Annotated in this window: 51 protein-coding genes and 2 pseudogenes; 14 read left to right on the forward strand and 39 right to left on the reverse strand. The window is 70.2% G+C overall.

Annotation, left to right across the window (positions count from 1 at the left end; translation table 11 throughout):
* The 19 genes from BLR05_RS26850 to BLR05_RS21870 all read right to left on the reverse strand — a co-directional run.
* Positions 1 to 274, reverse strand: a 274-nt coding sequence (locus BLR05_RS26850; RefSeq protein WP_244160119.1) for a transposase, incomplete at its 3' end; no start/stop codon positions are given.
* Positions 275 to 637: 363 nt separating this feature from the next.
* Entirely contained in the window at positions 638 to 1,756 is a 1,119-nt protein-coding gene (locus BLR05_RS21785; RefSeq protein WP_244160148.1) for a porin, read from the reverse strand.
* 218 nt (positions 1,757 to 1,974) lie between these two features.
* Entirely contained in the window at positions 1,975 to 2,622 is a 648-nt protein-coding gene (locus BLR05_RS21790; protein WP_092838846.1) for a 3-oxoacid CoA-transferase subunit B, read from the reverse strand.
* Positions 2,619 to 3,299: a 3-oxoacid CoA-transferase subunit A gene (locus BLR05_RS21795; protein WP_092838849.1), complete on the reverse strand. Its 681-nt coding sequence runs from the start codon at positions 3,297 to 3,299 to the stop codon at positions 2,619 to 2,621. The genes BLR05_RS21790 and BLR05_RS21795 overlap by 4 nt, the downstream gene beginning before the upstream one ends.
* Positions 3,296 to 3,712, reverse strand: a complete 417-nt coding sequence (locus BLR05_RS21800; protein WP_092838852.1) for a Zn-ribbon domain-containing OB-fold protein — start codon at positions 3,710 to 3,712, stop codon at positions 3,296 to 3,298. Before BLR05_RS21800 ends, BLR05_RS21795 begins: the two co-directional genes overlap by 4 nt.
* 11 nt (positions 3,713 to 3,723) lie before the next feature.
* On the reverse strand, positions 3,724 to 4,902 hold the full coding sequence (locus BLR05_RS21805) for a thiolase family protein (RefSeq protein ID WP_092838855.1): 1,179 nt from the start codon (positions 4,900 to 4,902) through the stop codon (positions 3,724 to 3,726).
* Complete coding sequence (locus BLR05_RS21810; RefSeq protein WP_092838858.1) at positions 4,899 to 5,885, reverse strand: Bug family tripartite tricarboxylate transporter substrate binding protein; 987 nt, start codon at positions 5,883 to 5,885, stop codon at positions 4,899 to 4,901. Before BLR05_RS21810 ends, BLR05_RS21805 begins: the two co-directional genes overlap by 4 nt.
* Positions 5,886 to 5,929: 44 nt before the next feature.
* Positions 5,930 to 6,940, reverse strand: a complete 1,011-nt coding sequence (locus tag BLR05_RS21815; protein WP_092838861.1) for a Bug family tripartite tricarboxylate transporter substrate binding protein — start codon at positions 6,938 to 6,940, stop codon at positions 5,930 to 5,932.
* A 35-nt stretch (positions 6,941 to 6,975) separates the two neighbouring features.
* Complete coding sequence (locus tag BLR05_RS21820) at positions 6,976 to 7,953, reverse strand: D-2-hydroxyacid dehydrogenase family protein (RefSeq protein ID WP_092838864.1); 978 nt, start codon at positions 7,951 to 7,953, stop codon at positions 6,976 to 6,978.
* Positions 7,950 to 8,381, reverse strand: a complete 432-nt coding sequence (locus BLR05_RS21825; protein ID WP_092838867.1) for a Zn-ribbon domain-containing OB-fold protein — start codon at positions 8,379 to 8,381, stop codon at positions 7,950 to 7,952. The genes BLR05_RS21820 and BLR05_RS21825 overlap by 4 nt, the downstream gene beginning before the upstream one ends.
* Before the next feature lie 2 nt (positions 8,382 to 8,383).
* The gene (locus tag BLR05_RS21830) at positions 8,384 to 9,529 is read right to left on the reverse strand and encodes a thiolase family protein (RefSeq protein WP_092838870.1); all 1,146 of its coding nucleotides are present in this window, start codon (positions 9,527 to 9,529) and stop codon (positions 8,384 to 8,386) included.
* A gap of 38 nt (positions 9,530 to 9,567) precedes the next feature.
* Entirely contained in the window at positions 9,568 to 10,350 is a 783-nt protein-coding gene (locus tag BLR05_RS21835; protein ID WP_092838873.1) for an enoyl-CoA hydratase/isomerase family protein, read from the reverse strand.
* Positions 10,351 to 10,415: 65 nt separating this feature from the next.
* Positions 10,416 to 11,645, reverse strand: a complete 1,230-nt coding sequence (locus BLR05_RS21840; RefSeq protein WP_092838876.1) for a CaiB/BaiF CoA transferase family protein — start codon at positions 11,643 to 11,645, stop codon at positions 10,416 to 10,418.
* The gene (locus BLR05_RS21845; protein ID WP_092838879.1) at positions 11,645 to 12,904 is read right to left on the reverse strand and encodes a CaiB/BaiF CoA transferase family protein; all 1,260 of its coding nucleotides are present in this window, start codon (positions 12,902 to 12,904) and stop codon (positions 11,645 to 11,647) included. The genes BLR05_RS21840 and BLR05_RS21845 overlap by 1 nt, the downstream gene beginning before the upstream one ends.
* A 14-nt stretch (positions 12,905 to 12,918) precedes the next feature.
* A complete protein-coding gene (locus tag BLR05_RS21850; protein WP_092838882.1) occupies positions 12,919 to 14,322 on the reverse strand; it encodes an MmgE/PrpD family protein in 1,404 nt (467 codons plus the stop codon).
* Complete coding sequence (locus tag BLR05_RS21855) at positions 14,319 to 15,392, reverse strand: Ldh family oxidoreductase (protein WP_092838885.1); 1,074 nt, start codon at positions 15,390 to 15,392, stop codon at positions 14,319 to 14,321. Before BLR05_RS21855 ends, BLR05_RS21850 begins: the two co-directional genes overlap by 4 nt.
* Positions 15,393 to 15,412: 20 nt before the next feature.
* A complete protein-coding gene (locus BLR05_RS21860) occupies positions 15,413 to 16,390 on the reverse strand; it encodes a Bug family tripartite tricarboxylate transporter substrate binding protein (protein WP_092838888.1) in 978 nt (325 codons plus the stop codon).
* A 138-nt stretch (positions 16,391 to 16,528) separates the two neighbouring features.
* The gene (locus BLR05_RS21865; protein WP_092838890.1) at positions 16,529 to 17,689 is read right to left on the reverse strand and encodes a 2-methylaconitate cis-trans isomerase PrpF family protein; all 1,161 of its coding nucleotides are present in this window, start codon (positions 17,687 to 17,689) and stop codon (positions 16,529 to 16,531) included.
* Positions 17,690 to 17,701: 12 nt separating this feature from the next.
* The gene (locus tag BLR05_RS21870) at positions 17,702 to 18,808 is read right to left on the reverse strand and encodes a mandelate racemase/muconate lactonizing enzyme family protein (RefSeq protein ID WP_167361322.1); all 1,107 of its coding nucleotides are present in this window, start codon (positions 18,806 to 18,808) and stop codon (positions 17,702 to 17,704) included.
* A gap of 128 nt (positions 18,809 to 18,936) precedes the next feature.
* On the opposite strand from BLR05_RS21870, the gene BLR05_RS21875 reads away from it, so the two are divergent.
* From BLR05_RS21875 to BLR05_RS21890, 4 genes are all read left to right on the forward strand, one after another.
* On the forward strand, positions 18,937 to 19,752 hold the full coding sequence (locus tag BLR05_RS21875) for an IclR family transcriptional regulator (RefSeq protein ID WP_092838896.1): 816 nt from the start codon (positions 18,937 to 18,939) through the stop codon (positions 19,750 to 19,752).
* Positions 19,753 to 19,784: 32 nt separating this feature from the next.
* Positions 19,785 to 21,185 (forward strand): MmgE/PrpD family protein, encoded by a 1,401-nt coding sequence (locus tag BLR05_RS21880; protein ID WP_092838899.1) that lies wholly within the window; start codon positions 19,785 to 19,787, stop codon positions 21,183 to 21,185.
* A gap of 32 nt (positions 21,186 to 21,217) precedes the next feature.
* A complete protein-coding gene (locus BLR05_RS21885; protein WP_092838902.1) occupies positions 21,218 to 22,126 on the forward strand; it encodes an SMP-30/gluconolactonase/LRE family protein in 909 nt (302 codons plus the stop codon).
* 70 nt (positions 22,127 to 22,196) lie between these two features.
* Entirely contained in the window at positions 22,197 to 23,678 is a 1,482-nt protein-coding gene (locus BLR05_RS21890) for an NAD-dependent succinate-semialdehyde dehydrogenase (protein WP_092838905.1), read from the forward strand.
* Between the two features lie 96 nt (positions 23,679 to 23,774).
* Here BLR05_RS21890 and BLR05_RS21895 read toward each other — a convergent pair.
* Positions 23,775 to 24,338 (reverse strand): annotated as a pseudogene (locus tag BLR05_RS21895) (ATP-binding cassette domain-containing protein); the annotation flags it as partial.
* Between the two features lie 26 nt (positions 24,339 to 24,364).
* On the opposite strand from BLR05_RS21895, the gene BLR05_RS21900 reads away from it, so the two are divergent.
* Complete coding sequence (locus tag BLR05_RS21900) at positions 24,365 to 24,649, forward strand: S24 family peptidase (protein WP_092838908.1); 285 nt, start codon at positions 24,365 to 24,367, stop codon at positions 24,647 to 24,649.
* 4 nt (positions 24,650 to 24,653) lie between these two features.
* Here BLR05_RS21900 and BLR05_RS21905 read toward each other — a convergent pair whose 3' ends face one another.
* Positions 24,654 to 25,109 (reverse strand): winged helix-turn-helix transcriptional regulator, encoded by a 456-nt coding sequence (locus BLR05_RS21905; RefSeq protein ID WP_092838911.1) that lies wholly within the window; start codon positions 25,107 to 25,109, stop codon positions 24,654 to 24,656.
* A 106-nt stretch (positions 25,110 to 25,215) separates the two neighbouring features.
* Between BLR05_RS21905 and BLR05_RS21910 the strand changes: the two genes are divergently transcribed.
* The gene (locus BLR05_RS21910) at positions 25,216 to 26,055 is read left to right on the forward strand and encodes an NmrA family NAD(P)-binding protein (RefSeq protein WP_092838914.1); all 840 of its coding nucleotides are present in this window, start codon (positions 25,216 to 25,218) and stop codon (positions 26,053 to 26,055) included.
* 65 nt (positions 26,056 to 26,120) lie between these two features.
* The gene (locus tag BLR05_RS21915; RefSeq protein WP_092838917.1) at positions 26,121 to 26,534 is read left to right on the forward strand and encodes a MoaF-related domain-containing protein; all 414 of its coding nucleotides are present in this window, start codon (positions 26,121 to 26,123) and stop codon (positions 26,532 to 26,534) included.
* On the opposite strand, the gene BLR05_RS21920 is transcribed toward BLR05_RS21915, so the two are convergent.
* A complete protein-coding gene (locus BLR05_RS21920; RefSeq protein WP_092838920.1) occupies positions 26,527 to 27,459 on the reverse strand; it encodes a LysR family transcriptional regulator in 933 nt (310 codons plus the stop codon). The genes BLR05_RS21915 and BLR05_RS21920 overlap by 8 nt on opposite strands.
* Before the next feature lie 106 nt (positions 27,460 to 27,565).
* Here BLR05_RS21920 and BLR05_RS21925 point away from each other — a divergent pair, with 106 nt between their 5' ends.
* Genes BLR05_RS21925 through BLR05_RS21935 form a run of 3 tightly spaced genes read left to right on the forward strand, consistent with a single transcriptional unit; the run spans position 27,566 to position 30,746 of the window.
* A complete protein-coding gene (locus tag BLR05_RS21925; protein ID WP_092838923.1) occupies positions 27,566 to 28,516 on the forward strand; it encodes a hydroxymethylglutaryl-CoA lyase in 951 nt (316 codons plus the stop codon).
* Between the two features lie 49 nt (positions 28,517 to 28,565).
* Positions 28,566 to 29,714 (forward strand): CaiB/BaiF CoA transferase family protein, encoded by a 1,149-nt coding sequence (locus BLR05_RS21930; RefSeq protein ID WP_092838926.1) that lies wholly within the window; start codon positions 28,566 to 28,568, stop codon positions 29,712 to 29,714.
* A 39-nt stretch (positions 29,715 to 29,753) separates the two neighbouring features.
* Entirely contained in the window at positions 29,754 to 30,746 is a 993-nt protein-coding gene (locus BLR05_RS21935; RefSeq protein WP_092838928.1) for a tripartite tricarboxylate transporter substrate binding protein, read from the forward strand.
* 44 nt (positions 30,747 to 30,790) lie between these two features.
* On the opposite strand, the gene BLR05_RS21940 is transcribed toward BLR05_RS21935, so the two are convergent.
* The 4 genes from BLR05_RS21940 to BLR05_RS21955 all read right to left on the reverse strand — a co-directional run bounded on the left by BLR05_RS21940 (position 30,791) and on the right by BLR05_RS21955 (position 33,724).
* Complete coding sequence (locus tag BLR05_RS21940) at positions 30,791 to 31,507, reverse strand: FCD domain-containing protein (RefSeq protein WP_092838986.1); 717 nt, start codon at positions 31,505 to 31,507, stop codon at positions 30,791 to 30,793.
* 82 nt (positions 31,508 to 31,589) lie between these two features.
* A complete protein-coding gene (locus BLR05_RS21945; RefSeq protein ID WP_092838930.1) occupies positions 31,590 to 32,465 on the reverse strand; it encodes a fumarylacetoacetate hydrolase family protein in 876 nt (291 codons plus the stop codon).
* A 51-nt stretch (positions 32,466 to 32,516) separates the two neighbouring features.
* Positions 32,517 to 33,110: an amino acid synthesis family protein gene (locus BLR05_RS21950; RefSeq protein ID WP_092838933.1), complete on the reverse strand. Its 594-nt coding sequence runs from the start codon at positions 33,108 to 33,110 to the stop codon at positions 32,517 to 32,519.
* Entirely contained in the window at positions 33,107 to 33,724 is a 618-nt protein-coding gene (locus BLR05_RS21955) for a VOC family protein (protein ID WP_092838936.1), read from the reverse strand. Before BLR05_RS21955 ends, BLR05_RS21950 begins: the two co-directional genes overlap by 4 nt.
* A gap of 125 nt (positions 33,725 to 33,849) precedes the next feature.
* Here BLR05_RS21955 and BLR05_RS21960 point away from each other — a divergent pair, with 125 nt between their 5' ends.
* Both BLR05_RS21960 and BLR05_RS21965 read left to right on the forward strand, forming a co-directional pair.
* Positions 33,850 to 34,827: a tripartite tricarboxylate transporter substrate-binding protein gene (locus BLR05_RS21960; protein WP_092838939.1), complete on the forward strand. Its 978-nt coding sequence runs from the start codon at positions 33,850 to 33,852 to the stop codon at positions 34,825 to 34,827.
* Positions 34,824 to 35,900, forward strand: coding sequence for a zinc-binding dehydrogenase (locus BLR05_RS21965; protein ID WP_092838942.1), 1,077 nt, complete (start codon positions 34,824 to 34,826; stop codon positions 35,898 to 35,900). The genes BLR05_RS21960 and BLR05_RS21965 overlap by 4 nt, the downstream gene beginning before the upstream one ends.
* Positions 35,901 to 35,915: 15 nt before the next feature.
* On the opposite strand, the gene BLR05_RS21970 is transcribed toward BLR05_RS21965, so the two are convergent.
* Entirely contained in the window at positions 35,916 to 36,824 is a 909-nt protein-coding gene (locus tag BLR05_RS21970) for a LysR substrate-binding domain-containing protein (protein ID WP_092838945.1), read from the reverse strand.
* A 113-nt stretch (positions 36,825 to 36,937) separates the two neighbouring features.
* Here BLR05_RS21970 and ydiJ point away from each other — a divergent pair, with 113 nt between their 5' ends.
* Complete coding sequence (gene ydiJ / locus BLR05_RS21975) at positions 36,938 to 40,024, forward strand: D-2-hydroxyglutarate dehydrogenase YdiJ (RefSeq protein WP_244160150.1); 3,087 nt, start codon at positions 36,938 to 36,940, stop codon at positions 40,022 to 40,024.
* An 18-nt stretch (positions 40,025 to 40,042) separates the two neighbouring features.
* On the opposite strand, the gene BLR05_RS21980 is transcribed toward ydiJ, so the two are convergent.
* The 10 genes and pseudogenes from BLR05_RS21980 to hpaH all read right to left on the reverse strand — a co-directional run bounded on the left by BLR05_RS21980 (position 40,043) and on the right by hpaH (position 50,275).
* Positions 40,043 to 41,023 (reverse strand): 2-dehydropantoate 2-reductase, encoded by a 981-nt coding sequence (locus BLR05_RS21980; protein WP_092838948.1) that lies wholly within the window; start codon positions 41,021 to 41,023, stop codon positions 40,043 to 40,045.
* A complete protein-coding gene (locus BLR05_RS21985) occupies positions 41,020 to 41,970 on the reverse strand; it encodes a fumarylacetoacetate hydrolase family protein (RefSeq protein WP_092838951.1) in 951 nt (316 codons plus the stop codon). The genes BLR05_RS21980 and BLR05_RS21985 overlap by 4 nt, the downstream gene beginning before the upstream one ends.
* A 52-nt stretch (positions 41,971 to 42,022) precedes the next feature.
* A pseudogene (locus BLR05_RS21995) lies at positions 42,023 to 43,030 on the reverse strand (Bug family tripartite tricarboxylate transporter substrate binding protein).
* The gene (locus BLR05_RS22000; RefSeq protein WP_092838960.1) at positions 43,008 to 43,892 is read right to left on the reverse strand and encodes an NAD(P)H-binding protein; all 885 of its coding nucleotides are present in this window, start codon (positions 43,890 to 43,892) and stop codon (positions 43,008 to 43,010) included. The pseudogene BLR05_RS21995 and the gene BLR05_RS22000 overlap by 23 nt, the downstream one beginning before the upstream one ends.
* 33 nt (positions 43,893 to 43,925) lie before the next feature.
* Entirely contained in the window at positions 43,926 to 45,086 is a 1,161-nt protein-coding gene (locus BLR05_RS22005) for a porin (protein WP_092838962.1), read from the reverse strand.
* A 104-nt stretch (positions 45,087 to 45,190) separates the two neighbouring features.
* The gene (locus BLR05_RS22010) at positions 45,191 to 46,054 is read right to left on the reverse strand and encodes a DODA-type extradiol aromatic ring-opening family dioxygenase (RefSeq protein ID WP_092838965.1); all 864 of its coding nucleotides are present in this window, start codon (positions 46,052 to 46,054) and stop codon (positions 45,191 to 45,193) included.
* Positions 46,055 to 46,069: 15 nt separating this feature from the next.
* The gene (locus BLR05_RS22015; RefSeq protein ID WP_225978910.1) at positions 46,070 to 47,551 is read right to left on the reverse strand and encodes an aldehyde dehydrogenase family protein; all 1,482 of its coding nucleotides are present in this window, start codon (positions 47,549 to 47,551) and stop codon (positions 46,070 to 46,072) included.
* A gap of 40 nt (positions 47,552 to 47,591) precedes the next feature.
* Positions 47,592 to 48,596 carry a tripartite tricarboxylate transporter substrate-binding protein gene (locus BLR05_RS22020; RefSeq protein ID WP_092838968.1) on the reverse strand — a complete coding sequence of 335 codons (1,005 nt, stop codon included), beginning with the start codon at positions 48,594 to 48,596 and terminating at the stop codon, positions 47,592 to 47,594.
* A gap of 54 nt (positions 48,597 to 48,650) precedes the next feature.
* Positions 48,651 to 49,469: a 4-hydroxy-2-oxoheptanedioate aldolase gene (hpaI, locus tag BLR05_RS22025; RefSeq protein WP_092838971.1), complete on the reverse strand. Its 819-nt coding sequence runs from the start codon at positions 49,467 to 49,469 to the stop codon at positions 48,651 to 48,653.
* Entirely contained in the window at positions 49,469 to 50,275 is an 807-nt protein-coding gene (gene hpaH, locus BLR05_RS22030; RefSeq protein ID WP_092838974.1) for a 2-oxo-hept-4-ene-1,7-dioate hydratase, read from the reverse strand. Before hpaH ends, hpaI begins: the two co-directional genes overlap by 1 nt.
* A gap of 106 nt (positions 50,276 to 50,381) precedes the next feature.
* Here hpaH and BLR05_RS22035 point away from each other — a divergent pair, with 106 nt between their 5' ends.
* Positions 50,382 to 51,344, forward strand: coding sequence for a LysR family transcriptional regulator (locus BLR05_RS22035; RefSeq protein ID WP_092838977.1), 963 nt, complete (start codon positions 50,382 to 50,384; stop codon positions 51,342 to 51,344).
* Positions 51,345 to 51,596: 252 nt separating this feature from the next.
* Here BLR05_RS22035 and BLR05_RS22040 read toward each other — a convergent pair whose 3' ends face one another.
* On the reverse strand, positions 51,597 to 51,812 hold the full coding sequence (locus BLR05_RS22040) for a DUF3363 domain-containing protein (RefSeq protein ID WP_092838980.1): 216 nt from the start codon (positions 51,810 to 51,812) through the stop codon (positions 51,597 to 51,599).
* A 30-nt stretch (positions 51,813 to 51,842) separates the two neighbouring features.
* A partial coding sequence (locus tag BLR05_RS22045) for an integrase core domain-containing protein (protein WP_143015956.1) occupies positions 51,843 to 52,110 on the reverse strand: 268 nt, incomplete at its 5' end.

Below are 52,110 nucleotides of genomic sequence, written 5' to 3' on the forward strand. Positions count from 1 at the left end.
TCGCCCTGTCCAGCAACTGGTATTCCATCTGCTCGTCCGACAGGTTGTACAGGCGCTTCAAGACCAGGATGCGCACCATCACCTCGACGGGATAGGCCGGCCGACCACCCTTGCGGCCATCGCCGCGCTCGATGAGTGCATCCACCAGCCGCGCCAGCTCGGCGAAGTCGATGTGCCGCGCGATTACCTGCAACGGATCGCCCACTTCATCTCTCTTATGCTGGCGCGACGCCTCGGCAAACAGATCGAACTTCAAGGCGCTGCGAGGAGAGATCATGGTGAGGAGGACGGCTCAGGTCTTGTCGGTGAACAAGGGAGTGGCCGGGTTTTGAGAGGTTCCCAACTAGCATCGAAATCAGCACGTGACTGGGCAAGTACCACCAAGTGGTAAATAACCCACGCATGTGATGCTAGCTTCGGCACTTTTGCATAGCTTCGAGCGCAGACTGGAAATTTATCAGATGCTACCAATACAGGCAGATGTAATTATATTTACGCGCTTCAAGGCGCGTCAGTCCAGCAGAGCTAATCCGTTATCAAAATGCCATCAGCAGAGCACCGCTCAGTATTCTCGACTGGCGGAGGTCGCTCATCGAAATGCAGACGAGCGCAGCCAAGCGATAGAGTGCCGATGGCTTTAGAAACTGTGGCGAATTCCCACCGACACACCGGTAGATTTTCCGCCTGGCTGCGGCACGGCCGCCAGCAGCGAATTGCCCACACCGCCCAGCGTCACCGCGGACCTGCCCTCGTTCTTCATCCGCGCCACGTCGGCATAGACCCAGGTGCGCTTGGAGAAGTTGTAGAGGTAGCCGAAGGCGAGCTTGGCCAGGTCGTTGCCGCTGTGGCGCACGTGGTAGCGCGCGTACTGCGCGCGCAGCGTGTGGGAGCCTAGGGGCACGGTCAGGCCGGCGGCCAGGGTGTCGAATCCGAAGCTGCCGATGGACGCGCGGCCGGCCATGCGCTCCTGCTGGTAGAACAGATTGGCCGTGGCCACGCCGAAGTCGTATTCGCCGGCGACGTTGCCCAGCCGGTAGCTGTCGGCATACGACGAGGGTGCGACGGTCCGCACCACGTCCTTGAATTCGCCATAGGAGACGGCGACGTTGACCGGCCCGCGCGAGTAGCCGACGCGCGCACCGAGGTAGTTGCCGGTGTGGCGGGTGGTGGCGTTGGCCGCATTGGTCGACAGGCCGGCCGCATTGGCGACGACGGCCTTGTCCGATGGCTGCTCACCAAAGCCGTACATGGCCGAGCCGTAGAGGCCGCCCAGCCCCTCGGGCAGGAAATAGGCGACCGAGTTCGACAGCCGCTGGTAGGCGACGCTCGCACTGCCGCGTGCGGGGCCGAAGTTCTCCAGCATGCCGAAGCCGCGCTGGCGCCAGGCGTCGAACGGGTTCATGCTCAGGTAGGTCGGCGTGAAATCGCGGCCCAGGCGCATTTCGCCGAAGCGGCCGCTGAGGCTGACCGTCGAACGACGGACGAAGTTGAATCCGCCGGTGGCATTGCCGTCGTCCACCTGCAGCTCGCCTTCGAGCCAGAAGCTGGCCGCCAGGCCGCTGCCCAGGTCCTCCTTGCCGCGGAAGCCTAGGCGCGAGGTGTTGCTGCCGCCGCTCACCAGGCCGGTGACGCGGGCCGAGCCCTCGTTGCGGATGCTGGCCACGCCGGCGTCGAGCACGCCGAAGATCGTCACCGACGATTGGGCAGACACGATGCAGGGCAGCGCCGCCAACAGGGCGGCCAGGGTCGATTTCACGATGTTGTCTCCATCCAGGTTATGGTCGCGCAGTGCCGCCGGCGCATGCCGTGCGGCGCCCCTTCCGATAGGATCCGATAGCTCCTGCACCGCAGGCGCAACCTATCGGTTATCGAAGGGTGCTGAAGAATGTAGCGATTCCTCCCGTTTTCGCTCGCATCTCCAGCCCGCAAACCGTTCCATGTCATGAGATATCGGCGGCCGCCCGCGGCGGCGCGTCAGCGCAGCCCGAAGCCGACGATGTCCTCGAGCTGCGCATGCGACAGCCCGTCCACGCGGTCGAGCACCTGCACGCCCTCCGGCACGATGGCGAAGGTCGCCAGGTCGGTGTAGATGCGGTCGACCACGCCCATGCCGGTGAGCGGATAGGTGCAGCGCTCCACCAGCTTGCTCGCGCCGGCGCGGCTGCGTAGTTCCATCATCACGAAGACCTGCCGCGCACCGGTGGCCAGGTCCATCGCGCCGCCGACGGCCGGCACGGCCTGGCTGTCCAGCGTGCGCCAGTTGGCCAGGTCGCCGCGGGCCGACACCTGAAAGGCGCCGAGCACACAGATGTCGATGTGCCCGCCGCGGATCATCGTGAACGAATCACCGTGGTGGAACAGTGATGCGCCTGGCACCAGCGTGATCGGCTGCTTGCCCGCGTTGACGAGCTGGTCGTCCACCTCGCCGCCGACGGCCAGGCGCCCCGCGCCGAGGATGCCGTTCTCGCAATGGATGACGATCTCGCGGTCGGGCGGAAGGTGGTTGGCGATCTCCATCGGCTGGCCAATTCCTAGGTTGACGACGGCGCCATCCGGTATGTCGACCAGCGCGCGCCGGGCAATCTGCGCAACGGTACGGGGCCGGAATGCGGCGGCAGTCATGGCTGGGTCCTTTCGGCTGCGCTGGCGACGACCCGCTGAACGAAGACGCCGGGCGTCACGACGTGCTCCGGATCCAGGGTGCCGAGCTCCACCACCTCGTCAACCTGCACGATGGTGCAGCGCGCAGCCGTGGCCATCAGCGGCCCGAAGTTGCGGCCCGAGCCGTGGTAGGTGAGGTTGCCCCAGCGGTCGGCTCGGTGCGCGCGAATAAGCGCGTAGTCGGCATGCAGCGGCAGCTCGAAGATCTGCGGCACGCCATCGAGCACGCGGGTCTCCTTGCCTTCGGCCAGCTCGGTGCCGGCACCGGTAGGCGTGAAGAAGCCGCCGATGCCTGCGCCGCCGGCCCGGATGCGCTCGGCCAGCGTACCCTGCGGCACCAGCTCGAGCGCGAGCCGGCCCTGCAGGTACAGCGTGTCGAACGCGGTGGAGCCAGCCTGGCGCGGAAAGGAGCAGACCACCTTCGACACCTGGCCGGCTAGCACCAGCTGGGCGATGCCGGTAGTGCCGCTGCCGGCGTTGTTGCTGATGATGGTGAGCGACCGCAGGCCGCGGACTGCGAGGGCGTCGAGCAGTTCGTAGGGCAGCCCGGCCCCGCCGAAGCCCGAGACCATGATGCGGGCGCCGTCGGGTATGTCGGCCACGGCCGCCGCGAGCGTGGGAACTTGCTTGTCGATCATGAGGAGGTGTCCTGGTGAGAATGCAGGGGCGCGAACACCGGCAGGCGCAGGCTGCCGCCCGCCGGCTCGAAGGCGACGGCGACTTCCTGGCCGATGGCCAGCGCGTGCGGGTCGGCGCCGACGATGTGGGTCAGCAGCATCGGCCCTTCGTCGAGCGTCACGTAGGCGATCGCGCGGCGCTGCGGCGGCTTGCCGGTGACGGCGAAGCTGTAGATGCGGCCGCGGCCGCTGGCCGGCTCCCAGGCCGTGGTGCCAGGGCAGAACGGGCAGTGCGGCCGCGGATACCAGTGGGCCTTGCCGCAGGCGGTGCAGCGGCGGATCAGCAGGTGGCCGGCTTCGGCCGCGGCATGGAACGGCTCCAGCCCCGGGTTTGCGGCCCACAGGGCCGCGGCGGTGTCGTCGGACAGCAGCATGGTGTCTCCCCTCAGTGCCTCTCGAGGATCAGCGTCGCGCTGCCGTGGCGGCTCGCCAGGTTGCCGCCGGTGCCGTGCACCAGCGCCAGCGCGCAGTCCGGCACCTGCACGGCCGGGTGCGCCTCGCCGCGCAGCTGGCGCACGGCCTCGATCACCTTGGTCATGCCGCCGCGGTTGGCCGGATGGTTGTTGCACAGGCCCCCGCCGTCGGTGTTGACCGGCAGGCGGCCCACGCCGGCGATGAGCTGGCCGTCCTCCACGAAGCGGCCGCCCTCGCCCTTGGCACAGAAGCCCAGGTCCTCGAGCTGCATTAGCACCGTGATGGTGAAGCTGTCGTAGATCGAGGCGTACTGGATGTCGCGCGGTGCGAGCCGGGCCTGCGCAAAGGCTGCGGCGCCGGAGCGCACCGCGCCGGTGTGCGTCAGTCCGCGATAGCCGCCCTGGGTGTGCTCGATGGTCTCGCCGTGGCCGCGCAGGGCCACGAACGGGCGGCCTGCCTGGCGGGCGATCTCGGGGCGGGCCAACACGACCGCGCCGCCGCCGTCGCTGACCACGCAGCAGTCGAGCCGGTGCAGCGGATCGGCCACCAGCGGCGATGCGAGCACCTCCTCCACCGTGACCGGCTTGGGCAGCATGGCATGCGGGTTGTGCTGCGCATGGTGCGATGCGGCCACCTTGACCCAGGCCAGCTGCTGCGGCGTGGTGCCGTGGTCGTGCATGTGCCGGCGGGCGCACATGGCATAGCCGTTGGCATTGGCTAGGCCGTAGGGATACTCCCAGAGCGCATCGGGCGCGTCGGCGCTGCGCAGGCGCGCCTGCGTGCCGGTGGCCACGCCCTCGCTGCGCGGCCGGCCGGCCAGCGTGACCAGCGCCACGTCGCAGCGCCCGTCGGCGATGGCACCGGCCGCATGGGCCACCAGCGACAGATACGAGGCGCCGCCCACGTCGGTGTTCTCGAAGCACCGCAGCCGCAGGTTGAGGTAGTCGGCCATCGAGGTCGGCCCTAGGCCCGGCGCGTCGCCCGAGCAGAAGTAGCCATCGACCTGGCTGCGGTCCAGGCCGGCGTCGGCCAGCGCGCCGGCCGCCACCTCGGCATGCAGCTGCGCGACCGAATGGTCCGGCGCCAGCCGCAGCGGATGTTCGTAGGCGCCGACGATGCAGGCCGCGGCGCCGCGGACATGCGCGCTCATTTCTCGGGCCTGATATGGGCCGCGCGCACCACCTCGCCCATCGTCTGGTAGTCGGTCTGCAGCTGGGCCTGGAACTGCTCGGGTGTGCCGGCGTTGGACTGGAAGCCGTTGGCCTTGAGCCGGGCCTGCATGTCGGGCGACTCGGCTGCGGCCTGCACGGCCTCGGCGATCTTGCGGGCGACGGCCGGCGGCAGGCCCTTGGGTGCGTAAATGCCCTGGAAGGTGTTGAGGTCCTTCCAGCCCGGCAGGGTCTCGCCGAGCGCCGGGGTGTCCGGCATGAGCGCGAAGCGCTTCTGCGAGCTCACCGCCAGCAGCCGGGCCTTGCCGGCCTTGAGCAACGGCTCGATGCTGGTCAGGCTGCCGTAGAGCACGTGCAGCTGGCCGCCGGCCAGGTCGGTGCCAGCCTGGGCCGTGCCCTTGTACGGCACGTGCACCATCTTCACGCCGGCGAGCCTGGCGAAGTTCTCGCCGATCATGCGCTGCAGCGACGAATTGCCGGCCGAGCCGAAGCCGATCTCGCCGGGACGGGCCTTGCCCAGGGCGATCAGCTCGGCCACGCTGCCGACCTTGAGCGTGGAGGAGACGGCCATCACCATGGGCGCGATTGACACGCCGGCCACCGCATCGAGGTCGCGCTGCGCGCTGACCGAGGCCTTCGGGTGCATGTACGGGAAGATCGAGTACAGCGCATTCGGTCCATACAACAGGGTGTAGCCATCCGCAGGTGCCTTGGCGACGGCGTCCGCGCCCAGCAGCCCGTCGGCGCCCGGCTTGTTGTCGACGACGACCGGCTGGCCCCAGCGGCCGGCCAGCTGCTGCGCCAGGGCCCGGCCCAGCACGTCGGCGCTGCCGCCGGGCGTATAGGGCACGACCAGGCGGATCGGCTTGTTCGGGAACGCGGCCGCGTCCTGGGCATGGACGGCGGGGGCGGCGAAGGCGCAGCCTGCCAGCAGGGCGGCTGCGATGTGCTTGGCGATGGTCATGGCGTGCTTCCTCTGTTGTGTTTTTTTCGTGATGGAAGGCAGGCTCACTGCGGCTCGATCTGCGCCTTGCGGGCCACGCTGGACCAGGTCGCGACCTCGTCCTTGAGCATGCGCGAGAACTCGGCCGGGCCCTGCCCTTCGGGCGCGGCGCCGATGGCGTCCATAGCAGTGCGGAAGTCCGGCTTGCGCAGCTCCGCGGTGATCGCGTCGTGGAGCTTCGCGGTCACGCCGTCCGGCAGGCCCCTGGGGCCCAGCACGCCGAACCAGGGCATCACCTTGTAGTTCGGCAGCCCGGCCTCGGCGAAGGTCGGCACGTTCGGGATGGCCGGCTGGCGCCTGGTGCCGCTGACCGCGAGCGGACGCAGCCCGCCCTGCTTGATCTGGCCGGCCACGCTGGGCATGCCGGAGATCAGCGCCTGCACCGTGCCGCTGAGCACGGCCGCCAGCACCTCGCCCGAGCCCTTGTACGGCACTGCCACGAAGTTGCCCTGCGCCTGATCGGCCAGCAACTCGAACGCCAGGTGGACGGCGCCGCCATAGCCGCCCGCGCCATACGGCATCGGCGCGCTGCCCTTCTTCGATGCGCTGACCAGGTCGGCCAGCGTCTTGTACGGCGCGTTCTGTGCCACCACCAGCACCACCGGCGTGCTGGCCACCAGCGTGACCGGCGTGAAGTCGGCCACCGGGTCGAACTTGCGCTTCTTGAACAGCGACGGCGTGATGGCGAAGGTGTTGTCGGTCAACATCAGCGTGTAGCCATCGGCCGGCGCACGCATCACGTCCAGAGCGCCAAGCGTGCCGGTGGCGCCCGGCTTGTTGTCGACGAAGAAGCTCTGGCCGAGCGAGGTCGACAGGCGTGCCATCAGCAGGCGCGCGATCTGGTCCGACGTGCCGCCGGCCGGGTACGGCACGACGACGCGCACGGTGCGCTCCGGCCAGGCCTGGGCCTGCGCTGCGCCGCCGCCGGCGGCCAGCAGCGCCGCGGCCAGCAGGTCACGGCGGGAGAGGGTCGGCATGGCGGCGATGGATGCCGCTCCTGCCCGTTGCTTTGTCATGTCTTGTCTCCTTCTTGGTATCGGCGAAAGCGGGTTCAGTGCCCGGGGGTGTCTGGCCGCAACAGCCGCAGCGGCCGGCCGTCGAGGAAGGCCGCGAGGTTCTCCACCGTGTCCTCGTAGAACGGCCGCAGTAGCTCCTCGACCGTGTAGCCCAGGTGCGGCGTGAGCACCACGTTGGGCAGCCGGCGCAGCGGGTCGCCGGCCGGCAGCGGCTCCACGTCGAAGGTGTCCAGCCCGGCGCCGGCGATGCGCCCGGCCTGCAGCGCCTCGACCAGCGCGGCGCGGTCGATCAGCGGGCCGCGCGAGGTGTTGACGATAACCGCGTGCGGCTGCATGGCGGCCAGCTCCTGCGCGCCGACGATGTGGCGGCTGCGTTCGGACAGCACCAGGTGCAGGCTGATGAAGTCGCTGCGCGCGAACAGCTCCTGCTTGTCCACCCGCCGGCAGCCGGCCGCCTGCGCGGCCTCGTCGGTGAGGTTCTGGCTCCAGGCGACCACGTCCATGCCGAAGGCCCTGGCCACCGGCACCATGCGCCTGCCGAGCCGCCCCAGGCCGAGCAGGCCCAGCGTGCGGCCGCCGAGCGCCGTGCCCAGCGTGGTCTGCCAGCGGCCCTCGCGCATGTTGGCGAACTCCTGCGGCAGGTGCCGCGCCAGCGCCAGGATGAGCCCCCAGGCCAGCTCGGCCGTGGCGCCCAGGCCGTCGCCGCGCCGCTCGGTGTGCGAGACGACGATGCCGCGGCCCAGCGCGGCCTCCAGGTCCAGCGTGCGGTTGCGGATGCCGGTGACCGCGATGAAGCGCAGCCGCGGCAGCCGCTCGATCAGGCTCGCCGGAAAGGCCATGCGTTCGCGCAGCAGGCAGACGGCGTCGAAGTCCTGCAGCGCCGCCACCGCCTCGTCCTCCTCCAGGTGGCGGTCGAAGGAGACCAGCTCGCAGCGCTGCTGCAGCGCCGACCAGTCGGCCATGCGCAGCGCGATGCCCTGGTAGTCGTCCAGGATGGCGACACGCGGCTTCATGCGCCCTGCCCCGCGAGCCGGAAGCGGGGGATGGTCACCTCAGGCGTGACCGGGTCGAACACGACCTCCAGCCGGTCGCCGACCTTCACCGCGTCGTTGGGCACGCCGACCACGTTGCTGTACATGCGCGGGCCCTCCTCCAGCTGCACCAGTGCGACGTTGTAGGGCACGTCCTGGGCGAAGGCCTTGTTGTAGACCTGGTGGAACACGATGTACGAGAACACCGTGCCGCGGCCGCTCAGCGTCTGCCAGTGGTAGCTGTCGCTCAGGCAGCGCGGGCAGACGTGGTTGATCGGAAAGCGCACGTGGCCGCAGTCGTCGCACTGCTGCATGCTCAGGCGGTTGTCGCGGCAGGCCTCCCAGAACGGGCGGTTCTCGTCGTTCAGCGTCGGCAGCGGCTTGGTGTATTCGGGGGTAGTGGTGCTCATGTTCAGCCCTTGCTCAGGATGGTTGCGTTCGCGCAGTTGAGCGCCTGGCCGCGGCCGGTAACCAGGCAGACCTCGGCGCCCTGCACCTGGCGCGGCCCGCATTCGCCGCGCATCTGGCGCACGCCCTCGACGATGTGCAGCCAGCCCTCCATGTACGACTCTGACAGGTTGCCGCCGGCGGTGTTGATCGGCAGCGCGCCGCCGAGCTGGATGCGCCCGCCCTCGACGAAGGGCCCGGCCTCCCCCACCTTGCAGAAGCCGGCGTGCTCGAACCACACGAGCACGCTACTGGTGAAGTTGTCGTAGAGCTGGCAGACGTCAATGTCCTGAGGGCCCACGCCGGCCATCGCATAGGCATCTCCCACGGCCTGCTTCTGGTGCGGCACGTACCACCAGTCCTCGCGCTCCATGTTCTCGGTGGTGTAGGCCTGGCCCATGCCGGAGATGGTGACCAGCGGCTTTTTCAGGTCCTTCGCGCGTTCCTTCGTGGTCACGATGATGCATACCGCGCCGTCGGAGATCAGGCAGCAGTCCAGCAGGTGCAGCGGCTCGACGATGAAGCGCGAGGCCTGGTGGTCCTCGATCGTGATCGGCGTCTGCATCACCGCCTCGGGGTTCATCGACGCGTGCCTGCGGCAGGCCACGGCGATCTCGCCGAGCTGGCGGCTCGTGGTGCCGTAGAGCGCCATGTGGCGCGATGCGGTAATGGCGCTGTTTGCCGCCGCGGCCATGAAGCCCCAGATGCCCCAGGAATCGCCCCAGCCCGAGGCCCGGTTGAACTTGTTGCCGCCGGTGGCGGCGCAGTCGCCGAAGATGCAGGCGACGTAGTTGGCAAAGCCGGCGTTGACCGCGAGCGCGGCCTCATGCAGCAGCGCACCCGCGGTGCCGCCGCCCATGTTCTTGCTGCCGGTGTAGCGCGGGTTGATACCCACCGTCTCGCCCAAGCGCAGGTAGTTGAGCGCGACTTCGGGCGAGACCGTGCCGGGCATGGTCAGGATGCCGTCGATCTGCTCCTTCTTCAGCCCGCAGTCGTCCAGCGCGCGCTTGAAGGCCTCGGTGGCCAGGGTGATAGGCGTGTCGCCCGGCAGCTTGCCCTGCCGGCTCGCGCCGACGCCGGCGATGGCGGTCTTGTCTTTGAGTGGATGCATGGAAGGTCTCGTGACGGGAAAGGCGGCGGTGGCGTAGCTCAGCGGCCGCGGAACTGCGGCGTGCGCTTCTCGGCGAAGGCCTTGCGGCCCTCGATGCGGTCTTCGCTGGCGTAGAGCAGGCCGAAGGCATTGCGCTCGGCGTCCATCGCCGCGTCCAGCGGCATGTCCTGCCCCTGCAGCACCATGCGCTTGACCGCACGCACCGACAGCGGCGCGTTGCCGGCGATCTTGCGGGCCAGCACCTGCGCCGCCTCGACCAGCTCGGCCTGCGGGTGGACGCGGCTGACCAGGCCGGTGCGCAGGGCCTCGGCCGCGTCCACGCGGTCGCCGGTCAGCAGCATTAGCATGGCGTCGGAGCGGCCGATGTAGCGCGGCAGGCGCACCGTGCCACCGGCGCCCGGCATGCTGCCGACCTTGACCTCCGACAGCGCGAACTGCGCGTTCTCCGAGCAGATGCGAATGTCGCAGGCCAGCGCCAGCTCCAGCCCGCCGCCCATCGCATAGCCGTTGATGGCGGCGATTAACGGCTTGTCAGTGCGCAGGTTGGCGATCAGCGAGCCGGCGCCCGGCACGTCGCCGTAGACCTGCTGGGCCGGCGTCTCGGGCGGCGGCAACGTCTTCTTCAGGTCGGAGCCGGTGCAAAACGACTTCTCCCCGGCGCCGGTGACCACGGCCACGCGGATCTGCGGATCGGTGCGGATGCGGTCCCAGGCGGCAAAGAGCTCCAGGCGCATCTCGGGGTCCACGGCGTTCAGCGCCTCGGGGCGGTTGAGCAGGACGGTGGCGACGTGGTCGTCCACGGTGAATTCGACAAGTGCCATCGGTGTGGTTCTTTCTCGGTGGTATCGGTGCTATCAGTGCGGTGGGTGGAATGCGGTCGGGCGGCTCAGCTGAGCGCGCCCTCGGCGGTCAGCTCGGCGATCTCGCCGTCGTCCAGGCCGAGCAGCTCGGCGCAGATCTCGGCCGTGTGCTGGCCCAGCAGCGGCGCCGGCCGCCGCACGCCCGAGGGCGAGCGCCGGGTGCGGAAGGGCTGGGCGTTGTAGAGCGACGGACCCATCTCCGGATGGTCCAGCGTGAGCCAGTGGCCGCGGTGGGCCAGTTGCGGGTCGGCGATCACGTCGGCCGCGGTGCCGACGCCGGCCGCCGGTATGCCGCGAGCCTGCAGCGTCTGCACGAGCTCGGCCACGTCGCGGTCGGCGGTCTCGGCCGACAGCAGCGTGCGCAGCGCATCGGCCTGCGCGCGGCGCCCTTCGCCGGCGGCGAAGCGGGATTCGGCCATCCAGGCCGGACGACCCAGGGCCTCGCCCAGCGCGCGCCATTGCGCATCGCCGTGGATGCCGATGGCGATCCAGCGGTCGTCGCCGCGGCACGGGAAGGCGTCGTAGGGTGCCGCCTGGTCCAGGCTGGCATTGCCGCACGGCTGGCCGTCCACGCCGTTGACGGTGTAGTCCAGCACTGCCGGACCCAGCAGCGCCACCGTGGGCTCGGTCTGCGCCATGTCGATGTGTTGGCCCTGCCCGGTGCGGCGCCGGTGGCGCAGCGCTGCCAGCACCGCAAAGGTGGCATGGCAGGGGTTGGGCAGGTGGTCCGGGTAGTTGGTTCCGGTGCCCGCGGGCTCGCGGCCGGGCAGGCCCGACAGATGCTGGATGCCGGTCACCGCGGCCATCGTGGCCCCGTAGCCCAGGTAGTCCTTCTCGGGCCCGGAGCCGCCCTGCATCGACATGGCCAGGTAGACGATGTCGGGCTTGATGGCCTTGACGGCCTCGTAGCCCAGGCCGAAGCGCTCCATTACGCCGGGCGTGAAGTTGTTGGCGATGACGTCGCTCTGGCGGATCAGCCGCGTCACCAGCTCCAGCGCGCGCCCATGCTTCATGTTGAGCGTGAGGCTGCGCTTGCCGGAGTTGCGGTCGGCGAAGTAGCCGCTGCGGTTGACGCCCCTGATGCCGTCCTTGTACGGGGCGGCCAGGCGCAGCGAGTCGATGCGGCCGGTGCTTTCGATCTTGACCACGTCGGCCCCGGCGTCGGCCAGGATCTTGGTGGTGTAGGAGCCGGCGCCGATCCAGGTGAAATCGGTCACGCGGATGCCCGCCAGGGGCGCGGTTTGCGGTGTGCTCATCAGAAGGCTCCTTCCACGGCGGCCGCCGGCTCGGGCTGCAGGCCCAACTCGGCGAAGACCGCCGCGTTGTCCTGGCCCAGCGTGGGCGCCGGCCCGCGCAGGCGCCACGGCGTGGCGGCGAGCCGGTACGGCGCGCCCGGCATGCGCATGCCGGCGTCGAGCGCCGGATGGGGCACGTCCACGAAGTAGCCGCGCGCGGCCAGCTGGGCGCTGGCGGCCAGGTCGGCCGGAGTCTGGATCGCGGCCACCGGCACGTGCCGGCGCTGGCCTTCGGCATAGAGCCGGGCCTTGGGCTGGCTCCGTGCCCAGGCGCCGAAGACCTCCATGAAGATGGCCTTGGCCTCGTCGGACTCCAGGTACTCGGTGCGGGTCCATTCCTCGCCCAGCAGGCGCTCCAGGCCGGGAACGCCCTCCTCGCGGAACCATTGCAGCGTGAGCTGCCAAAAGCGGTTGGCGCCGATGCCGCCGGCCATCATGTAGACGTGGCCGTCGGCACAGGCATAGACGCCGGTGCCGGCAAAGCGCTGGCGGCCGGCGCTGCGCTTGCGCACCGTGCCCTCCAGGTCGTAGAACTGCACCGCGTTCTCCATCGCGAGCACCATGCACTCCTGCATGGATACGTCCACCTGGTCGCCCTGGCCGGTGCGCTCGGCCTGGGTCAGGGCGATCATGGAAGCCACTGCGCCGAACATGCTGGCGCCGGCATAGCCCTGCTCCGAGCAGGCACCGACCGGCTGCGAATCCGGGTAGCCGCCCAGGTAGAGGAAGCCACCGGCGGCGATGCCGGTCAGGTCGTCGGCTGCATAGTGCGCATACGGGCCGTCCTGGCCGAAGCCGGTGATGCTGGTCATGACCAGCGCGGGGCGCAGCCGCGACAGGGCCTCGTAGCCGCAGCCCAGGCTGTCGAGCAGGCCCGGGCGCTCGCATTCGATCACCAGGTCGGCCGTGGCCGCCAGCCGCCGGAAGGCCTCGGCGCCCTTGGGGCTGTGCAGGTCCAGCGTGATGCCGCGCTTGCTGGTATTGAGGTAGCTGAACGACAGGCTGTGCGTGGCGCCGGCGGTGCTGCCGGGCTCGCCGCCGATGAAGGGGCCGAAGCCGCGGCTGGCGGCGCCCTGCGGCGGCTCGACCAGGATGACCTCGGCACCGAGCTCGGCGAACATCTTTGCGCAGTAGTGGCCCAGCGGGCTGGCCAGTTCCACGACCCGCAGGCCGTCGAGGGCGCCCGGCGGCAGGCCGGCGATGGTGGGGGACGAAGGCATGGTGGGCGACCTCCTCAGTGGTGCAGGCGCCGGACCAGCGCAGCCACGTCCGGGCATTCCTCGAGCGCGCGCAGCTCGCCGTAGGCGGCGCGGGCCTGGGCCTCGGGCAGCCGGGCCGCGGTGGCGCAGTCCTCGAACTTGGCGGACATGTCGTCCCAGGTCAGCTCGCGCGAGGGATGGCCCGGGGCCTTGTCGATGCGCAGCGTGGCCTTGCGGCCGTCCACCCGCTCCATCTCGACGATGACCCAGCCGCGGCTGCCGGAGCTGCGGGTGTCGTAGATCGCGTCCTCGGTGTCGCGGCAGGCCTCGTCCTCGAAGGCGTCGATGCGGTCGTAGAGCGCCGCGATCTCCGGGCGCCGCACGGCCGCGTCGGTGAACGTGGCCAGGGTGTAGGCCCCGTCGAGCAGGCCGGCGGCCAGCGGATACGGCAGGCTGAACTTGCCCTCGAGTCCGGTCACCGGACGCGGATAGGTCAGTACCAGCATGCCGCCGGGCGGCATGCGGCAGGTGATGCGAGCCACCTGGGCGGCATCGGTCACGCCGAGCTCATCGCGCAAGCGCAGCACGCCGTCCATCGCGCGGTGCGAGGCATAGCAGCAGGCGAACTTCTTGAGCGCAATGCCCGGCTCCGAGATGACCCAGGCGTCCTGGTCCAGCTCGTTGATGGCTACCTGCGGATCGGACTGGGCCACGCCGAGCGCCGCATAGAAGCCGGACTTGGCTTCCAGCACGTCCGGTGCGGCGGTGAAGCCGCAGCAGGCCATGCGCACCGCCGCCAGCGCATTGCGTGCGGCCAGGCCGGTGTGCAGCGGCTTGGTCATGGTGCCGAAGTTGCGGCGCAGGCCACTGGCCATCGAGGCCGCGATGCCGAAGGCGGTGCGGGTGGACTCCACGTCCAGTCCCCAGGCCTTGCAGAGCGCGGCCACGGCCGAGAAGGTGCCGAGCGTGCCGGTGCCGTGGAAGCCGCGCTGGTAATGGCCTACGGTGATGCCCTGCGCAATGCGCGCGCCGGCCTCGATGCCGACCACGTAGGCTTCGATGAAGCGGGCGCCGTCGAGCGGATGGCCGCGCAGGTCGGCGATCAGCGCGGCCACGATGATGGCGCTCGGGTGCGCCGGCATCATCGACAGCACGTCGTCGAAGTCCAGCGCATGGCCGAAGGTGCCGTTGATGAGCGCCGACACCTCGGCGCTCGCGCGGTGGCGGGTGCCCAGGATGGGTGTGCCGTCGGCCGGCTCGGCGCCGTCGAGCGCCAGGTACTTCAGCAGCGGCTCCTCCACCTCGCTGTCGGCGCCGGAGAGGATGACAGCGAAGGTGTCGACGATGACCTTCTTGGCCTTGTCCAGCGCGTCGGCGGGGAATTGGTCGGAGCGCGCCTGCTGGATGAAGCGCGCGACGTGTTCGGTGAGACCTGTCATGGTTGCGGTGCGGAGTGGTTCGTTGGGGACGCTGCGGGCAGCGGCGCGACGGCGCAGGCCGGGGCCAGCGCACGCAGCGCGTCGAAGACGGTGCGGTCCAGCGCAATGCCGCTGGCCTGGTGCCGGCGGCGCAGTTCTACGGCGCGCTCGGACGGGATGCGGATGGCGTCCACGCCGGGCTGGCGCGGCGTGGCGCGGATGCGCTCGATCTCCTCGCGCAGCTGGTTGCGGAAGGTCTCCAGCGGCAGCAGCAGATCGGGCTTCATCGCCAGCAGCAGGTAGCCGTAGTCCTTGTCGGCGTTGAAGCCGGAGCCGGCGAATACGCCGAGCGCCTGCACCGCCAGCGCCAGGGCGAAGCCCTTGTGGCCGCCGAACGGCAGCAGCGCCCCGGCGCGGGCCACGTGCGGATCGGTGGTGGGCCGGCCCTCGCTGTCGATGGCCACGCCAGCCGGCAGCGGCTCGCCGGTGCGTTCGCGCAGCGCGAGCTCGGTGGACATGAAGGCCGCCGTGCCCAGGTCGATCACCAGCGGCTCGCCGTCGATCGGGAAGCCGAACGACAGCGGGTTGGTGCCCAACATGCGCGCGATGCCGCCGGGCGGCGCTACGTGGCGCGCCGAGCTCACCGTGTGGATGCCGATCAGGCCGGCGCGCGCGATGCGCTCCACATAGTAGGCGCCGCGGCCGCTGGTCCAGCTGTTTGTCATGCCGACCACCGCGACGCCGAGCGCCTGCGCCTTGCCGATGGCGATGTCGGTGGCCTGCCGCATGGCCAGCATGCCGGTGGTGTTGCCGCCGTCCAGCAGCACCGACACCGGTGTCTCGTGCAGCGCCTTGAGCGGCGTGCGCGGCCGGCCAGCCTTGGACTTCTCGAGGATGTTCAGGATCTTGGGCAGGCCGGAATACTCGTAGCCGCACAGCGCCGCGTCGATCACGTGGTCGGCGATGGTCTCGGCCTCGCCGGCGCTGTAGCCGTGGTTGCGCAGCACCGCCTCTGCGAGTGCGCGGCCATCGGCGACAGCCAAGCGGACCTTGTCCTCGGCGGCCGGCGGCGTGGGGGTAGAGATGCTCATGGAGTCGCTCGCATCCGCCGTCAGTCGGCCGTGGCGCCGGTGTCCTTGACCACCTGGCCCCACTTCTTGAGCTCGCTCTGGATGAAGCCCTTGAACTCGGTCGGCGTGGAGCCCCGTGGCTCGGCGCCGGCGCTGGCCAGCTGGGCGCGGATCTCGGGCGATTCGAGGGCCTTGCGGATCGTGCGGCTCAGCAGGTCGGCCACCGGCGCCGGCGTGCCCTTGGAGGCCACGATGCCCCACCAGACGGTCGCGTCGAAGCCGGGCGAGGATTCGGCGATGGTCGGCAGCTCCGGCAGCAGCACCGAGCGCTTGGGGGTGGACACGGCCAGCGGCACCAGCTGTCCCGACTTGATGTAGGGCGCAACGGCGATGATGTTGCCGAAGCTCATGCTGGTCTGCCCGCCCAGGAGGTCGGTCATCATCGGGCCGGTGCCGCGGTAGGGCACGTGCACCATGTCCAGCCCGAAGGCGTTGGCGAACATGGCGCCGGCCAGCTGCTGCGAGCTGCCTGCGCCGTTGGAGCCGTAGGTCACCTTGCCCGGATGGGCCTTGGCATAGGCCACCAGCTCCTTGACGCTCTTGACCTTCAGCGAGGGGTGGACCACCAGCACGTTCGGCGAAGTGCCGACGAGCGAGACCGGCACGAAGTCGTTCACCGCGTCGTAGGGCATCTTCTTGTACAGCGACGAATTGATGCCGTGGCTGCCGACGTTGGCCATCATCAGCGTATAGCCGTCGGGCCCGGCCTTGGCCACGTATTCGCCGGCGATCAGGCCGTTGGCACCGGCCTTGTTGTCGACGATGACCGGCTGGCCGAGCGCTTCGCTGATCTTCTGGCCAACGGCGCGCGAGACGGTGTCGTTGCCGCCGCCCGGCGGGTAGGGAACGACCAAGCGGATCGGCCGGTCGGGATAGGAGCCGTGGCCCTGGGCGAAGGCAGTGCCGGCCGCAGCGGCCAGGACAAGGGTGGACACGGTGAGCTTGAGAAGCGATTTCATGGCGGTCTCCGGTGAGATGCGGGATACGTCTTTTGGGATGTGTCGTTGTTCTGTCGAAGGCAAGGCTCCGCCCGGGCGTGCCGCACTGGCACGCCGGGGAGGATGGCGAGAGGGGGCGGCGCCGGGGGCGCAGGCGGCCTAGCCGGCGGGCGGCGTGCGCACGTAGGCGATGCCGTCCATGATCCGCCGCGCGGTGCGCGAGTACGAGGCCTCCCGGACCTCGCCGTCGGGCGCCATCTCGATGCGCACCGGAAACACGCCGGTCGGGTGGCCGATGCGGACCACGCCGTCGCCGAAGTGGCGCGCCACCTGGTGGACCACGGTGCCCGGCAGGTTGGCCGCAACGGCGGTGCAGACGGCGCCGGTGGCCGCGAAGGCGCGGTGCAGGCGCGGCGGCGGGCCGCCGACGCGGCGAGCCACGAAGCTCACCTCCGAGGCCGGCACGGTCTGCTTGGTCATGAAGTCCACATAGTCGGCCGGGGCCGCCACCGCAACAGGGTGCGGCAGCCGCGACTCGGGCGCGAGGCCCACGTGGGCTGCGGCCGCGTTGCGCACCGCCCAGAAGAGGTCCAACAGCTCGGGCGTGAAGGCCTCGGGGCCTTCGGTTCCGGCAATGCCGAGGTCGCGGGCATGGAAGTAGCACGTGGCCTTGGCCACGTCGACGATCGACACCTCGATCTCGCGGCCCAGCTCGGGGATGAACAGCATGTCCGACGCATTGCCGCTCGGCAGGATCTTTCCGGTGCTCGCGCCGCTAGTGGCGGCGAAGTCCAGCCGGATCTCCGCGGCCGTGCCGGGCACGCCGGCGATGGCGTATTCGCCGCTGGCGCTCGGCGTGCCGTCCTCGGCCACCGGCACGTAGGCCACCAGCAGCTGCCGGGTGTTGGTGTTGAAGATGCGCACCCGTGTCTCGGGGTACACCGGCGCGACCAGGCCTTCCTCGATCGCGAAGGTGCCGACGCCAGCCGACAGGTTGCCGCAGTTGGCCGAATAGGAGACGTAGGGCAGGTCGATCCCGACCTGGCCGAAGGTGTAGTCCACGTCGGCATCTGCGCGCTCGCTGCGCTGCACGATGACGATCTTGCTGGTCAGGTTGTCGGCACCGCCCAGGCCGTCGATCTGGCGCGGGTCGGGGCTGCCCAGCACCTGGAGCAGCACGCTCTCGCGCTCCTTGGCATCGGTGGGCAGGTCGGATTCGTGGAAGTAGATGCCGCGGCTGGTGCCGCCGCGCATCACCACGCAGGGAACGGCGCGCTGGTGCGCCAGGCGGCGGGCCTCGGCCCGGGCTTTCTGCAGCATGGGTGCGTCTCCTTACCAGTCCAGCCGGTACTTGGCCAGCTTGTCCTCGTCCACCTCGGCGCCGATGCCCGGCACGTCGGCCACGTGCAGCCGGCCCTCGCGGATGTCGATGGGCCGGGCCAGCAGGTCGTCCTCCTGCTTGAGCGGCGTGGACAGGTCGGCCGGATAGCTGACCGAGCGGAAGGCGGCGGCGAAGTGCGCGCTGGCCACTGCGCCGATCCCCGAGACGCCCTGCGAGCCGATCCAGCACGGCAGGCCGTAGGCCTCGGCCGCATGCACGATGCGGGTTGACTCGTACATGCCGGTGCGGGCGATCTTGATGCCCATGACGCCGATGGCGCCATCCTGCAGTTCGCGCCGCACGTCGGTCAGCGAGAAAACGCTGTCGTCGGCCAGCAGCGGCGTGGCCACAGCGTCGGCCACCTTCTTGCGCCACTGGCCCAGGCCGATGGCCACCGGCTCCTCGGCCATCGCCAGGTTGTAGGGCTCCATCGCGCGGATGGTGCGGATGGCCACATCGGGCGCGTACAGCTGGTTAGCGTCGATGAAGAGCAGCGCATCGTCGCCCAGCGCCTCGCGCAGCAGCTTCATGCGGCGGATGTCGCCCGCCGGGTCGGAGCCGGCCTTGACCTTGAAGGCGCGGATGCCGTAGCGGTCGCGCACGTCGGTGGCCTCGCGCACGAACTCGGCGTCATCGGCAAAGTTCAGGCTCAGCATCCAGCTCACCTCGACCGGCCGCAGCTGTCCGCCCAGGTGGCGCGCCAGGTTTACGCCCAGCTCCTGCGCAGCCACGTCGTGCATCGCCGTGTCGACCGCCGCCTTGGCGGTCGGATTCCACGGGATCGCGGCCAGCTTGGCCTGGTAGCCCTGCACGTCCAGCGCATCGACGCCCTTGAGCATCGGCGCGAGCGTGTCGCGCACGATGTGCACGATGGAGCGCTGCGTCTCGCCATAGATGGTGGGCCGGGCCGGCGCTTCGGCGGTGCCGACCTTGCCGGACTCGGAAGTCACGCGGATCAGCACGTGGTCCTGTGCATCCCGTTTGCCGTGCGCGCCCCAGCGTGAGGCCTTCTTCAGAGGAATCCGGAACGGGATCGCCTCAATCTTCTCGATGATCATTTGGTCTCCTTGGACGTGTCCTGCGGTGTGTGCGAAGTTCACAAGGTGGAACGCCGTTCGCATCGAAAAGACTGTATTCCTAACGATCCTCGGGTTAAATCCCTGGCAGAGATTTTTGGTTCCACCCAATGGGAAACATTCCATCCGCTTCTGCCGACGTTCCGGGCACCCAGATCATCCGCCGCATCGCCACGCTGCTGCGCCTGCTGGGCGCGCGCAACCGCCAGGGCGCGCGGCTGATGGACCTGTGCCGCGACGCGGAGCTGGAGCGCTCGACCGTACACCGCATCCTGCAGGGCCTGGCCGCTGAGGGACTCGTGATGCAGGACCACAAGAGCAAGCGCTACTACCTGGGCCACTCGGTCTACGAGCTGGGGCTGACCGCCGCGCCCACGGTGCAGCTGCGCGACATCGCCCAGCCCTTCCTGCTGGCGGTGGCCGAGCAGACCGGCGACACGGTCTTCATCAGCGAGCGCGCCGGCTTCGACGGCGTGTGCTTGGACCGCAAGGACGGCGGCTATCCGATCAAAGCCTTCGTGCTGGAACCTGGCCGCCGCCGGCCGCTCACCGTGGGCTGCGGCAATCTGTCGATGCTGAGCGCGCTGGGCGACGACGAGGTTGCGCGCATCTGCATGGCCAACGCCTCGCGCATGAGCGAGAAGTACCCGCGCATTACGCCCGACGTGCTGCGCCAGCGCATCGCCACCACGCGGCGCCAGGGCTATGCGCACACCGACGTGGTCGAGACCGTGGGCGTGAGCTCGGTGGCCATGTGCATCCGCGACAAGGAGCTGCGGCCGGTCGCGGCCATCAGCGTCTCCAGCGTGAGTTCGCGGCTCGAAGGCCAGCGCGTGGCCGAGGCAGTCGCCTTCCTCGAGCATGCGGTGCGCGAGATCGAGGCCCGGCTGCCACAGGTGGCCGGCTCGCGCTTCACGCTCCGCTGAGAGAGAGAAAAGAGAACCTAGACGAGTCAGCCATGACCGCCCCTACGCCCTTCACCCGTGCGCTGGCCGAGCGCATCGCCGCGCCCCTGCCCGCCCCGCTGCCGCCGCCGGTGGCCGAGGCCTCCTGCCGCATCCTGGCCGACGCGCTGGGCGTCACGCTCGGCGGCGCCGGCAGCGAGCTGGCCGCGCCGCTCTGGCGCTACCTGCAGGCCGAGGGCGGCAGCGGTGCGGCACCGGTGCTCGGCTCGCCGCTGCGCCTGCCTCCGGCCCTGGCGGCGCTGGCCCATGCGGGCCTCGGCGCGGCGCTCGACTTCGACGACGTGCTCTCGGCCATGCCAGCGCATCCGAGCGTGTTGGTGCTGGGCGTGGCACTGGCCGCCGCGGCCGAGGCGCCGGTGAGCGGCCAGGCGCTGATCGAGGCCCACGTCGTCGGCTTAGAGGCCGGCGCGCGCATGGGCCGGCTGATGACGCTCGCCCACTACGACCAGGGCTTCCACGCCAGCGGCACGCTGGGCCTGTTCGCTGCGCTGGCCGCGTATGCGCGCCTGCTGCGGCTGCCGGCGGCTTTGGTGCAGGCAGCACTCGGCATCGGCGCCTCGATGGCCGCGGGCCTGCGGCGCAACTTCGGCACCCTGGCCAAGCCGCTGCACAGCGGCTGGGCCGCTCGCTGCGCAGTCGAGGCGGTGCGCCTGGCCGCATCGGGCCTGGGCGCCGCGCCCGATGCCATCGAAGGCCCGGCCGGCTTCGCCGATGCGTATGGCGTCGCGAGCTGTCGCGGAGAGGCGACGCTCGACGACTGGGGCCAGGCCTGGGCCGTGCATGCGCCCGGCGTGAGCCTGCGCAAGTTCGCCTGCTACAACGCGCTCCAGCGGCCGATGCAGGCCGTGCTCGACCTGCGGGCGCAGCTGGGAATCACCGACGCCCGCGCGGTGCGTCGGCTGCAATGCCGCATGCCGCCCGGCGGCATGCAGGGCGCGATCCATCCGCGCCCGGCGACCGGGCTGGAGGCCAAGTTCAGCCTGCCCTACGTGCTCGCGGCCGGCCTGCAGGACGGCGTCTACGGCCTCGCGAGCTTCGGCGATGCGGCCGTGCGGCGGCCGGAGATAGCCCGGCTGCTGGAGCGCATCGACGCCCGCGAGGATCCGCGCTGCCGCGGCGACGATCCCGACTTCGACCGGCGCACCGCCGGCGGCCGCGGCTTCGTCGAGGTCGAACTCTGGACCGAGGACGGCCGCCATGCGCTGCAGCGCATGGAACGCCCGCCAGGCCATCCGCAGCGGCCGCTGAACTGGAGCGATCTGCGCGACAAGTTCGCCGACTGCGCCGGCTTCGGCGGCTTCAACACCGAAGCCGCACTGGCCGTGTTCGACCGCCTGCGCGACCTGCCGCGCTGCGCCGATGTGTCCGCGCTGCTCGCGCCGCTGGCCCGCTGAGCCGCGTCGCCCCCCGAAGGAGACCCGCCATCATGGAATGGACGTTCGAACTGCTGCGCGCGCCTGACGGCCCGCTGCTGACAGAGGGCCCGGTGTGGACCGGCGACGCCCTGCTGTTCACCCACATCCGCGCTAGCCGCATCCTGCGGCTCGACACCGCCAGCGGCCGCATCGGCGTGTGGCGCGAAGGAACCGGCAACACCAATGGCATGGCCGTGGATGCGCAGGGCCGGCTCTACGGCTGCAGCTCCGGCCGGCGGGCCATCGTGCGGTTCGAGCGCGACGGCACCGACACCGTCGTCAGCGACCGGCTCGACGGCCGCCGCCTCAACACGCCCAACGACCTGGCCATCGATGCCCAGGGCCGCATCTGGTTCACCGACCCGTGGAACCCGGCCAACCTGGAGCCCGGCGCGGTGCAGGCGCTGGACCACTGCTCGGTGCTGCGCGCTGACCCGCAGCCCGACGGCAGCTACCGCACGGTGCGCGTCGCCGGCGGCCTGACCAAGCCCAACGGCATCCTGCTGTCGGCCGACGAACGTACGCTCTACGTGGCCGAGAGCGGCTTCGCCCGCGGCACCGCGCGGGAACTGCGGGCCTACCCGATCGCAGACGATGGCAGGCTCGGCCCTCATGCCGTGCTCTTCACGTGGGGCGAGGACCACCGCGACGTCCACCGCGGCATCGACGGCATGTGCCTGGATGCCGAAGGCAACATCGTGGCCTGCACCGGCTGGTCCAGGGCCGGGCCCGGGCCGCTGATCCAGGTGATGACGCCGCAGGGGCGCGTGCTTGAGACCCATCCCTCGCCGGTGGACATACCGACCAACTGCTGCTTCGGCGGCGCCGACCTGTCCACCTTCTACCTGACGACCTACGACGGCCACCTCTACCAGGCCCGCACCGGCCGGCGGGGCTGGCCCCTGCCGCGGCCGGCCTGAGGGCAGGCGCCCTGCCCCGCCGCCCATCCATGCTTCTTCCCCGCTTACTGCCTCACCAAGAACCCACCGCATGACCACCACCACCGCCTCCCCCCTCGCCCAGCTCTTGGACCCGAGCCTGCTGAAGACCGACGCCCTCATCGGCGGCGCTTGGGTCGCCGGCAACTCCCGCTTCGCCGTCCACGACCCGGCCACCGGCGCGAAGCTGGCCGACGTGCCCGACCTGAGCGCCGCAGATGCCGAGCGCGCCATCGCTGCTGCCAACGCCGCCTGGCCCGCGTGGCGCGGCAAGACAGCCAAGGAGCGCCACGCCATCCTGCTGAAGTGGTTCGGCCTGCTGATTGAGCACCAGAATGACCTGGGCCGCATCCTGACCGCCGAGCAGGGCAAGCCGTTTTCCGAGGCCCGGGGCGAGGTGGCCTATGCCGCGAGCTTCGTCGAATGGTTTGCCGAAGAGGCCAAGCGCATCAATGGCGAAGCGCTGCCGCAGTTCGACAACAACCGCCGCCTGCTGGTGCTGCGCCAGCCGGTGGGCGTGTGCGCTGCCATCACGCCGTGGAACTTTCCGCTGGCGATGATCACGCGCAAGGTGGCGCCGGCGTTGGCTGCGGGCAACCCGGTGGTCATCAAGCCGGCGGAGCTGACGCCACTGACTGCCCTGGCTGCGGCCGAACTGGCAGTGCGCGCAGGCATTCCGGCGGGCGTGCTCAACGTGGTCACGGCCGATGCGCAGAACTCGATTGCCGTGGGCCGGACCCTGTGCGCGAGCGACGTGGTGCGGCATCTGAGCTTCACCGGCAGCACCGAGGTGGGCCGCATCCTGATGGCGCAGAGCGCGCCCACGGTCAAGAAGCTGGCGCTGGAGCTCGGCGGCAATGCGCCCTTCATCGTGTTCGACGATGCCGACCTGGATTCGGCCGTCGAGGGCGCCATCGCCAGCAAATACCGCAACGCCGGCCAGACCTGTGTTTGCGCCAACCGCATCTATGTCCAGGACGGCGTGTTCGACGCCTTCGTCGAGAAGTTCGCCACTGCGGTGAAGGCGCTGAAGGTGGGCAACGGCTTCGACGCAGGCGTGATGCAGGGGCCGCTGATCGAACCGGCAGCCGTCGAGAAGGTGCAGCGCCACCTCGACGACGCGCTGGCCAAGGGCGCGAAGCTCGTGGCCGGCGGCAGCCAGCTCGGTGGCCAGTTCTTCGAGCCCACGGTCGTGGCCGGCGCCACGCCCGACATGCTCTGCGCCCGCGAGGAAACCTTTGGCCCGTTCGCGCCGGTGTTCCGCTTCACGACCGAGCAGGAGGCCATCGATGCGGCCAACGCCACCGAGTTCGGGCTGGCCAGCTACTTCTACAGCCGCGACGTGGGCCGCATCTTCCGCGTGGCGGAGGCGCTGGAGTACGGCATGGTCGGCATCAACGCCGGCGTGATCGCGTCCGAGCACGTGCCGTTCGGCGGCGTGAAGCAGTCGGGCCTGGGCCGCGAGGGCTCGCGCCACGGCATCGACGAGTACGTGGAGATCAAGTACCTCTGCCTCGGCGACATTTCGAACTAAAAATACTCTAATCAGTATGATGACGCAGGCGCTGTACTGACCTTCTCCCGTCGGGTGCAGTGGTGGGAGTATTACAACGGCCGCAGCCGCGTCGGCTCAGTCCTCGGCCGCCCCGAGCAGCCCCAGCAGCTGCTGGCGCAGCGCGATGAACGCCGCATCGCCCTGCCGGCGCGGACGCGGCCCGGACACCGGCAGGTCGGCCGCGATGCGGCCCCGGGCCAGCACCAGCACCCGGTCGGCCAGCAGGATGGCCTCGTCCACGTCGTGCGTGACCAGCAGCACCGCCGGCCGGTACTCGCGCCGCAGGTTCAGCAGCAGCGCGTGCATGCGGATGCGAGTGAGCGCATCGAGCGAGGCGAAGGGCTCGTCGAGCAAAAAGAGTTGCGGCTCGCGCACCAGGCCGCGGGCCAGCGCCGCGCGCTGCGCCTCGCCGCCCGAGAGCGTGGCCGGCCAGGGATAGGTGCGGTGGCTCAGGCCCATTTCGTCGAGCGCCTGCAGCGCCCGCTCGCGCGCGCGGCCCGCGCACGCCGAGCGCCACGTTGGGCCACACCCGCTTCCACGGCATGAGGCGCGGCTCCTGAACACGGTGGCCACGGCCGCTGGCGCCGCCAGCATGCCGCTGTCGATGCGGTCGAGCCCGCCGAGCGCGCGCAGCAGCGTGGTGTTGCCCGCTCAGCAAGCACGGCATGGAGGCGGGCCAGCTCGCCGGCCTCTACATAGCGGGCAGCAGCATGGAGCCGACCATTGCCGACGGCGACACGGTGCTGGTCAACGTGACCCGCAAAGACATCGTGGACGGCGACGTCTACGCGCTGCGCGTCGAGGGCGGCGTGATCATCAAGCGCGTGCAGAACGACCTCGGCGGCCGGCTGCGCCTGATCAACGACAACGCAGTGTTCAAGCCGGTCGAGGTGCGGCACGCCGACGTCGACGTGATCGGCCGCGTCGTCTGGCGCGGCAGCCTGTTCTGACGAACTAGGCCGCCACCACCTTCCCGCCGCGTACCGACCGCACGTGCGCCGGCTGCGCGGCGGGCTGGGCCGCCGCGGTGTCGTAGGCCGCCTGGGCGGCCAGCACGGCGTCCATGTTGTGCTCGGCCCAGTGGGCAAAGGCCGACACGGTCTGCGTCAACGTGCCGCCCAATGTGGTCAGCGCGTATTCCACCGTCACCGGCGTCGTTGCGTACACCGTCCGCACGATCAGGCCGTCGCGCTCCAGCCGGCGCAGCGACTGCGTGAGCACCTTCTGCGTCACGCTGCGGATGTCGCGCTTCAAGCCGTTGAAGCGGGCCGGGCCGCTTTCGAGCCGGTCGAGGATCAGCAGCACCCACTTGTCGGCCAGCCGCTCCAGCACCTGGCGCGTGGGGCAGCGTTCTTCGTAGACGTCGTAGGGGCGGTCGGCGGGGACGGCGGGTTTCTTGCGCGCGGGCATGGAAGGTTTCTTCGGGGATACCTGGTTACGCCGAGGTGCGCTCTTTCGCGCAGCGGCGGGGCGTCCGAGAATATACCTAGTTTCTTTTTCATACTAGGAGAAGGCGATGTCCGAAGAGATTCTGGTCCTGGGCGCCGGCGGCAACGTCGGCCGTCCGCTGGTGCAGGCGCTGCTGGCGCGCGGCGAGGCGGTGCGGGCGGCAAGCCGCTCGGGCGCGGCCGTGGAGGGTGCCCGCGGCGTGGCGTTCGACCATGCCGATGCAGCCACCCATGCGGCCGCGTTCGACGGCATCCGGCGCGCCTACGTGATGCTGCCCACGGGCTATGTCGATGCGCAGGGGCTGCTGGCGCCGATCATCGACGCGCTGGCCGCGCGCCGCGTCAAAGTGGTGCTGCAGAGCGTCTTCGGCGTGGACGCCGACGATGCCATCCCCTACCGGCAGGTGGAGCTGGCGCTCGAGCGTTCGGGTACGCCGCACGTGATCCTGCGACCCAACTGGTTCGCCGACAACTTCCACACGTTCTGGCAGGCCGGCATCGTCCACGGCCGGATCGCGCTGCCAGCGGCGCAGGGCCGCTCCAGCTTCATCGACGCGCGCGACATCGCGGCCAGCGCCGCCACCGTGCTGACGAGCGATGCGTTCGACGGCCAAGCCTTCGACCTCACCGGGCCCGAGGCGCTGGGCTATGGCGATGCCGCGGCGATTCTTTCGCAGGCCATCGGCCGGGCGGTCGACTATTCGCCCATCGACGATGACGCATTCATTGAACTCCTGGCCGGCAGCGGAGTCCCTCGCGGCTATGCAGCGTTCCTCGCGTCGATCTTCCATCCCGTCCGCGAAGGCTGGACCGCCCGCATCACCGATGCGGTCGCCACCCTGACCGGCCAGGCGCCGCGCAGCCTGCAGACCTACGCCCGGGACCACGCGGCCCAGCTGGGCGCGTGATCCTCGCGCATCCCTCCCGCTCCGAATGGCGGGTCCCACCCTTCCCCTCAACCTCCAAGGAAAACATGAACTTCCCATCGCAACTCGCCCGCTTCGTCGTCGCCGGCGCGGCCCTGATCTCGTCCGTCTCGTGGGCCCAGGCACCGGTCGATCCGCACGTGGTCCCGCTTGCCTCCGACGCCGAATTCGTGGCGACCGGCAAGTCGTACAACGTCGACTTCGGCGACCAGAAGTTCCGCCTCGACTTCAAGTCGCCGCGCGAGATGGTCTTCACCTCGCCCGACGGCAAGAACACTGCCACGGTCGCCATCACTGTCACGCCGGTGGGCAATGACGTCTACATGATCTACTGGTCGCGTCGCGCCGGCCAGCACGTGGTCCACGTGGACGACTTCCGCAACGGCGTGGCCTACACCAACATCTTCCTGCCGGATGGCAGCGCCTCGCGCCGCAAGGGCACGCTGGTCGAGATCAAGTAGGGGACGCGTCCGCGTCGTCGCCGTCCGTGCCGGACAGGCTCGCTAGGTGCAGCGCGAGCTTCTGCGCGGCCGGCGACAGGTCGTCGAAGACCCGGTAGCACAGGCAGAAGCGCCGGCTGGCCCAGGGCTCGGCCAGCGTGACGACTTTGACGGCGCCCCCGCCCAGCCAGGGTGCCGAGATCTCCTGCGGCACCACGGCCACGCCCAGGCCCGCGCGCACGCAGCGCAGCGCTGCATCGAAGGTCGACACCACCGCCCGGTAGTGCAGCGGCTTGCCGGCCAGCGCAGCAGCCCGCCCAAGCGTGCTGTAGACGGCCGTCGTCATGGGCAGGCCTACGTGCTCGTAATCGAGCGTCTGGGCGAAGCTGCACTGCGGCAGCGCCGCCAGCGGATGGCCGGGATGGACGGCCACCGCCAGCCGGTCGCGCCGGTAGGGCTGCGTCGTCAGCCCGTCCAGGTCGGCCGCATCCCAGCAGATGCCCAGCGGTGCGATGCCGTCGCGGATCGCACGCACGAGGTCGGTGCTGGTGCGCTCCTCGATGTCCACGCGCATCTGCGTGTTCTCCGGTTTCTGCAGAAAGGCCGCGATGTCGTCTGGCAACGATTCGGTGATCGACGACACCGAGGCCAGCATCCGCACCTGCCCCTTCACACCATGCCGGTAGGCCCCCATGTCGCGTGCGATGCGGTCGACGCTGGCCAGCATCGAGCGCGCATGGTCGAGCAGCACCTCCGCAGCCGAGGTCAGCACTACGCCGCGCCGGTGACGCTCGAAGAGCGGCGCGCCGATCTGTGCTTCCAGTTGCGCGATGCGCTTGCTGACGGCCGAGGTACTGATGTGCTCCTGCTCGCCGGCACGCGCGAGGTTGCGGTGCTGGCAGACCGCGACGAACAACCGTAGGGAGGTGAGATCGATGTCTCGCATGGCAGGAGTGACTTTCCGGGATCGAAACGAATTACCGAAAAATTATCGCTTCAGAGCTTGGACGGGAAACACTAAATTCCGGCGAAATCCCCGAACCGGAGACACGATGAGTTCTTTTTCGCAGCCGCCCGCCGGCAAGTTCGTTGTTCGCGAAGTGGGCCTGCGCGACGGCCTCCAGAGCATCCAGACCGTGCTGCCCACGCAGCGCAAGATCGAATGGATCCAGGACGCCTACGACGCAGGCCAGCGTGAGATCGAGGTCGGCTCGTACGTGCCGGCGCGGCTGCTCCCGCAGCTGGCCGACACCGCCGAGCTGGCGGCCTTCGCCAAGACGCTGCCGGGCCTTTTCGTCTCGGCCCTGGTGCCCAACCTGCGCGGTGCCGAGAACGCGCTCGAATCGGACGTGGACCTGCTGCTGGTGCCGTTGTCGGCCAGCCACGAGCACAGCCTGGCCAACCTGCGCAAGACGCCGGACGAGGTCGTGGCCGACGTGGGCCGCATGCGGGCCGCGCGCGACGCCTCGGGCCGCAAGGCGCTGATCGAGGGCGGCGTCGGCACGGCCTTCGGCTGCACCATCCAGGGCGAGGTCAAGGAGTCCGAGGTGCTGCGCCTGATGCAGGCGCTGCTCGACGCCGGCGCCGACCGGGTGAGCCTGGCCGACACCGTCGGCTATGCGGACCCGGCTTCGGTGAGCCGCCTGTTCGAGAAGGCGCTGAAGCTCGCCGGCGAGCGCTTCTGGTGCGGCCATTTCCACGACACCCGCGGCCTGGCGCTGGCCAACGTGCATGCGGCGCTGCTGCAGGGCGTGGCCCGCTTCGACGCATCGCTCGCCGGCATCGGCGGCTGCCCGCATGCGCCGGGGGCCAGCGGCAATGCGGCCACCGAAGACCTCGCCTTCATGCTCGGCGCGATGGGCCTGGACACCGGCCTGGACCTGGCCGCGCTGCTGCGCCTGCGGGCCAAGGTAACCGGCTGGCTCGAAGGTGAGCCCACGCACGGCGCGCTCTGGCGCGCCGGCCTGCCCAAGACCTATCCGGCCGCGGCCGCCCACGCCTGAGTCCCAGCCGCGCCGCCCGCGCTGCATCCTCCCTCCTTCCTCATCTGCCATGACAACAGAGAACAACCTCCCGCTCGCCGGCCTGCGCGTCGTCGAATTCACCCACATGGTCATGGGCCCCACCTGCGGGATGATCCTGGCCGACCTCGGCGCCGAGGTCATCAAGGTCGAGCCGCCTGGCGGCGACAAGACGCGCAGGCTGCCGGGCCTGGGCATCGGCTTCTTCCGCAGTTTCAACCGCAACAAGAAGAGCGTGGTGATCGACATCAGCACGCCTGAGGGCCGTGCCACCGCCGCCGACCTGGCGACGCAGTGCGACATCGTGCTGGAGAACTTCCGCCCCGGGCTCATGCAGGAGCTGGGGCTGGACTACGCCACGCTGTCGAAGCGCGCACCGGGCCTCATCTACGTGAGCCACAAGGGCTTTCTGCCCGGGCCGTACGAAAAACGCCTGGCGCTCGACGAGGTGGTGCAGATGATGGGTGGCCTGTCGTACATGACCGGCCCGGCCGGCCGGCCGCTGCGTGCGGGCACCAGCGTGAACGACATCATGGGCGGCATGTTCGGCGCCATCGGTGTGCTGGCCGCGCTGCGCGAACGCGAGCGCACCGGCCGCGGGCAGGAGGTGCAGAGCGCGCTGTTCGAGAACTGCGTGTTCCTGTCGTCGCAGCACATGCAGCAGTTCCAGATGACCGGCGAGTCGCCGCCGCCGATGCCCTCGCGCGTGTCGGCATGGAGCGTGTACGACGTGTTCACGCTATCGGGCGGCGAGCAGCTCTTCATCGGCGCGGTCAGCGACAAGCAGTTCGCCACGCTGTGCCGCGTGCTGGGCCGCGCCGACCTGCTCGACCGTACCGAATACGCCGACAACGCAGCCCGCGTCGCGGTACGCCCGCAGCTGCTCGAGGAGCTCGGCGGCATCCTGGCCAGCCACACCATCGCCGGGCTCGGGCCGCAGCTCGAGGCCGCCGGCATTCCGTATGCCCCCATCACCCGGCCCGACCAGTTGGTCGAGGACCCGCACCTGCGCGCAAGCGGCGGGCTGGCGCAGATGACGACCGACGACGGCGGGACGACCGACGTGGTGTTGCTGCCGCTCACGCTCAACGGCCATCGCCCGGGCGTGCGGCTGCCGCTGCCCCGCGCCGGCGAGCACGACGAGGAGATTCTCGGCCCGCTGCGCCACCGGGGCGCCTGAGTTGCCCGCCTTCCGACATTCCAACCGAGGAGACAAACGATGAAGCAATGGACCGTCACCCGCCGCGCCCTGATGGCCGCGGCCGCAGCAGCCACCACCACGCTCGGCGCCGGTTTCGCCGGCAGCGCCCATGCCCAGGGCGGCGCGCCGCTTCGGGTCATCCTGCCGGTGGGCGCCGGCTCGGGCGTGGACGTGATCACGCGCTCGGCCCAGACCGCGCTGACCAAGGCGCTCGGCGGCCAGGCCGTGGTCATCGAGAACCTGCCGGGCGCCGGCGGCATCACCGGCACGCAGACCCTCATCAAGGCGGCGCCGGACGGCAACACCGTCGCGATCGTGTCGAACAACCATGCGGTCAACCCCAGCGTCTTCAAGAAGCTGCCGTACGACAGCCTGCACGACATCACGCCGATCACCGTGATCGGCGGCTCGCCGTTCGTGCTCGTGGTCAATCCGAAGGTGCCGGCCAAGACGGCCAAGGAACTGCAGGCGCTGCTGAAGTCCCGCCCGGGCGAGCTCAACTACGCGTCGTCGGGCAACGGCACCATCATCCAGCTGGCCGCCGAGCTCTACCTCGACGAGGCCGGTGCCAAGGCCCGCCACATCCCGTACAAGGGCATGGGCCCGATGATCACCGACATCATGGCCGGCCAGGTCGAGATGGGCGCGGCTGCCATCGCCGCGGTGCAGGGCCAGGTCCGCTCGGGCACGCTGCGCGCCATCGGCGTGATGGGCAAGTCGCGGGCGCCGTCGCTGCCCGACGTGCCCACGATCGCGGAGCAGGGCTTCCCGGCCGTGGACGTGGCCGGCTGGTTCGCCCTCATCGCGCCCAAGGGACTGCCGCCCGTGCAGGCCAGGCGCCTGCACGACGCCTTCGCCGCGGCCTTCAACGAACCCGAGGTCAAGGCCGGCTTCGCCAAACGCGACGACTTCCTGATCCTGAATTCTCCCGAGGCGGCCGCACAGTTCCTCAAGTCGGAGCAGGAGCGCTACGGCCGGCTGGTCGCCAAAGCCGGCGTAGTCATCGAATGACGGCAGGCAGCACCAGCCCGCTGCAGGGCCGGTGCTGCCTGCCGTCATCCGGCCGCGGATTCGCCGGTGCGCAACTGTTCGAGCACGTTGCGCGTGGTATCGCGGATATGCAATTCGGCCAACTCAAAGGCGCGGACCGCGTCGCGGTTCATCACCGCGTCCATCAGCGCCTGATGCTGGTCCAGCCGGCCCGGCACTGTGCTGTGTCGCATCGACAGCGCGCGGTAGCGGCGCGCCTGGTCGAACAGCGTCTGGCGGAACCTCAACACCCATGCGGACGGGCAGGCCGACACCAGCGCATCGTGGAAGCGCCGGTGGCGCTCGGCCCATTCGCGCATGCGCGCCGGATCCTGCAGCGCGCCGCCGCGCAGCGTCGGCTCCATCTTGCGCATGACGTGGAAGGCCCCGAGGATGCGGGCCTCCCAATCGTCGTCGCCTTCCTGCATGGCGCCGCCGAGCGCCTTGCATTCCAGGTCCACGCGCAGCTCGGTGATGTCCATGAGGTCGGCCACCGAGACCGGCGCGACCGCGAAGCCGCGGTTGACCTCGGCCTGCACCAGGCCTTCGGACACCAGCTGCACCAGCGCCTCGCGCAGCGTGCCCACGCTGGCTTCGTAGCGCTTGCGCAGGTCCTCGATCTTGAGCCGCTGGCCCGGCTTAAGGGTGCAGCCCAGGATGTCCTCCCGCATCGCCTCGCGGACGTCGAGCAATGGGGGTGCCACAACGGCAGCGGCAGCGGATTCGGTCGATTCGGGGGGCATGGGCGTGTGGGGCAAGCTGGGGCAGGCGCCCCGGGGGAAAGCCCGGGACGCGACGCCCGGACTCTACGCGCTCGGCGCGCGGTTATTCGTCGCGCACCGTATTGACGAGCGTGCCGATGCCCTCAATCATGATCTCGGCCCTGTCGGTCGGCTGCATGAAGATCGGCGGCTTGCGGCTGAAGCCCACGCCGCCCATCGTGCCGGAAGCGATCAGGTCGCCCGGCTGCAGCGGGATCCACTGGCTCACGTAGGCGATGATCTGGGCCACAGTGAACACCATGTTGGAAGTGTTCGCATCCTGCATGACCTGGCCGTTGAGCCGCATCTGCACCTGCAGGTTCTGCGGGTCGGGAATCTCGTCGGCGGTGACCAGCCAGGGGCCGTTGCCGCCGGTGGCCTCGAAGTTCTTGCCCGGGCCGATCTGGCGGGTATGGAACTGGTAGTCGCGGATGCTGCCGTCGTTGAAGCAGGAGTAGCCGAACACGTGATCAAGCGCATTGGCCTCGGTCACGTAGCGGCCGGTGGTCTTGCCGATCACGACCAGCAGTTCGGCCTCCCAGTCCAGGTGGTGCGACACCCGGGGGCGCTGGATCGCGCCGCGGTGCGGCACCAGCGACTCCTTCCAGCGCGCAAAGATCATCGGCTGCTGCGGCACCTCGCGCCCGCCCAGCGCGGCGCTGGCCTCGGCCACATGGTCGTGGTAGTTGAGCCCCACGCAGACGATCTTGCCCGGATCGGTCACGACCGACAGCAGCTCGGCCTGCTCGTAGTCCAGACCGGCACCGCCGGCCGCGTCCACCTGCCGGCGGGCCAGTACCAGCGCCTCGTCGCCGCCCTGGATGAAGGCGATGAGGTCGGGGTAGCGGTCGCCCAGCGCATCCGTCAGGTCGACGATGCGGCCGTTGTCCACGGCGCCGTAATGCACCGCGCCGCCGTGGCGGAAGTTCACGAATTTCATGGGGAATGTTCTCCGGGGAATGGAATCGGGAAAGAAGGGGGAAAGGCTCGGTCAGACCTTCGGCGCCCGGCCGGCCTCGACATCGGCGACGGTGACGCCGCCGAGCCGTGCATCGGTGCGGCCGCCGGTCGCCATCGCGAGGGCGAAGACCAGCTCGTCGGGCCGCGGCGCGTCCCAGATGCCGATCTCGGTCGTGTTGAAGTGGCTGCGCACCCAGGGCGAGTTGATGTGTACCAGCGGGATCTGCAGGCGCGTGCCGACGGTGCCGACGGTCTTGCCAGCGCTCACGAAGCCGCGGGCGCCCAGCACCTCCTTGACGGCTGCGCCGCCCGGCGCATGCCAGGTGGCGGCATGTTCCACCTCGCCGGCGGCACCCACCATCGAGCCCTTGCCAAAGGCCTCGATGGCCGAGGCCGGCACCTGTAGCAGCGACAGGATGCGTCGGCCCAGGTCCAGCCCCAGGGGCTTGAGGCTGTCCATGAACTCGACCAGGTCGGCGCCGGGCCGGCCCGCGAAGGGGTTGCTGACGACCGCTGCGCAGACGCCGACCTGCAGCGGCTGGCTCGCGTCGGCACCGCCGTCGTGGAAGATGGTTTCGACCGTTCCGTAGTACTTGCGGATGCGGTCGCGGGGGGAGGATGTCATGGTGCGGTCGCTCTGGCTGCGCCGGGTGCGGCGGGGGTGGAGGTGGTGGAAGTGGGAGTGGAAGGCTCGAGCCGCTGCCCCATCCGCTGGCTCCAGGCCTCGGCGGTGCAGGCGCCCGGGCAGGCAAGGACGCGCGCCTCGGTCAGCCGCTCGATCTCGGCGTCGTCCAGCGACAGATCAAGGTCGTCGGCGAAGGGCTGGGGCAGGTACCAAGGCGTCTCGAGGTAGACCTCGACGACGTTGTCCTCGGGATCGTTGAAGTACAGCGACCAGGAGTTGCCGTGGTTGAGCGGCCGGAAGTTGCGCGCGCCGTGCTCCAGCGCGCGGGCATGGACGACCCGCAGCGCCGCCAGGCTCTGCACCTTGAACGACACCTGGAACAGCGGCCCGCGCGGCGGGTCCTCGGGCTGGCGCTGCACCAGTACGAACTGGTGGTGCTGCAGCGGGCTGGCCGTCATGAAGACGATGCGGCGCTTGAATTTCTGCGCGACGCCCTGGTCGGAGACGGCTAGGCCGATCACGCGCTCGTAGAAGGCCTGCATCTCGTCCTGTTGGTCGGTGTAGATGCCCATGTGCGAAAGCTGGGGAAGGAGGGTTGGCGCAGAAGAGCTCATGTCGGTCTCGAGTGGTCCGGACGCCAGTCTAGTTTCGATAATGAAATTTTTGTTAGTGGTAAACTACAAGATTCGATGATTTTTATTTCGTCTTACGATTCGGCCACAACCGAACTGGAGACGACATGATTTCTTCCCTCACCCGGCGCGCCTGCATCGGTGCCGCAGCGGCACTTGCCGTAGGTACAGCCGCACTGCCGGCCGCGGCGCAGCCGGCTTTTCCGTCCAAGCCGATCCGCATCCTGGTCGGCTTCTCGGCGGGCGGCGGCGCCGACGGCGCGGCCCGCGCGATCGCCGACGCCCTGCAGCGCAAGTACGGTGTGGCGGTGACGGTCGAAAACCGCCCCGGCGCCGGCGGGCGACTGTCGAGCGACGCACTGGCCAAGGCCGAACCCGACGGCTACACGCTGGCCGCCCTGGTCGGCGGCGACGCGGTCACGGCCGCGACCGATGCCCGCCTGCCCTACCGCTTTCCCGACGACTTCGCCCCGCTTTCCACCATCTCGGTCTACCCGTTCGTAGTGATGACCTCGGGCACCGGGCCGTACAAGACGCTCGACGAATTCCTGGCCGCAGCCCGTGCGGGCGGGCGCAGCTATGCCTCGCCCGGGCCCGGCACCACGCAGCACCTGGCGGCCGAGCTGCTGGCCGGCATGGCCAAGGCCGAGCTGCTGCACACGCCGTACAAGGGCACGGCGGCCTCAGTGCCGGACCTGATCTCGGGCCGCGTCGACATCAGCGTGGGCACCACCAGCGAGGGCGCGCTGATCCGCAACGGCCGCCTGCGCGCACTGGCCGTCACCTCGCGCGAGCGCTCGCCCAGCATGCCCAACGTGCCGACGGTCGCCGAAAGCCTTCCGGGGTATGAAGTCACGACCTGGATGGGGCTGGTGGCCCCAAGCCGTACTCCTGCCTCTATCGTGCAAAAGCTGTCGAACGACATCCAGGCGCTGGTGGCCACGCCCGAGGTGCGCAGCCGCATCGAGGCGCTGGGCCTGGAGCCGCAGGCCAGCACCGCCGCGCAGATGCGCGAGCGCATGGCCGGCGACGTGGCCAAGTGGAAGGCTGTGGTGCGCGACCGCCACATCCAGCTGATCCCATGAGCGCCGCCCGACTTTCGGCAGGCGAGCCCGCGGTGCGCAGCACGGCGGGTGGTCCGGCGGGCGCCGCCGCTGCAACGATGGCCGCCGTCCGCATGGAGGCCCCAGGCGGGCCCGAGGTGCTGCGGCTGCAGTCCGTCGCCCTGCCGCAGCCCGGCCCGGGCGAGGTGCTGGTGCAGGCCCACACCATCGGCGTGGGCCGGCCCGACTGCATGGTCCGGCGCGGCACCTACAAGTGGATGCCGCCGCTGCCCTGCACGCCGGGCAACGAGATGAGCGGCACCGTCGAGGCGCTGGGCGCCGGCGTGGCCAACATCCACCTCGGCCAGCCGGTGCTGGTGAGTTCGCGCGAGCTCAGCGTGCGCGGAGGCTGCTATGCGCAGTACGTCGCCATCCCGGCGCATGCGGCGATCCTTTTGCCCCACGGCCTGGACCTGTCGCTGGCGCCGGCGCTGCCCAACTACCAAGTGGCCTGGGCGCTGCTGCACCGCGCGGCGGTGCGCGAGCGGGTGCAGACGCTCTACCTCAACGGCGCGGCCGGCGGCGTGGGCACGGCCGTGCTGCAGCTGGCGCGCGAACTCGGCATCCGCGCCATTGCGGGCGCATCCAGCGCGGCCAAGCGCGAGGCGGCGCTACAGGAAGGCGCCGCGGCGGCCATCGAGCCCGACGGCGACGCGGCCGCCCGCATCCGCGCGCTGACCGACGGCCGCGGCGTCGACCTGGTGCTCGACCACCTGGGCGGCGCCGGCCTGGCCGGACTGGTGGGCGCCCTGGCGCCGTTCGGCACGCTGGTTTCCTACAACCTACTGGCCGGCCCGCCGCAGGAGGACGTGTTCCAGGCGCTGCGCAGCCACATCGGCCAGGCGCCGGGGATCCGCTGCTTCAACATGCACACCTTCGACCACGACCAGCCGGGCCGCCGCGCGCTGCTGGCGCCGGCGATCGACTGGATGGCCCGGGTCCGCATCCGGCCGCGCGTGCATGCACGGCTGCCGCTGAGCGAGGCGGCCGAGGCCCACCGGCTCATGGAGGAGCGGGCGGCCATCGGCAAGATCATGCTGGACCCGTGGCTCTGAGCCCGGCGGCCCGGCTCAGGCGCCTTCGCCCTCCGGATAGCGCAGCGCCAGCAGCCAGCTACGGAAGGCGGCCAGCGCCGGCAGCGTCTCGTTGCGGTCGGGATAAATGAGGTAGTAGGAGCGCTGGCTGGCCACCGCTGCGCCCACCTCGGCCACCTGGGCCCGGGCGACCTCGTCCTCGACCAGCGCGCGCGGCACCAGGCCCACGCCGATGCCGGCGCGCACCGCCTGGATCAGGTGCGAGGTGAGCTCGAAGCGCGGGCCGATCCGCATGTGCCGATGGTCCAGGCCGTAGTGCGAGAACCACTGCGCCCAGCCGTTCGGATGGCTGGCCACGGTCAGCAGGGTCTGCGTCGGTATCCAGGCCGGGTCCGCGGCAGCGGCCAGACCGGCCAGCGCACCGGGGCTGGCGATGGCCACCAGGAACTCGGCGTGCAGCCGGTGCGCCTGCAGCCCGGGCCAGTCGCCCGCGCCCACGGTGATCGCCGCGTCCAGTTCCTCGGTGTCGAAGTCGATGGCGCCGATGCGCGAATGCAGGTCCACGTTCACGCCGGGATGCGCCCGGTAGAAGTCGTGCAGCCGCGGCAGCAGCCAGGCCGAGCCGAACGTAGGCAGCGTGGCCAGCCGCAGCGCGCCGCCCTCGCCCTGGTACGACAGCGCCTGCAGCGTGGCTGCGCGGATGCGGCCGAGCGCCGCGCCGAGTTCGGCCGCATAGCGGCGGCCGACCTCGGTGAGCTTGACCGAGCGGCCCTCGCGGCGGAACAGGCGGATGCCGAGCTGCGACTCCAGCGTCTGGATCTGGCGGCTGACCGCGCTCTGGCTCAGGGCCAGTTCGTCGGCAGCGCGGGTGTAGCTCTCGTGGCGCGCTGCCGCCTCGAACACCAGCAGCAGCGACATGGACGGCGTGAGTCGGCGGTAATGCATGAGTTTTATGCAGCAATAACGATCCGATTATCCGTTTGTCGCGCATATTTGACCGGCCCACACTGGAGTCTGCTGCAAACCCATGTGTTTTCTACCTGATTTCGGTTCGCGCCATGCACAACGCCAACTCCACCACCACGATGACGACGACCACGATCGAACGGCTGCCGCAGCCCGCCGCGCCCACCGACAGCGACTACGCCGCCTTCCTCGCCGCACTGCGCAGCGCCGGCTTCGAGGGCGAGATCGGCACCGACTACGCCAGTCGCACCGTGCTGGCGACCGACAACTCCATCTACCAGCGCCTGCCCCAGGCGGCCGTCTACCCGGCCCATGCGCAGGACGTGCAGACCCTCGCACGCCTACTGGCCGAACCGGCGCACCGCGGCATCGCGGTGACCGCGCGCGGCGGCGGCACCGGCACCAACGGCCAGTCGCTGACCACCGGCATCGTGGTGGACCTGTCGCGCCACATGAACCGCATCCTCGAGATCAACGCCGAGGAACGCTGGGTGCGCGTGCAGGCCGGCGTGGTCAAGGACCAGCTCAACGCCGCGCTGAAGCCGCACGGCCTGTTCTTCGCGCCGGAACTCTCCACATCTAACCGCGCGACCATCGGCGGCATGGTCAACACCGATGCCAGCGGCCAGGGCAGCTGCACCTACGGCAAGACGCGCGACCACGTGCTGGCGCTCGACTTCGTGCTGCAGGGCGGCGAGGCGCTGCACAGCCGCCCGCTCGATGCCGACGCCCTGGAGCGCGCCTGCGCGGCGCCCGGCCGCAGCGGCACCGTCTACCGCACGGCCCGCCGCATCGCCGACGAGAAGGCTGCGCTCATCGAGGCGAAATTTCCCAAGCTCAACCGCTGCCTGACCGGCTACGACCTGGCCCACCTGCGCGAGCCCGACGGACGCTTCAACCTCAACAGCGTGCTCTGCGGCGCGGAAGGCTCGCTCGGCTTCCTGGTCGAGGCCCGGCTCAACGTGCTGCCGATACCGAAGTACTCGGTGCTGGTCAACGTGCGCTACGCGGCCTTCATGGATGCGCTGCGCGATGCGCGTGCGCTAATCGCGCTGCAGCCACTGTCGATCGAGACGGTCGACTCCAAGGTGCTGCTGCTGGCCATGCAGGATTTCGTCTGGAACAGCGTGGCCGAATACTTCCCGGCCGATGCGGCCCAGCCGACGCTGGGCATCAACCTGATCGAGTTCAGCGGCGACGATGCCGCCGCGGTGGACCGCGCGGTGGAGGCCTTTGTCGCCCACCTGCGCACCGACACCGGCGTGCAGCGGCTGGGCCACACGCTCGCCGTGGGCCACGACGCGGTCAAGCGGGTCTATGCGATGCGCAAGCGCGCCGTGGGCCTGCTTGGCAACGTGCAGGGCGAGGCCCGGCCGCAGCCCTTCGTGGAGGACACGGCCGTGCCGCCGGAGAACCTGGCCGACTTCATTGCCGAGTTCCGCGCCCTGCTCGACGGCCACGGCCTGCAGTACGGCATGTTCGGCCACGTCGATGCCGGCGTGCTGCACGTGCGCCCCGCGCTGGACATGAAGGATCCGCGCCAGGCGGCCCTGGTGCGTCCGATCTCCGACGGCGTGGCCGCGCTCACCCAGCGCTACGGCGGCCTGCTGTGGGGCGAGCACGGCAAGGGCGTGCGGTCCGAGTACACGCCGGCCTTCTTCGGCGAGCTGTATCCGTCGCTGCAGCAGATCAAGGCTGCGTTCGACCCGCACAACCAGCTCAACCCCGGCAAGATCGCCACCCCGCCCGCGTCCCGCACGCTGCTGCTCAAGGTGGACGGCGTGCCGACCCGCGGCGAGCAGGACCGCCAGATCGACGAGCGGGTCTGGCAGAGCTATGGCGCGGCCATGCACTGCAACGGCAACGGCGCCTGCTACAACTTCGACCCCGACGACGCCATGTGCCCGTCGTGGAAGGCCACGCGCGAGCGGGTGCATTCGCCCAAGGGCCGCGCCTCGCTGATGCGCGAATGGCTGCGGCTGCAGGGCGCGGCCGGCGTGGACGTGCTGGCCGCCTCGGCCGCGCGGCCGCCCTTCCTGCGCGGTCTGGCCGCGCGCTGGCGCAACAGCCGGGCCGCGCGGCGCGGGGAGCCGGACTTCTCCCACGATGTCTACGACGCGATGAGCGGCTGCCTGGCCTGCAAGTCCTGCGCGGGCCAGTGCCCGATCAAGGTCAACGTGCCGGAATTCCGCGCGCGTTTCCTCGCGCTCTACCACCAGCGCTACCTGCGGCCGCTGCGCGACTATCTGATCGGCTCGCTGGAGCACACGGTGCCCTGGATGGCCCGCGCGCCCGGCCTCTACAACGGCCTGATGGGTGCGGGCTGGGTGCGGCGCCTGCTCGAACGCTACGCCGGCATGGTCGACAGCCCGCTGCTGAGCCGGTTCGACCTGGCACCGGTGCTGGCGCGCTGGAACGTGCAGCCGGCCACCGTGCAGGCGCTGCAGGCGCTCTCCGCGCAGGAGCGCGCGCGCAGCGTGGTCATCGTGCAGGACACCTTCACCCGCTTCTTCGACCCCGAGCCGCTGGCCGACTTCGTCGAGCTGGCCGCGCGCCTGGGCCACCGCGTGTGGCTCGCGCCGCTGCAGCCCAACGGCAAGGCGCTGCAGGTGCAGGGCTTCCTCGAAGCCTTCGCCCAGGCGGCGATCCGCAATGCGCGCGGGCTCGCGGAACTGGCGTCCTCGGGCATGCCGCTGGTCGGGCTCGATCCGGCCGTTACGCTGACCTACCGGCAGGAGTACCGCAAGGTGGATGGCATCGGCCCGGTGCCCTCGGTCGCCCTGCCGCAGGAATGGCTGCTGCAGGTGCTGCCGCAGACCACGGCTGCGGCCGAGGGCGCGCAGTACACGCTGATGCCCCACTGCACCGAGGCGACCAACGCGCCGGACAGCGGCAGCCAGTGGACCGAGGTCTTCCGCCGCCGCGGCCTGCGGCTGCGGGTGGAAGCCACCGGCTGCTGCGGCATGTCAGGCACCTACGGCCACGAGCGGCGCCACCTGGAGACATCGCAGCGCATCTATGCGCAGTCCTGGCAGCGCCGGCTGCCGGCCGCAGCCGATGGGGTCGGCGTGCTGGCCACCGGCTATTCGTGCCGCAGCCAGGTGCAGCGGCTGTCGGCGCTGAACCTGCGCCATCCGGTGGGTGCGCTGCTGCTGCAGCTCAGGGCGCAGCAGCCCTGAGCGCCGCGCGCGGCCGCATCAGTACAGGCCGCGCCCGCGGCCGAAGAGCCGCGCCAGGCCGAACAGGGCCGCGATGTGGGGCGTGGGCAGGCCGAGCTTCTGGCCGATCTCGAAGGCCGCGCCGACGATGGTGTCGAGCTCCAGCGGCCGTCCCGCCTCGACGTCCTGCAGCATCGAGGTCTTGAAGGCACCGAGCTTCTCGGTGATCGCATGCCGGTCTTCCACGCCCTGGTCGATCGGGCAGCCGATGCGGCGTCCGATCTCGGCTGCCTCGGTCATGGCGGCTGAGCAGAAGCCGCGCACCAGCGGATCGCCGAGCACCCGGTCGATGGTCGCGCCGGTGATGGCGCTGACCGGGTTCATGGTCATGTTGCCCCAGAGCTTGTACCAGATGTCCCGGCGCACATCGTTGCTGGCCACCGCGTCGAAGCCAGCGCGCTGCAGCAGGCCGACGACGCGCTCGGTGCGCGCGCTGCCGCCGCCGCGCGGCTCGCCGACGATGAGGCCGTTGCCCATCGCATGGCGCACCAGGCCGGGCTCCGGCGTCGAGGTGCTGGCATGCACGACGCAGCCCAGCACCCGGTCGAACGGGATCGCCTCGCCGATGCGGCCCGAGGGATCCGCGCTGCCGAGCCGGTATCCGTCGAAGCCGGGCTGGCCTTCGCAGAACCACCAGGGCACGCCGTTCATCGCCGGCAGCACCACCGTCTCGGGGCCGATCAGCGGACCGATCTGCTCGGCGATCTGGGTCAGCGCCGGTGCCTTGACCGCGATCACGACCAGGTCCTGCGGCCCGAGTGCCCGGGCGTCGGAGCCGACCTGGGCGATGGGCCCCTGCAGCCGGCCGGCCGCCGTGTCCATGCGCCAGCCGTGCTCGGCCAGCGCCTCCAGCGTGGCGCCCCGGGCCAGCGCGCCGACCTGGGCCTCGCCGGCCGCAGCCAGCCGGGTGCCGATGAAGCCGCCGATGGCGCCGGCGCCGACGATGCAGACGCGGGTCATGGCCGCTCCTCCTTGGCCAGGCGTAGGTTGTCCTTGAAGACCTCGGGCACCCGCTCGTCGAAGCCGAGCGCCACGCGCCGAACCTCCGGCGTGTCGGTGGGCATGTGCCCCACGCCCAGGGCCGCGGCACGCGGCGCGTCGATGCCGACCACGGTGCCGCCGATGCGACCCATGTTCGTGATCTCGCATTCGACCGTGTGGCCGGCGTCGATGCTGCGCGAATGGCAGGGCGTGCCCATGAGGATCACGTCGCCCGGCAGCAGGGTGATGTGCCGCGCGATGTCGGCAATCACGTAGTGCGGGCCCCAGATCGTCTCCTCGCCGATCTGCGCTTCCTGCACCACGCGGCCGTTGACGAAGGTGCGCAGCGTCTGCTCGAAGAGGTTCACCCCGCGCACGATGCCCGGGCCGATGGGCAGCAGCGTGTCGGCGCCCTTGACGCGCAGCATGCTGCCCTGGTCGGTGTCGCGGAAGTCCTGCAGGCCCATGTCCAGCGCGGGGCAGAAGCCCTCGATGTAGTCCCAGGCCTCGTCCGGTGTGACGTTGCGGCAGGTGCGCGAGATGACGACGGCGTATTCGCCCTCGTAGTTCAGGTAGCGGCAGTCGGCGGGCTTGAGGATCTGGCCGCCGTGGCCGTTGAGCGAAGTGGTCGGCTTGGTGAAGTAGGTCGGCGTCTCGGTCGGCCGCGGCTTGTTGCGCGTCTCGAAGCTGCGCGAGGTGTAGCTGATGTGCACCGCGATGATCTTGGTCGGATCGACCGGCGGCAGGTAGTGCGGGCCCTCGGCCGCGACGAGGCGGCCGTCGTCGAGCCGCAGCTTGCCGGCGTTGTCGCCGTCCTCGACGATGGTGCCCCAGAAGGCGCTGCCGCCGAGCAGCACGCGGCGGCGCTCCACACGCGGGCCGCGAAACACGGCCGGCAACTCTCGCAGGGGAAATTCAAAGCTCATCGTTCAACCTCGTCAGGGGGAAAGGGTGGAATGCCGATGCGGCCGCAGGCCGTCATTCGGCGGTGATATGGTTGTCGCGGATGATGCGCAGCCAGCGCGTGCGCTCGGCTGCGGCATAGGCGGCGAACTGCTCCGGCGTCGAGCCCCAGGCCTCCATGCCGTGGGATGCGAGCTGCTGCACGACGGCCGGATCGGCCAGCACCAGCCGGATCGCAGCGCCGAGCCGCTCGACCTCGGCCGGCGGCATGCCGCGCGGCGCGACCACGCCCTACCATGCGGCCGCCTCGAACGGGCGGCCGGCCTCGGAGAACGTGGGAACCTGCGGCAGCACCGCGGCACGCGCTTGGCTCGGCACGGCAATGGCCTTCAGGCGGCCGGCCTTGACCAGCGCGGCCGACGACGCCACGTCGCCGAACATCAGGTCGAACTGCGCACCGGCCAGCTCCTGCAGGGCATTGGGCATGCTCTTGTACGGGATGTGCACCGCCTGCAGGCCGTTCTGCTCCAGCCACAGGGCCATCGCCACGTGCTGCGGCGTGCCGGCACCGGTCGACGCATAGCGCGCGCGGCCAGCCTCGGCCCGCAGCCAGGCGAGCAGTTCGTCCAGCGTCCGCGCCGGATGGGCGGGGTGGACGACCAACACCACCGGCAGCCGCGCCAGCAGGCTGACATGGGCGAAGTCCTTGTCGGCCGCATAGCCGATGCGCGGATAGAGGCCGGGGTTGAGCGCCAGCGTGCTCATGCCGGCGGTCATGGCCGTGTTGCCGTCGGGCTTGCTGCGTGCCAGTTCCAGCGCGGCCACCATCGTGGCCGCACCGGGCTTGTTGTCGACCACGATGGGCCGGCCGAGCGTGTCCGCCACGTGGCGCGCGACGATGCGGGTGGACAGGTCGCTGCCGCCGCCCGGCGGAAAGGGCACGATCCAGTGCAGCGTGGCGGATTGCGCCCGGGCGCTCATGGCAGCGGCACCGGCGCCGATGGCCGCGGCGGCCCGGGCCAGCCAGGCCCTGCGGTCGATGTATGCGATGGGCATGGCGTCAGTGCAGGCGCTGGCCTGCATCGAGGTCGAGGGTCGGCAACAGCGCCTCGAGGCTGTCGGGTTCGCGTCCGGTCAGGCGGCGGAAGTCGTCGCTCTGCGCCGTCATGAAGCCCTCGCGCATGGCGCGCGCATAGGCCAGGCGCCGCTCGCGCAGCTCGGGCGGCACCTGCTGCTGCTCCAGTTCGCGGGCATAGCTTTCCTCGTCCATCGGCGCGTAGCGCACCGGCAGGCCGACGACGCGGCCCACGGCGTCGCAGAGCTCGCCGAAGGACACCTGCCGCGGCCCGGTCAACCGCCAGACCGACTGGCCGAGCACGTCGGCCTGCAGCGCCGCCACGGCCGCATCGGCGAGGTCCTCGCGGCCGATGTAGGGCAGCCGGGCGTCGCCGCCCGGCAGGTGGAACACCCCTCCCTCGCGCGCCGCCGTGGCCACGCGCAGCGCCATGTTCTCGAGGTAGGGGCCGTCGCGCAGCAGCGCGCATTCGCATCCGGTGGCGCGGATTGCGGCCTCGCTCTCGCGGTGGACGCGGGCTACCACCGACGGCGATGCCGAGTCCACGTCGATGAAGCTGGTGTAGACGATGCGGCGCACGCCGGCCCGCTGGGCGGCCTCGGCGGCCGCGGCGTGCGCGCGCACGCGCTGGTCGTCGTCGCCCTCGATCGAGACCAGTAGCAGCCGATCGACACCGGCGAAGGCCTCGGCCAGGCTGGAGGGATCGTGGAAGTCGGCCCGCCGCACCTCATCGGCCTGCAGCAGGCCGCGCCGGCCGGGCTCGCGCGAGCAGGCGACGACCCGGTCTCCCGCGGCACGGTACTGGAGCAGCCGGCGGAGCACCGCCTGCCCGAGCTGGCCGCCCGCGCCCGTCACTGCGAACGTGGTCATGCCGCGGCCCTCGCGCCCGCCGTTGCGCGGCGGCTACCAGACATGGCGCACGCCGACCATTGCGCCGGTGCGGGAGTTGAAACCGTTGAACGACAAGCCCGTGCCGGCGATGCCGTTGGCGGCACTGCGGTCCCTGAACTTGTTGTAGTCGACTTCGGCATAGAGATCGGTGCGCTTGGACAGGAAATACTGGGCCACGCCGTAGGCCGTGCTGCGGCTGGCCGATACCTTGCGGCCGGCGGCGCCCTCCGTGGTGCCGGAGATGCGGTCGTGGTAGGCGCCCACGATGAAGTTGACCGCCTGCGTCGCACGCCAGCTCACGCCGGTGATCAGCATGCGGTCACGGCGGCTGGCGTTGACCGCGCCCGCGACGCCGGCCACGGCGAGGTTGTTGAAGGCGGGTGCCAGGCTGGTGTTGGCCAGCGGCGCGCCGGAGTTGTTCGCACCGGCGGCAAAGCCGGCGTCGCGGCGGCCGTCCACGTAGCCGAGGTGGAACTTGAGGTCCTGCACCGCATAGGTGCCGCCGAAGGCGAAGACGTCGAGGTCCTTGCGGTTGGCATCGCGGCTGGTCTGCAGCCCCGCGCCGTAGGCCGCGTCGCCGGCCAGGCCGGAGACGAACACGCCCGCGGTACGGCCCAGCGTGGCGCCGCCGGCCTGCTCGCCGGCCGCGTAGAGCAGGCCGACCTCGGTGCCACCCCACTTGCCGACGTAGAGCACGCTGTTGTCGAAGCGCACGCCCTCGATCAGCACCTGGGGCGCATTTTCGAGCGGGAAGTTGCCCTGGCCGAGCGGATCGAAGACGCCGACGGCGCGGTGCATCACGCCGTACTGACGGCCGGCGCTGACCGCCCCCCAGTTGCCGCTGAGCCCCACCCAGACCTGGCGGCCCCAGAACTGGCCCTGCTGCTCGATGCCGCCGGTGTCGACGGCCATGCCGTGCTCCAGCACGAAATTGGCCTTGAGGCCCGCGCCCAGGTCCTCGGTGCCGCGCAGGCCGAGCCGGTTGCCGTTGAGCGCGCCGGAGCCGAGCGACGACTGCGATGCGCCGGTGGCGGTCATGTGCGTCGCATAGCGGACGCCTTCGTCGATGAGGCCGTAGATGGCCACCGAGGACTGGGCCCGCGCGGCCGGTGCGAGGCCGGCGGCCAGCAGGGCGGCGCCCAGGGTGGATGCGAGCGGCATGCGGATGGTCATGCGGTTGTCTCCTCTTCGTTGGTATTGGTGTAGGTGATCGGGGTCGTGGGGTGTTGCCGCCCGCTGCCGGTGCCCCCTCGGCACCGGCCGGCCGGCGGTCGCTCTCAGTCGAACCAGACGTGGATGTTTCCGGTGCCGCGTGCGTTCTCGTAGGCCGACAGGGCCACGCCCCTGGAACGGCAGGCGGCTCCGCCCATCGCGCCGACCATCTGCAGGTAGTGCGCGCCGAAGGCTTCCCAAGGCTTGCGGCGGTAGTCCTCGTCCCAGCGCTCCAGAATCAGGTCGTGCCGGCCTTCCTCCATCAGCGCGATGGCCTGCTTGTCGCTCGCGATGTTCTCCGGCGATGAGACATTGCTCTCGTGGAAGATCCGCGGATGGTTGGGCTTCCAGTCGATACCGTTGAACTTGTGGCTCAGCGCGCCGGAACCCAGCAGCACCACGCGCAGGTCGCTGCGGCGGATGGCCTCGCCGATGGCCTCGCCGGAGGCGACGAAGTGGCGCCAGTCGCAGTTCTGGCACGAACTGGCGGTGACCACCGGCGTGTCGGAGAGCTCCAGCCGCAGGTGCTTGACCAGGTTCACCGTGGCGTAGTGCCGGCCCAAGTCGGGATGCTGTACCGCGCGGTTGAAGCCGCCGCGCTCGCGCGACACCGCCTCGATGGACAGCGCGAACTCGGGATGGCCGCGGTAGGCATACGGCACGCCGTGGAGGTACCAGGGCATCTCGTCGGAGATGTAGGTTCCCTCATAGCGCTTGCCGCCGTCCACCAGGTGGTAGCCGGTGGTGAACCAGTGGCTGTCGAAGATGAGCACCACGTCGGGCCTGGCGGCCTCGATGCGCTGGCGCAGCCGCGCATAGCCTGCGATGAGGTCGGAGTCCTCGCCCGCGCCCATGGCCTTGCGGAACTCCTCGCACTGCATCAATCCGGGATGGTGCGAAACGATGGCGGCACCGACGATCTGTCCCATACTGTTCTCCTGTGGTCAACGATGGCTAAAACTGGCGCGGAAGGGTTTCTTCGGAACGACCACATCCTTGACGTCGCAGAAGAACTCGAAGCTCCAGTCGCCGCCCTCGCGGCCGATGCCGCTGCGCTTGATGCCGCCGAACGGAGCGGCCAGGTCGCGGATACCGAAGCTGTTGACCCAGATGAAGCCGGTGCGCACCTGCTGGGCGACCTCGGTCGCATGGTCCTGCCCGCCGTAGCACACGCCGCCGAGCCCGTAGTCGGTGCCGTTGGCCAGCGCGATGGCTTCCTCGTCCGTGGCGAAGGTCTGCAGCGTGAGCACCGGGCCGAACACCTCGTTCTGCACGATCTCGTCGTCCTGCTTCAGGCCGGTGACCAGCGTCGGCTGGTAGTACTGGGCACCGAACGCATGGCGCTCGCCACCCCACAGCAGCGTCGCGCCCGCGGCGACGGCGCGCTGCACATAGCCCTCGACCCGCTCGACTTGGCGCGGATGGATGATCGGGCCGATCTCGGTCGCCTCGTCGCGCGGATCGCCGATCGCCAGCTTCTCGACGTAGCCGCGCAGGATGGACACGAACTCGTCGGCCACCTTCGCATGCACCAGCAGCCGGGTCCCGGCCAGGCAGACCTGGCCGGCGTTGCGGTACATCAGCGCGGCGGTCGCTGCGGCGTTGTCGAGGTCGGCGTCCTCCAGCACGATGAATGGACTCTTGCCGCCCAGCTCCAGGCTGCAGGGCACCAGGTTGGCGCCTGCGGCCTGGGCGATCCACTTGGCCGTGCCCACGCTGCCGGTGAACGACACGCGGGCGATCCGCGGATCGCTGACCAAGCGAGCGCCGGTGGTGGCGCCGGTGCCCTGCACCACGTTGAAGACCCCGGGCGGCAAGCCGGCCGCATGGGCCGCGTCGGCCAGCAGCGAGCAGGTCAGCGGCGCCCATTCCGGCGGCTTCAGGATGCAGGTGTTGCCGGCTGCGAGCGCCGGCCCGAGCTTCCAAGTCGACAGCATCAGCGGCGCGTTCCACGGCGTGATGATGGCGACCACGCCGGCCGGGTCGTGGCGCACGATGTGGTGGGCCTGCTCGGTGTCGATCGGGCGGTCCTGGAGTTCGAGCGCATGCTGGGCGAACCAGGAGATATTGAGCCTGGCCCGCGGCACCACGCCGTGGCGCATGCGCGAGAGCAGCACGCCGGCGTCGTTGCTCTCGAGCACGCAGAACGCGTCGGCGCGCTTGCCGATCTCGTCGGCGAACCGGTCGAGGTAGGGCTTGCGCTCGGCCGCGGTCAGCGCGCTCCAGGCCGGAAAGGCGGCCTGCGCCGCCTCGATGGCCGCGTCCACGTGCTCGTCGAGGCCTTCGGCGATCTGGCCGATCTCGCGCTGGTCGATGGGACTGGCGAGCGCGAAACGGCGGGACGACGGCACCCGTGCGCCGCCGATGTAGTGGTCGGGCGACACCGGGATGCCCGCGACGTCGAGCGGGGAGGTTGCGATGGTCATGGCTTGCTTCTTTCCTTGCTGTCCTGTGTTGCGATGCGGGCTAGCTGCTCAGCGGGGTGAAGCCGCTGCCCTTGACGACCGGGGCCCAGAAGCCGAGGTCGGCCTGCAGGCGGCGGGCCAGTTCCTCGGCCGAGGAGCCCACGTTGACCATGCCGAACTTGGCGAACTTGTCGGTCATGTCCTTCTGCCGCACGGCCGCGGCGATGGCGCCGGAGGCGCGGGCGACCACGGCCGGCGGGGTCTTGGCCGGCATGAACATGCCGAACCACTCGCCCACGACGACGCTCGGCGCGCCCTGATCGGCGAACGTGGGCACGGCCGGGAAGAAGTGCGACCGCTTGTCACCCGAGGTACCGAGCAGGCGCAGCCGGCCGTCGGACATGTAGGGGGTGAACGACCCTTCGGGCGCGATCAGCGAGGTGAGCTGTCCGCCGAGCAGGTCGTTGAGCGCCGGCGCGGTGCCCTTGTAGGGCACGGGCTCGATCCGGGTCTTGAGCTCGCGCGACAGCATGATCGTCAGGAAGTGCGGCATCGAGCCGTCGCCGGTGTTTCCGCAGTTGGCCAGCGTGCGGTTGGCCGAGCACCAGGCGGCGAAGTCCTGCAGCGTCCTGACCGAGGCCGGCACGGCCGGCCCGACGGCCAGTGCATGGACGAAGTCGCAGACCTGCGACACCGGCACCAGGTCGCGCACCGGGTCGTAGCCCAGCTTGGCATACACGTAGGGATACATCGTCACCACGGACGACGGCGTGAGCAGGATGGTGTGGCCGTCCGGTGCCGCAGAGCGCAGCGCGTCCACCGCTAGGCGGCCGCCCGCACCGGGCCGGTTGTCCACGATGGCGGCACGGGCCAGCACGCTGGCGACCTTGTCGCCGACCCAGCGCGTGATCGCATCGGCGCCGCCGCCCGCGGGAAAGCCGCAGATCAGCCGCAGCGTGTCGGGCAGCGCCGGGGCCTGGGCATGGCCCTGCTGCGGCAGCGCAGCGGCGGCGCCGGTGGCGGCCGACCACCGCAGCAGCTGCCGGCGCGAAAGGAAGGGGGTCATCGTTGTCTCCTGCTTGTTGTCGTATCGGAGGTGCTTCGCGCACCTGGGCCGGTGTCAATAGCCCGTCGCGGCCGGCCGGGCGTCGGTAGTGGCGGCGGCGCTGCCGCTGCTGCGGAAGCGCCCGGCCAGGCCGCTGGCGGCCTGGGCCAGCAGCGTGGCATCGACGCCGACGGCCACGAAGCGGGCACCGAGCGCGATGTAGTGCCGCGCCAGCGCCTCGTCCACGCAGAGGATGCCCGGCGCCTTGCCGGCGGCCAGGATCTGTCCGATGGCCTTGTCGATCGCAGCGCGCACCTCCGGGTGCGCAGGCTGGCCCAGGTAGCCCATCGACGCCGACAGGTCGGCCGGGCCGATGAACACGCCGTCGATGCCGTCGATCGCGGCGATGGCCTCGACCTGGGCGACGGCAGCGGCGGTCTCGACCTGCACCAGCAGGCAGGTGCGGTCGTTGGCCGTCCGCAGATAGTCGCGGTCGGCGCCCCAGCGCGAGGAGCGCGCCAGCCCGCTGCCCACGCCGCGGATGCCCTGCGGCGGATAGCGCACGGCCTGCACCAGCGCCCGCGCCTGTTCGGCGTTTTCGACCATCGGGATGAGCAGCGTGGTGGCGCCGATCTCCAGCACCTGCTTGATCAGCGCGGCATCGCCCTGCGGCAGGCGGACCACCGGCTGCGTGTCGTAGGCCGCGATGGCCTGCAGCGCGCCGAGCATGGACCGCAGGTCGTTCGGGCCGTGCTCACCGTCGACCAGCAGCCAGTCGAAGCCGGCGGTGGCGCACAGCTCGGCCGTGTAGGGATCGGCCAGGCCCAGCCAGAGCCCGATCTGCGGCTCGGCGCGGCGCAGGGCCTGCTTGAAGGCGTTGTGCGGCGCAGCCATCAGACGAACCTCAGCGAGATGGAGCCGAGCGGGCCGTAGTCCGCATGCAGGGTGTCGCCCGGCGTGCAGGCGACCGGACGGGTGAAGGAGCCGCCGAGCACGATCTCGCCGGCCTCCAGGTGCTGGTCGAAGGCCGCCAGCTTGTTAGCCAGCCAGGCCACGCCGGTGCCGGGATGGTTGAGCACCGCGGCGCCCAGGCCGGACTCCTCGATGACGCCGTTCTTGAACAGCAGCGCGCCGGCCCAGCGCCAGTCGACCGCGTCGGGCTTCATCGGGCGGCCGCCGAGCACGATGGCAGCATTGGCCGCGTTGTCGGCAATGGTGTCGCGCACCGAGCGCGGGGCCTTGGTGGCGCGGTCGACCTGCTCGATGCGCGCGTCGATCAGCTCCAGCGCCGGCACCACGTAGTCGGTGGCGCGCAGCACGTCGACCAGCGACACGCGCGGGCCCTTGAGCGGCCGGCCCAGGATGAAGGCGAATTCCACCTCGATGCGCGGCACGATGAAGCGCGCTGCTTCCACCTCGCTGCTGGTCTCCAGCACCATGTCGTCGAGCAGTTCGCCGTAGTCCGGCTCGGTGATGTTGGACGCCTGCTGCATGGCGCGCGAGGTGAGGCCGATCTTGTGGCCCACGACCTGGCGGCCCTCCTGTTCCCGCTTGATCGCCATCCAAGCACGCTGGATGGCATAGCTGTCGGCGATGGTCATGCCGGGGTAGCGGCGCGAGAACTGCTCTATCTGCGTGCGCGACTTCTCAGCCTGGTGCAGCTCCCGCGCCAGGGCGAGATGAACTTCGCTGTCCAACATCGAGGTGTCTCCGAGTTATGGGGTGGCGCGTAGTGTCTGGAGATGCATTGCCATCGACAAGCAATGAATTCATGACCATTGCCAATTTTTGGTTGAAAATCACGGCATGGCTTTAACCCGCTTCACCCTTCGCCAGCTGGATGCCTTCGCGGCCGTGTCGAACCTGCAGAGCTTCGGCGGCGCGGCCGAGCGGCTCGGCCTGAGCGCGCAGGCTGTGAGCCAGCTCGTGGCCGAGCTGGAGTCGGTGGTGGGCTTCCGGCTGCTCGACCGCACGACGCGGCGGGTCAGCTTGTCCAACGCCGGGCGCGACTTCCTCGGGCCGGCCGAGTCCATCCTGCGCCATGTACGCGACGCCGAGAGCGCAGCGGCCGACGTGCGCAACCGGGCCGTGGGCGTGGTGCGCGTGGGCGCGCCGCTGGTGCTAGCCAGCTCAGCACTGCCGGCCGCGATCCGACAGTACCAGGAGAGCCATCCCAAGGTCGTCGTGCGGGTGCGCGACATCGCCGTCGATGCGCTGGTCGGCGCGGTCGCGGCCGGCGACGTAGACATCGCCGTCGGACCCGACCGGCCGGTCGGACCCGACGTAGACCGCCGTGAGGTGTTCGACAGCCTCTGGGTGCTGTGGTGCGCAGCTTGGCACCCGCTGGCAAGCAAGCCGGTCGTGCGTTGGCCTGACCTGCACGACGTCGCGCTGGTGGCCGCCGGCCATGACCACGAGCGGAGCGTGGCCCGCATGCAGCTGAGCACGCCCGAGGGCGAGCGGGTGATCCCAGTGGACGTGGTCGAGAACGTGTCGACCGCGCTCGGTATCGCCGCTCAGGGGCTAGCCGCTACGCTAGCGCCTGCCTATGTTTGCGTAACAGCATTTCCGCTCGGCCTGCTCATGCGCCGCGTCATCGAGCCAGAAGCGGTGCGCAAGGTCTGTCTATACCAACCGATCCACCGAAGCCGCTCCCCGGCCGCCCAAGGCTTCGCCGAACACCTAGCTGCCTGGCTGCCGGACTGGGCCGAAGCAGGCTTAAAGCCACCCGCGGCCGCTCCGAACAATACTGCGGGTGGCAGACCTTAATGAAGTTGCTGTTCGAATTCCGTCCAGATGAAGCATTGCACGCCACTGTGCAGCCTGACCTCGTTGTAGTGCTGGCGCCATGACTTTGTGATGATGCCGGCCTAACGAGGCGAACAAAAGCCTGACTGTTGCAGTCGCTGACCGAGGAGGCAAGGAGCTGACCGACCATGCCCGGTTGACCATCGAATCGGGCGTAAAGGTGTTCTTTTCGATCGACAGAGCCCCTGGCAACCCTAGGCCGGGTCAAATCAATCAGATGGACAGCGCTTGCTGCCGTCCTATATTCCAATCCGCGGATGCTCCACGAACTAGAGCCGTCAACCGCTGTCCAAGCTTCGGCTCAACAACGGACCTCCACGGCACAAGACTGAAGCTTTTGCCCTCGTCTAACATCACATACCGACCGCTGACAAGCCTGACAGACTGTCGATACACGCCAGCTGACCTGCCCCCTTCAGCCGTGCCAATGTTGAGTTAGCGAGTCCAAGGGTTTGGAGATTACTTGATCTCCGGTTGTTGCACAGCATCGCCAGTGCGCTGGCGATGCTGTGCGGCGAAACTGGCCGGCGGTATGCGCCCCAGTGAGCTGTGCGGGCGTACTTCGTTGTAGTCCCGCCGCCATCGGGCAATCTCCTGCCTGGCCTGTGGCAGTGACTCGAACCACTGCTCATTGAGGCACTCATCCCTGAACTTGCCGTTGAAGCTCTCAATGTAGGCGTTCTGCGTCGGGCAGCCTGCGTCGTTGAGCAAGTGCCGAACGCCCCGG

This window comes from Paracidovorax cattleyae (assembly GCF_900104515.1).
Lineage (GTDB): Bacteria > Pseudomonadota > Gammaproteobacteria > Burkholderiales > Burkholderiaceae_C > Paracidovorax > Paracidovorax cattleyae.

Bases quoted from the DNA above. Each gene is read 5' to 3' on its own strand.
- hpaH (WP_092838974.1), bottom strand. From the start codon at position 50,275: ATGTTGGACAGCGAAGTTCATCTCGCCCTGGCGCGGGAGCTGCACCAG.
- BLR05_RS21865 (WP_092838890.1), bottom strand. From the start codon at position 17,689: ATGCTGCAGAAAGCCCGGGCCGAGGCCCGCCGCCTGGCGCACCAGCGC.
- BLR05_RS21850 (WP_092838882.1), bottom strand. From the start codon at position 14,322: ATGACAGGTCTCACCGAACACGTCGCGCGCTTCATCCAGCAGGCGCGC.
- BLR05_RS21915 (WP_092838917.1), top strand. From the start codon at position 26,121: ATGAACTTCCCATCGCAACTCGCCCGCTTCGTCGTCGCCGGCGCGGCC.
- BLR05_RS21945 (WP_092838930.1), bottom strand. From the start codon at position 32,465: ATGAAATTCGTGAACTTCCGCCACGGCGGCGCGGTGCATTACGGCGCC.
- BLR05_RS21830 (WP_092838870.1), bottom strand. From the start codon at position 9,529: ATGCATCCACTCAAAGACAAGACCGCCATCGCCGGCGTCGGCGCGAGC.
- BLR05_RS21885 (WP_092838902.1), top strand. From the start codon at position 21,218: ATGGAATGGACGTTCGAACTGCTGCGCGCGCCTGACGGCCCGCTGCTG.
- ydiJ (WP_244160150.1), top strand. From the start codon at position 36,938: ATGCACAACGCCAACTCCACCACCACGATGACGACGACCACGATCGAA.
- BLR05_RS21955 (WP_092838936.1), bottom strand. From the start codon at position 33,724: ATGAGCTCTTCTGCGCCAACCCTCCTTCCCCAGCTTTCGCACATGGGC.
- BLR05_RS22005 (WP_092838962.1), bottom strand. From the start codon at position 45,086: ATGACCATCCGCATGCCGCTCGCATCCACCCTGGGCGCCGCCCTGCTG.
- BLR05_RS21880 (WP_092838899.1), top strand. From the start codon at position 19,785: ATGACCGCCCCTACGCCCTTCACCCGTGCGCTGGCCGAGCGCATCGCC.
- BLR05_RS21795 (WP_092838849.1), bottom strand. From the start codon at position 3,299: ATGATCGACAAGCAAGTTCCCACGCTCGCGGCGGCCGTGGCCGACATA.
- BLR05_RS21985 (WP_092838951.1), bottom strand. From the start codon at position 41,970: ATGAGCTTTGAATTTCCCCTGCGAGAGTTGCCGGCCGTGTTTCGCGGC.
- BLR05_RS21905 (WP_092838911.1), bottom strand. From the start codon at position 25,109: ATGCCCGCGCGCAAGAAACCCGCCGTCCCCGCCGACCGCCCCTACGAC.
- BLR05_RS22020 (WP_092838968.1), bottom strand. From the start codon at position 48,596: ATGACCCCCTTCCTTTCGCGCCGGCAGCTGCTGCGGTGGTCGGCCGCC.
- BLR05_RS21870 (WP_167361322.1), bottom strand. From the start codon at position 18,808: ATGATCATCGAGAAGATTGAGGCGATCCCGTTCCGGATTCCTCTGAAG.
- BLR05_RS21970 (WP_092838945.1), bottom strand. From the start codon at position 36,824: ATGCATTACCGCCGACTCACGCCGTCCATGTCGCTGCTGCTGGTGTTC.
- BLR05_RS21840 (WP_092838876.1), bottom strand. From the start codon at position 11,645: ATGAGCACACCGCAAACCGCGCCCCTGGCGGGCATCCGCGTGACCGAT.
- BLR05_RS22015 (WP_225978910.1), bottom strand. From the start codon at position 47,551: ATGACCATCGCAACCTCCCCGCTCGACGTCGCGGGCATCCCGGTGTCG.
- BLR05_RS21810 (WP_092838858.1), bottom strand. From the start codon at position 5,885: ATGACCATCGCCAAGCACATCGCAGCCGCCCTGCTGGCAGGCTGCGCC.
- BLR05_RS21930 (WP_092838926.1), top strand. From the start codon at position 28,566: ATGACAACAGAGAACAACCTCCCGCTCGCCGGCCTGCGCGTCGTCGAA.
- BLR05_RS21890 (WP_092838905.1), top strand. From the start codon at position 22,197: ATGACCACCACCACCGCCTCCCCCCTCGCCCAGCTCTTGGACCCGAGC.
- BLR05_RS21820 (WP_092838864.1), bottom strand. From the start codon at position 7,953: ATGAAGCCGCGTGTCGCCATCCTGGACGACTACCAGGGCATCGCGCTG.
- BLR05_RS21965 (WP_092838942.1), top strand. From the start codon at position 34,824: ATGAGCGCCGCCCGACTTTCGGCAGGCGAGCCCGCGGTGCGCAGCACG.
- BLR05_RS21860 (WP_092838888.1), bottom strand. From the start codon at position 16,390: ATGAAATCGCTTCTCAAGCTCACCGTGTCCACCCTTGTCCTGGCCGCT.
- BLR05_RS21825 (WP_092838867.1), bottom strand. From the start codon at position 8,381: ATGAGCACCACTACCCCCGAATACACCAAGCCGCTGCCGACGCTGAAC.
- BLR05_RS21950 (WP_092838933.1), bottom strand. From the start codon at position 33,110: ATGACATCCTCCCCCCGCGACCGCATCCGCAAGTACTACGGAACGGTC.
- BLR05_RS22000 (WP_092838960.1), bottom strand. From the start codon at position 43,892: ATGACCACGTTCGCAGTGACGGGCGCGGGCGGCCAGCTCGGGCAGGCG.
- BLR05_RS21960 (WP_092838939.1), top strand. From the start codon at position 33,850: ATGATTTCTTCCCTCACCCGGCGCGCCTGCATCGGTGCCGCAGCGGCA.
- BLR05_RS21845 (WP_092838879.1), bottom strand. From the start codon at position 12,904: ATGCCTTCGTCCCCCACCATCGCCGGCCTGCCGCCGGGCGCCCTCGAC.
- BLR05_RS21855 (WP_092838885.1), bottom strand. From the start codon at position 15,392: ATGAGCATCTCTACCCCCACGCCGCCGGCCGCCGAGGACAAGGTCCGC.
- BLR05_RS21980 (WP_092838948.1), bottom strand. From the start codon at position 41,023: ATGACCCGCGTCTGCATCGTCGGCGCCGGCGCCATCGGCGGCTTCATC.
- BLR05_RS21940 (WP_092838986.1), bottom strand. From the start codon at position 31,507: ATGCCCCCCGAATCGACCGAATCCGCTGCCGCTGCCGTTGTGGCACCC.
- BLR05_RS21800 (WP_092838852.1), bottom strand. From the start codon at position 3,712: ATGCTGCTGTCCGACGACACCGCCGCGGCCCTGTGGGCCGCAAACCCG.
- BLR05_RS21815 (WP_092838861.1), bottom strand. From the start codon at position 6,940: ATGACAAAGCAACGGGCAGGAGCGGCATCCATCGCCGCCATGCCGACC.
- BLR05_RS22035 (WP_092838977.1), top strand. From the start codon at position 50,382: ATGGCTTTAACCCGCTTCACCCTTCGCCAGCTGGATGCCTTCGCGGCC.
- BLR05_RS21900 (WP_092838908.1), top strand. From the start codon at position 24,365: ATGGAGGCGGGCCAGCTCGCCGGCCTCTACATAGCGGGCAGCAGCATG.
- BLR05_RS21805 (WP_092838855.1), bottom strand. From the start codon at position 4,902: ATGAGCGCGCATGTCCGCGGCGCCGCGGCCTGCATCGTCGGCGCCTAC.
- BLR05_RS21935 (WP_092838928.1), top strand. From the start codon at position 29,754: ATGAAGCAATGGACCGTCACCCGCCGCGCCCTGATGGCCGCGGCCGCA.
- BLR05_RS22010 (WP_092838965.1), bottom strand. From the start codon at position 46,054: ATGGGACAGATCGTCGGTGCCGCCATCGTTTCGCACCATCCCGGATTG.
- BLR05_RS21790 (WP_092838846.1), bottom strand. From the start codon at position 2,622: ATGACTGCCGCCGCATTCCGGCCCCGTACCGTTGCGCAGATTGCCCGG.
- BLR05_RS21920 (WP_092838920.1), bottom strand. From the start codon at position 27,459: ATGCGAGACATCGATCTCACCTCCCTACGGTTGTTCGTCGCGGTCTGC.
- BLR05_RS21835 (WP_092838873.1), bottom strand. From the start codon at position 10,350: ATGGCACTTGTCGAATTCACCGTGGACGACCACGTCGCCACCGTCCTG.
- hpaI (WP_092838971.1), bottom strand. From the start codon at position 49,469: ATGGCTGCGCCGCACAACGCCTTCAAGCAGGCCCTGCGCCGCGCCGAG.
- BLR05_RS21875 (WP_092838896.1), top strand. From the start codon at position 18,937: ATGGGAAACATTCCATCCGCTTCTGCCGACGTTCCGGGCACCCAGATC.
- BLR05_RS21910 (WP_092838914.1), top strand. From the start codon at position 25,216: ATGTCCGAAGAGATTCTGGTCCTGGGCGCCGGCGGCAACGTCGGCCGT.
- BLR05_RS21925 (WP_092838923.1), top strand. From the start codon at position 27,566: ATGAGTTCTTTTTCGCAGCCGCCCGCCGGCAAGTTCGTTGTTCGCGAA.